Source organism: Klebsiella pasteurii (assembly GCF_018139045.1).
Taxonomy (GTDB): domain Bacteria; phylum Pseudomonadota; class Gammaproteobacteria; order Enterobacterales; family Enterobacteriaceae; genus Klebsiella; species Klebsiella grimontii.
This window is the reverse complement of sequence record NZ_CP073236.1, coordinates 5,570,445-5,628,115: the sequence shown is the minus strand read 5'-3', so window position 1 is coordinate 5,628,115 and position 57,671 is coordinate 5,570,445. Positions and strand designations below refer to the sequence as shown.

49 protein-coding genes and 1 pseudogene (2 of these 50 cut by a window edge) are annotated in these 57,671 nt (G+C 59.9%); 27 read left to right on the top strand and 23 right to left on the bottom strand.

Going from position 1 to position 57,671, the window contains the following annotated elements; all coding sequences use genetic code 11:
• Both ahpF and ahpC read right to left on the bottom strand, forming a co-directional pair.
• On the bottom strand, positions 1–1,018 hold the 5' portion of the coding sequence (ahpF, locus tag KCG39_RS26210; RefSeq protein WP_142467806.1) for an alkyl hydroperoxide reductase subunit F. It extends 548 nt beyond the left edge of the window; the window shows 1,018 of its 1,566 coding nt (coding positions 1–1,018); it begins with the start codon at positions 1,016–1,018; the stop codon falls past the left edge of the window.
• 241 nt (positions 1,019–1,259) lie between these two features.
• On the bottom strand, positions 1,260–1,823 hold the full coding sequence (gene ahpC, locus KCG39_RS26205) for an alkyl hydroperoxide reductase subunit C (protein WP_004130404.1): 564 nt from the start codon (positions 1,821–1,823) through the stop codon (positions 1,260–1,262).
• Between the two features lie 823 nt (positions 1,824–2,646).
• Here ahpC and citR point away from each other — a divergent pair.
• The 3 genes from citR (at position 2,647) to KCG39_RS26190 (ending at position 5,500) form a co-directional block, all read left to right on the top strand.
• Complete coding sequence (gene citR, locus KCG39_RS26200; protein WP_049112035.1) at positions 2,647–3,558, top strand: DNA-binding transcriptional repressor CitR; 912 nt, start codon at positions 2,647–2,649, stop codon at positions 3,556–3,558.
• 104 nt (positions 3,559–3,662) lie between these two features.
• Positions 3,663–4,886 carry a phosphoadenosine phosphosulfate reductase gene (locus tag KCG39_RS26195; RefSeq protein ID WP_004130400.1) on the top strand — a complete coding sequence of 408 codons (1,224 nt, stop codon included), beginning with the start codon at positions 3,663–3,665 and terminating at the stop codon, positions 4,884–4,886.
• Positions 4,871–5,500, top strand: coding sequence for an IbrB-like domain-containing protein (locus KCG39_RS26190; RefSeq protein ID WP_004130398.1), 630 nt, complete (start codon positions 4,871–4,873; stop codon positions 5,498–5,500). Before KCG39_RS26195 ends, KCG39_RS26190 begins: the two co-directional genes overlap by 16 nt.
• Here KCG39_RS26190 and KCG39_RS26185 read toward each other — a convergent pair whose 3' ends face one another.
• The gene (locus tag KCG39_RS26185; protein WP_176690163.1) at positions 5,501–6,646 is read right to left on the bottom strand and encodes a pyridoxal phosphate-dependent aminotransferase; all 1,146 of its coding nucleotides are present in this window, start codon (positions 6,644–6,646) and stop codon (positions 5,501–5,503) included.
• Between the two features lie 188 nt (positions 6,647–6,834).
• Here KCG39_RS26185 and mtnC point away from each other — a divergent pair, with 188 nt between their 5' ends.
• Together mtnC and KCG39_RS26175 are read left to right on the top strand one after the other, a co-directional pair.
• A complete protein-coding gene (gene mtnC / locus KCG39_RS26180; protein WP_004130394.1) occupies positions 6,835–7,524 on the top strand; it encodes an acireductone synthase in 690 nt (229 codons plus the stop codon).
• The gene (locus KCG39_RS26175) at positions 7,521–8,063 is read left to right on the top strand and encodes a 1,2-dihydroxy-3-keto-5-methylthiopentene dioxygenase (RefSeq protein ID WP_004130392.1); all 543 of its coding nucleotides are present in this window, start codon (positions 7,521–7,523) and stop codon (positions 8,061–8,063) included. The genes mtnC and KCG39_RS26175 overlap by 4 nt, the downstream gene beginning before the upstream one ends.
• 156 nt (positions 8,064–8,219) lie before the next feature.
• Here the strand turns inward: KCG39_RS26175 and KCG39_RS26170 are convergent, their stop codons facing one another.
• Positions 8,220–10,529 (bottom strand): molybdopterin-dependent oxidoreductase, encoded by a 2,310-nt coding sequence (locus KCG39_RS26170; protein WP_123828343.1) that lies wholly within the window; start codon positions 10,527–10,529, stop codon positions 8,220–8,222.
• A 408-nt stretch (positions 10,530–10,937) separates the two neighbouring features.
• Here KCG39_RS26170 and KCG39_RS26165 point away from each other — a divergent pair, with 408 nt between their 5' ends.
• From KCG39_RS26165 to KCG39_RS26145, 5 genes are read left to right on the top strand one after another with little or no spacing between them, the layout of a single operon-like run.
• The gene (locus KCG39_RS26165; RefSeq protein WP_087828676.1) at positions 10,938–11,918 is read left to right on the top strand and encodes a sugar ABC transporter substrate-binding protein; all 981 of its coding nucleotides are present in this window, start codon (positions 10,938–10,940) and stop codon (positions 11,916–11,918) included.
• A 44-nt stretch (positions 11,919–11,962) separates the two neighbouring features.
• On the top strand, positions 11,963–13,468 hold the full coding sequence (locus KCG39_RS26160; protein WP_170100751.1) for a sugar ABC transporter ATP-binding protein: 1,506 nt from the start codon (positions 11,963–11,965) through the stop codon (positions 13,466–13,468).
• Entirely contained in the window at positions 13,465–14,451 is a 987-nt protein-coding gene (locus tag KCG39_RS26155; RefSeq protein ID WP_139529640.1) for an ABC transporter permease, read from the top strand. Before KCG39_RS26160 ends, KCG39_RS26155 begins: the two co-directional genes overlap by 4 nt.
• The gene (locus tag KCG39_RS26150) at positions 14,451–15,452 is read left to right on the top strand and encodes an ABC transporter permease (RefSeq protein WP_004130382.1); all 1,002 of its coding nucleotides are present in this window, start codon (positions 14,451–14,453) and stop codon (positions 15,450–15,452) included. The genes KCG39_RS26155 and KCG39_RS26150 overlap by 1 nt, the downstream gene beginning before the upstream one ends.
• A gap of 11 nt (positions 15,453–15,463) precedes the next feature.
• On the top strand, positions 15,464–16,408 hold the full coding sequence (locus KCG39_RS26145) for a carbohydrate kinase family protein (RefSeq protein ID WP_142467807.1): 945 nt from the start codon (positions 15,464–15,466) through the stop codon (positions 16,406–16,408).
• Positions 16,409–16,446: 38 nt separating this feature from the next.
• Here the strand turns inward: KCG39_RS26145 and KCG39_RS26140 are convergent, their stop codons facing one another.
• From KCG39_RS26140 to KCG39_RS26130, 3 genes are read right to left on the bottom strand one after another with little or no spacing between them, the layout of a single operon-like run.
• Complete coding sequence (locus KCG39_RS26140) at positions 16,447–17,475, bottom strand: 2-hydroxyacid dehydrogenase (protein ID WP_004130378.1); 1,029 nt, start codon at positions 17,473–17,475, stop codon at positions 16,447–16,449.
• A gap of 5 nt (positions 17,476–17,480) precedes the next feature.
• On the bottom strand, positions 17,481–18,968 hold the full coding sequence (locus KCG39_RS26135) for an FGGY-family carbohydrate kinase (RefSeq protein WP_142467808.1): 1,488 nt from the start codon (positions 18,966–18,968) through the stop codon (positions 17,481–17,483).
• Between the two features lie 24 nt (positions 18,969–18,992).
• Positions 18,993–19,604: a methylthioribulose 1-phosphate dehydratase gene (locus KCG39_RS26130; RefSeq protein WP_004130374.1), complete on the bottom strand. Its 612-nt coding sequence runs from the start codon at positions 19,602–19,604 to the stop codon at positions 18,993–18,995.
• 132 nt (positions 19,605–19,736) lie between these two features.
• On the opposite strand from KCG39_RS26130, the gene KCG39_RS26125 reads away from it, so the two are divergent.
• From KCG39_RS26125 to KCG39_RS26090, 8 genes are all read left to right on the top strand, one after another.
• Positions 19,737–19,892 carry a hypothetical protein gene (locus KCG39_RS26125; protein ID WP_158414298.1) on the top strand — a complete coding sequence of 52 codons (156 nt, stop codon included), beginning with the start codon at positions 19,737–19,739 and terminating at the stop codon, positions 19,890–19,892.
• A 220-nt stretch (positions 19,893–20,112) separates the two neighbouring features.
• A complete protein-coding gene (gene codB / locus KCG39_RS26120; RefSeq protein WP_004130372.1) occupies positions 20,113–21,375 on the top strand; it encodes a cytosine permease in 1,263 nt (420 codons plus the stop codon).
• A gap of 2 nt (positions 21,376–21,377) precedes the next feature.
• Positions 21,378–22,613: a PucR family transcriptional regulator gene (locus KCG39_RS26115; RefSeq protein WP_142467809.1), complete on the top strand. Its 1,236-nt coding sequence runs from the start codon at positions 21,378–21,380 to the stop codon at positions 22,611–22,613.
• Positions 22,610–23,848, top strand: coding sequence for a cytosine deaminase (gene codA / locus KCG39_RS26110; RefSeq protein WP_049112308.1), 1,239 nt, complete (start codon positions 22,610–22,612; stop codon positions 23,846–23,848). Before KCG39_RS26115 ends, codA begins: the two co-directional genes overlap by 4 nt.
• Before the next feature lie 145 nt (positions 23,849–23,993).
• Positions 23,994–24,983 carry a LacI family DNA-binding transcriptional regulator gene (locus tag KCG39_RS26105; protein WP_142467810.1) on the top strand — a complete coding sequence of 330 codons (990 nt, stop codon included), beginning with the start codon at positions 23,994–23,996 and terminating at the stop codon, positions 24,981–24,983.
• A 121-nt stretch (positions 24,984–25,104) separates the two neighbouring features.
• Positions 25,105–25,914, top strand: coding sequence for an inositol monophosphatase family protein (locus KCG39_RS26100; protein WP_004130365.1), 810 nt, complete (start codon positions 25,105–25,107; stop codon positions 25,912–25,914).
• 302 nt (positions 25,915–26,216) lie between these two features.
• Positions 26,217–27,578 carry an MFS transporter gene (locus KCG39_RS26095; RefSeq protein WP_004130364.1) on the top strand — a complete coding sequence of 454 codons (1,362 nt, stop codon included), beginning with the start codon at positions 26,217–26,219 and terminating at the stop codon, positions 27,576–27,578.
• 25 nt (positions 27,579–27,603) lie between these two features.
• Complete coding sequence (locus KCG39_RS26090) at positions 27,604–28,872, top strand: histidine-type phosphatase (RefSeq protein ID WP_087828679.1); 1,269 nt, start codon at positions 27,604–27,606, stop codon at positions 28,870–28,872.
• A gap of 46 nt (positions 28,873–28,918) precedes the next feature.
• Here KCG39_RS26090 and mtnA read toward each other — a convergent pair whose 3' ends face one another.
• The gene (gene mtnA / locus KCG39_RS26085; RefSeq protein WP_142467811.1) at positions 28,919–29,947 is read right to left on the bottom strand and encodes an S-methyl-5-thioribose-1-phosphate isomerase; all 1,029 of its coding nucleotides are present in this window, start codon (positions 29,945–29,947) and stop codon (positions 28,919–28,921) included.
• 102 nt (positions 29,948–30,049) lie between these two features.
• Between mtnA and mtnK the strand changes: the two genes are divergently transcribed.
• Complete coding sequence (mtnK, locus tag KCG39_RS26080) at positions 30,050–31,249, top strand: S-methyl-5-thioribose kinase (protein ID WP_004130358.1); 1,200 nt, start codon at positions 30,050–30,052, stop codon at positions 31,247–31,249.
• A gap of 127 nt (positions 31,250–31,376) precedes the next feature.
• Here mtnK and KCG39_RS26075 read toward each other — a convergent pair whose 3' ends face one another.
• The 4 genes from KCG39_RS26075 to KCG39_RS26060 all read right to left on the bottom strand — a co-directional run bounded on the left by KCG39_RS26075 (position 31,377) and on the right by KCG39_RS26060 (position 36,369).
• Positions 31,377–32,618, bottom strand: a complete 1,242-nt coding sequence (locus KCG39_RS26075) for an LVIVD repeat-containing protein (RefSeq protein WP_004130356.1) — start codon at positions 32,616–32,618, stop codon at positions 31,377–31,379.
• A 44-nt stretch (positions 32,619–32,662) separates the two neighbouring features.
• The gene (locus KCG39_RS26070; protein ID WP_142467812.1) at positions 32,663–33,727 is read right to left on the bottom strand and encodes a sugar ABC transporter substrate-binding protein; all 1,065 of its coding nucleotides are present in this window, start codon (positions 33,725–33,727) and stop codon (positions 32,663–32,665) included.
• A gap of 144 nt (positions 33,728–33,871) precedes the next feature.
• Positions 33,872–34,870 (bottom strand): ABC transporter permease, encoded by a 999-nt coding sequence (locus tag KCG39_RS26065; RefSeq protein WP_004130353.1) that lies wholly within the window; start codon positions 34,868–34,870, stop codon positions 33,872–33,874.
• Positions 34,867–36,369: a sugar ABC transporter ATP-binding protein gene (locus KCG39_RS26060; RefSeq protein ID WP_142467813.1), complete on the bottom strand. Its 1,503-nt coding sequence runs from the start codon at positions 36,367–36,369 to the stop codon at positions 34,867–34,869. The genes KCG39_RS26065 and KCG39_RS26060 overlap by 4 nt, the downstream gene beginning before the upstream one ends.
• Before the next feature lie 160 nt (positions 36,370–36,529).
• On the opposite strand from KCG39_RS26060, the gene KCG39_RS26055 reads away from it, so the two are divergent.
• The 3 genes and pseudogenes from KCG39_RS26055 (at position 36,530) to KCG39_RS26045 (ending at position 38,484) form a co-directional block, all read left to right on the top strand.
• On the top strand, positions 36,530–37,618 hold the full coding sequence (locus tag KCG39_RS26055; RefSeq protein ID WP_142467814.1) for an oxidoreductase: 1,089 nt from the start codon (positions 36,530–36,532) through the stop codon (positions 37,616–37,618).
• 179 nt (positions 37,619–37,797) lie between these two features.
• Positions 37,798–38,099, top strand: a pseudogene (locus tag KCG39_RS26050) (type II toxin-antitoxin system RelE family toxin).
• A complete protein-coding gene (locus KCG39_RS26045; protein WP_142467815.1) occupies positions 38,080–38,484 on the top strand; it encodes a helix-turn-helix domain-containing protein in 405 nt (134 codons plus the stop codon). Before KCG39_RS26050 ends, KCG39_RS26045 begins: the two are co-directional and overlap by 20 nt.
• Here KCG39_RS26045 and KCG39_RS26040 read toward each other — a convergent pair.
• The 7 genes from KCG39_RS26040 to entC all read right to left on the bottom strand — a co-directional run bounded on the left by KCG39_RS26040 (position 38,481) and on the right by entC (position 46,172).
• A complete protein-coding gene (locus KCG39_RS26040) occupies positions 38,481–38,678 on the bottom strand; it encodes a YbdD/YjiX family protein (RefSeq protein WP_004130340.1) in 198 nt (65 codons plus the stop codon). The two genes, KCG39_RS26045 and KCG39_RS26040, sit on opposite strands and share 4 nt — an antisense overlap.
• 56 nt (positions 38,679–38,734) lie before the next feature.
• A complete protein-coding gene (gene cstA / locus KCG39_RS26035) occupies positions 38,735–40,840 on the bottom strand; it encodes a pyruvate/proton symporter CstA (RefSeq protein WP_142467870.1) in 2,106 nt (701 codons plus the stop codon).
• Between the two features lie 505 nt (positions 40,841–41,345).
• Positions 41,346–41,759 carry a proofreading thioesterase EntH gene (gene entH, locus KCG39_RS26030; protein ID WP_049114832.1) on the bottom strand — a complete coding sequence of 138 codons (414 nt, stop codon included), beginning with the start codon at positions 41,757–41,759 and terminating at the stop codon, positions 41,346–41,348.
• Complete coding sequence (gene entA, locus KCG39_RS26025) at positions 41,760–42,515, bottom strand: 2,3-dihydro-2,3-dihydroxybenzoate dehydrogenase EntA (protein WP_142467816.1); 756 nt, start codon at positions 42,513–42,515, stop codon at positions 41,760–41,762.
• Positions 42,515–43,366, bottom strand: a complete 852-nt coding sequence (entB, locus tag KCG39_RS26020) for an enterobactin biosynthesis bifunctional isochorismatase/aryl carrier protein EntB (RefSeq protein WP_004130335.1) — start codon at positions 43,364–43,366, stop codon at positions 42,515–42,517. Before entB ends, entA begins: the two co-directional genes overlap by 1 nt.
• Positions 43,367–43,379: 13 nt before the next feature.
• On the bottom strand, positions 43,380–44,987 hold the full coding sequence (entE, locus tag KCG39_RS26015) for a (2,3-dihydroxybenzoyl)adenylate synthase EntE (RefSeq protein ID WP_004130333.1): 1,608 nt from the start codon (positions 44,985–44,987) through the stop codon (positions 43,380–43,382).
• Between the two features lie 9 nt (positions 44,988–44,996).
• Positions 44,997–46,172, bottom strand: coding sequence for an isochorismate synthase EntC (gene entC, locus KCG39_RS26010; RefSeq protein ID WP_142467818.1), 1,176 nt, complete (start codon positions 46,170–46,172; stop codon positions 44,997–44,999).
• A gap of 311 nt (positions 46,173–46,483) precedes the next feature.
• On the opposite strand from entC, the gene fepB reads away from it, so the two are divergent.
• Positions 46,484–47,443 carry a Fe2+-enterobactin ABC transporter substrate-binding protein gene (gene fepB / locus KCG39_RS26005; protein ID WP_049113738.1) on the top strand — a complete coding sequence of 320 codons (960 nt, stop codon included), beginning with the start codon at positions 46,484–46,486 and terminating at the stop codon, positions 47,441–47,443.
• A gap of 113 nt (positions 47,444–47,556) precedes the next feature.
• On the opposite strand, the gene entS is transcribed toward fepB, so the two are convergent.
• On the bottom strand, positions 47,557–48,798 hold the full coding sequence (gene entS / locus KCG39_RS26000; RefSeq protein ID WP_004130327.1) for an enterobactin transporter EntS: 1,242 nt from the start codon (positions 48,796–48,798) through the stop codon (positions 47,557–47,559).
• 112 nt (positions 48,799–48,910) lie between these two features.
• Between entS and fepD the strand changes: the two genes are divergently transcribed.
• The 3 genes from fepD to fepC are packed head-to-tail and all read left to right on the top strand — an operon-like array spanning position 48,911 to position 51,698.
• Positions 48,911–49,918, top strand: a complete 1,008-nt coding sequence (gene fepD, locus KCG39_RS25995) for a Fe(3+)-siderophore ABC transporter permease (RefSeq protein ID WP_142467819.1) — start codon at positions 48,911–48,913, stop codon at positions 49,916–49,918.
• Entirely contained in the window at positions 49,915–50,907 is a 993-nt protein-coding gene (fepG, locus tag KCG39_RS25990; protein WP_004130323.1) for an iron-enterobactin ABC transporter permease, read from the top strand. The genes fepD and fepG overlap by 4 nt, the downstream gene beginning before the upstream one ends.
• Positions 50,904–51,698, top strand: a complete 795-nt coding sequence (fepC, locus tag KCG39_RS25985; RefSeq protein WP_087828686.1) for an iron-enterobactin ABC transporter ATP-binding protein — start codon at positions 50,904–50,906, stop codon at positions 51,696–51,698. Before fepG ends, fepC begins: the two co-directional genes overlap by 4 nt.
• Positions 51,699–51,897: 199 nt before the next feature.
• On the opposite strand, the gene entF is transcribed toward fepC, so the two are convergent.
• From entF to fes, 3 genes are read right to left on the bottom strand one after another with little or no spacing between them, the layout of a single operon-like run.
• Positions 51,898–55,779, bottom strand: a complete 3,882-nt coding sequence (gene entF / locus KCG39_RS25980; protein WP_142467820.1) for an enterobactin non-ribosomal peptide synthetase EntF — start codon at positions 55,777–55,779, stop codon at positions 51,898–51,900.
• 10 nt (positions 55,780–55,789) lie between these two features.
• The gene (locus tag KCG39_RS25975; protein ID WP_049113610.1) at positions 55,790–55,993 is read right to left on the bottom strand and encodes an MbtH family protein; all 204 of its coding nucleotides are present in this window, start codon (positions 55,991–55,993) and stop codon (positions 55,790–55,792) included.
• A 27-nt stretch (positions 55,994–56,020) separates the two neighbouring features.
• On the bottom strand, positions 56,021–57,220 hold the full coding sequence (gene fes / locus KCG39_RS25970; protein WP_004130317.1) for an enterochelin esterase: 1,200 nt from the start codon (positions 57,218–57,220) through the stop codon (positions 56,021–56,023).
• 270 nt (positions 57,221–57,490) lie between these two features.
• Between fes and KCG39_RS25965 the strand changes: the two genes are divergently transcribed.
• A protein-coding gene (locus KCG39_RS25965) for a TonB-dependent siderophore receptor (protein ID WP_112165462.1) crosses the window boundary here: on the top strand, positions 57,491–57,671 show its 5' end (the start). 2,069 nt of this gene lie beyond the right edge of the window; 181 of the gene's 2,250 nt are visible here — the first part of the coding sequence; its start codon is at positions 57,491–57,493; its stop codon lies off the right edge, out of view.

Genomic DNA, 57,671 nt, shown 5'->3' with positions numbered 1-57,671 from the left:
TGGTACGATACTGATCTTCACCTGGCACGTTCATGTTACGCCATTTCGCGCCGGTAGCAATGATCACGCTACGCGCTTTCAGCACCGCACCGGAGGCGGTTTCAATCTGATTTAGACCGCCTTCAACCGCAGCAGGGATCAGTTTTGAGGCACTCTGGGAATCGATAACATCAACATCGTATTCGCTAACGTGCGCTTTTAATGCGCCAGCCAGTTTCTGGCCTTCCGTTTTAGGTACCGAGATATAGTTTTCGATATCCACGGTATCCAGCACCTGGCCGCCAAAACGCTCACCCATCAGGCCGGTACGAATGCCTTTGCGCGCGGAGTAAACGGCTGCAGCTGCGCCGGAAGGGCCGGAGCCGACGATTAAGACATCGTAGGCTTCACGTTTATTCAGCTCTTCCGCCGCACGTTTTTCCGCGCCGGTATCCACTTTAGCCACGATTTCAGTCAGCGTCATGCGGCCCTGACCAAATTCCTTACCGTTCATAAATACTGCCGGTACGCCCATCACGTTGCGTTCGGTGATTTCATTTTGATACGTTCCGCCGTCAATCGCCGTGTGCTTGATACGCGGGTTCAGTACCGCCATCAGGTTCAGCGCCTGAACCACATCCGGGCAGTTATGACATGAAAGCGAATAGTAGGTTTCGAATTCAAAATCGCCGTCGATATTGCGGATTTGCTCAAGCAGGGACTGGGCTTCTTTTGACGGATGGCCGCCGGTCCACAGCAGAGCAAGAACTAAAGAGGTGAATTCATGTCCCAGCGGAGAACCGGCAAAGCGCGGCCCCTGGCTGGAGCCGGGGTTGGTAATCAGGAATGACGGCTTGCGCACCGCCAGGCCGTTATCTTCTTTAAAGGTGACTTTATCTGACAGTTCAGCAATTTCAGCCAGCAGTTCCCTGATTTCTGCCGATTTAGCGCCGTCATCCAGCGTGGCAATCAGCTCAACAGGTTTAGTCAGCTTCTCAAGATAGGCCTTGAGCTGGGTTTTCATGTTGGTGTCGAGCATTTTTATCTCCTGGGCTTAAAACATCATCATGCAAGCGGCCTCGTCCAGGCAGCCTGAATACGCTTGCATCATGGTGTTGGAATGAAATGGGCGCCGGTGCGCCCATGACTGAAGTCATTTCCAAAGTATTTCGCGTCAGAGCAAGGCGGCTAGCCTGAGAATCCCCGAGAGCTTACTGAAGTAAGCGACCGGGGTGAGCAGGCGACGCCAACGCAGCTATGGCGTGAAAGACGACGGAAATTTAGATTTTGCCGACCAGGTCCAGGGATGGAGCCAGAGTCGCTTCGCCTTCTTTCCACTTAGCCGGGCAAACTTCGCCTGGGTGAGAAGCTACGTACTGAGCTGCTTTGATTTTGCGCAGCAGGTCAGACGCGTCACGGCCGATACCTTCAGCGGTAACTTCGATAGCCTGGATAACACCCTGCGGGTCAACAACGAAGGTTGCACGATCTGCCAGACCTTCATCTTCACGCATGTTGTCGAAGTTACGGGTCAGGGCGCCAGTCGGGTCGCCGATCATCGCGTATTTGATTTTGGCGATGGTTTCAGAGCTGCTGTGCCACGCTTTGTGGGTGAAGTGGGTATCGGTAGAGACGGAGTACACATCTACGCCCAGCTTCTGCAATTCTTCGTAATGGTCTGCGACGTCGCCCAGTTCAGTCGGGCAAACGAAAGTGAAGTCAGCCGGGTAGAAGAAGAAGACGCTCCAGCGGCCTTCAGTATCTTTCTCGGTTACTTCGATGAATTCACCGTTTTTGAACGCCTGGTTTTTGAAAGGTTTGATTTTGGTATTAATTAAGGACATCTATACTTCCTCCGTGTTTTCGTTGAGGTCTAAGTTAACGAATTTTTCCTGACTCGACCAATGCGTTTGCATTATCGAATCAATAAGCGTTATCTAACAACCGAAACAAGACAACTTTGTGAACCTGTCAACGCGATGGCAAACCGCTACCGCGTTTCGCATTATATGCGCTGAAAAGTAAAAAGGCCGCCCTCGCAGGCGGCCCCGTTACCTGAAACACCCGCAGGTAGGTTCAGCGCCAGTAGCTGGCAATGTGTTGCGCTCTACACCTTAATGTAACAGCTCAGCGATTACATCACCCGCTGAACGAAAGGGCAATCCACGCGGCGTCAGGTCTTACCTATGGCTGTAATAGGTTTTACCACAGCCATGACTTTTACCTTTGATTTTGCTGGGCTTCACTCTATCCCCCCCTGTTCATGCGGATCTGAATCCCCGGCTTCTACGATCGGGCCTTTTCCACCCAGCACAAACGAAGCGTCTTAATGCCCCTCACCGGTTGATAAGCTATCCCGGTGCCAACGTCATATCAGCAATTGACCTTATGAATAACGAAAGAAGGATTCAACACGCAATGAGGCTGCGGATAAAGAAAAACTACAGATTATGAAGGAGGCAAAGCCAGACTTCATAAACGTCCTTCCGTCTCTGGCGTTGCAGTAAACAAAAGGATCTGGCGGAATGCGCGACGGTGGTATATATTTAGATAAACTTAACGACGACACGAGCATTAAATAATTAAGAACGAACATTCACCAAACAAATATAATGAAAACATATTATAATCTATTTTTCTTACTGCCAGCTTAACAGGACGTTGAAAATGGCTAACCTTTACGATCTCAAGAAATTCGATCTGAATCTACTCGTTATTTTTGAATGCATTTACCAGCATTTAAGTATCAGCAAAGCGGCGGAAACGCTATTTATTACGCCCTCTGCCGTCAGTCAGTCACTTCAGCGTCTCCGTACCCAGCTAAATGACCCACTATTCGTTCGTTCAGGTAAAGGGATAACGCCGACTACGGTAGGTGTTAATCTGCATCATCATCTCGAAAAAAACCTGAATCAATTAGAACAAACTATCTATCTGACCAACCGTTCTGAATTAAAGAAACGTCTTGTGGTTTATGCCCCGCAGCTTTTTATTACCCCTAAAACAACTAATTTGATTCATATGCTATTAAATGATTCAAACCTGCACGTTGAGCATCACGATCTGCTGGCATCAGGAGAGTCGGTAGAAAGCTTGCTATCCTACCGTAAAGCCGACCTGATATTCAGCACTCTGCCACTAATATCGCGAGCTACCGTCTGTAAGCGCATCCAGGAGATGGACATTTCGCTGGTGTGTAATGAAAACCATCCCAGGCTGGCATCGCTGACCACGACAAAAGCCATACTGCAGGAACGCTTTACCTATTATCTGTCTAACGATCAGGGAACTAAATCCTTTCAAAACCAGGCTGCAGGCATTCTTGCTGATAGAAAAATCGCTTTCAGTAGCGATTCATACACCGCCATCCTTAATATTATTCAACAGACTGATTTAATCGGTTTTGTACCGACGTGCATTCTGGAATATATAAGTTTCCAGAATAAATTTAAAGTTATCAACGTGCCATTTAAGATCCCCTCCGTCAGTATTTACATGATCTATAATCGGGTAAACCTTGATGACCCCAAGTTTGCAAGATTCATCGACAATTTCGAAAACAATAATATCGGTGAATAATTAAAATAATTTTCATTAAATTAATGAATAATAACTAATCTCTTGATTACGAAAAGAATATGATATAAGTACACAGTATCTTTCGCATTAAAGGAATAATGGCTGTGTCTTTTATAAAACTTCCATTACCAGAGTCCGTTCTGCAGGCCAGTCAGCAGAGAATAGAATGGGTAATGGATAACTTCTCTCGCATTTGCGTCTCTTTTTCTGGCGGTAAAGATTCAACGACCATGCTGCACCTCACTGCGCAGCATGCCCGCCATACAGGCAAAAAGATTTGCGTCCTGTTTGTTGATTGGGAAGCGCAGTTTTCCTGCACCATTGCGCATTGCGAAAGGATGCGCGAAGAGTATCGTGACGTTATTGAGCAATTTTTCTGGGTGGCGCTGCCCCTCACCACGCAAAACTCGCTGACCCAATACAACCCCGAATGGCAGTGCTGGGAACCCGGCGCGCGCTGGGTGCGTCAACCACCGAAGGACGCGATTACCGATCCGGGTTATTTCCCATTTTATCAATCGGGTATGAGCTTTGAAACGTTCGTCCGCGAATTTGCCGATTGGTTTTCGCAAAACCGTCCCGCGGCGGTTATGGTCGGCATCCGTGCCGATGAATCGCTTAATCGGTTTATCGCCATCTCCTCGCAGCGTAAGCTTCGCTTTGCCGACGATAAGCCCTGGACCACCTCAGCGCCGGGCGGTCACGCATGGTACATCTATCCTATCTACGACTGGAAAACCGCCGATATCTGGACCTGGTTTGGTAAAAGCGGCCTGTCCTATAACCCACTCTATAACCTGATGTATCAGGCGGGCGTTCCGCTGCGTTATATGCGCATTTGCGAACCCTTTGGCCCGGAACAGCGCCAGGGACTGTGGCTCTACCATGTGCTGGAACCTGAACGCTGGGCCGCCATGTGCCAGCGCGTCAGCGGCGTCCACTGCGGCGGGGTCTACGCCGGTCACGATAATCAGTTCTACGGTCATCGAAAGCTGGATAAGCCGGAACAGCACACGTGGAAAAGCTATGCCCTGTTCTTGCTCGATAGCATGCCGGAGAAAACGGCGGAACACTATCGCAATAAAATCGCCGTTTATCTGCACTGGTATCAGAAGCAGGGAATGGCGGATATACCGGATACACAACCGGCGGACATTGGTTCCAAAGATATCCCCTCATGGCGGCGCATCTGCAAAGTTCTCCTGAATAATGATTACTGGTGCCGCCAGCTTTCTTTTAGTCCGACCAAATCTCATCAATATAAACGCTATCGCGAGCGTATGAATAAAAAGCGCCAGCAATGGGGAATACTATGCAACGACAATTAATCCAGGCTATTGAACGCTATCTGCAATCGCTGGAAGATGAAGAGGAAAAGATTACTGCGCTTAACGCCTTTCGCCAGACTCTGCATGAATATAGTCCTTTCAAATCACAACCGGTTGATTGCGTGCTGTGGGTCAAACAGGAAAACGTTTTGCCTAATGATTACAACCCAAATAACCTTGCGCCGCCTGAAAAGCGCCTGTTATTCACCTCGCTGGAAACGGATGGCTTCACGCAACCCGTTGTGGTGCTGAAACAGGAGCAGGAGCGCTACGCCATTATCGATGGTTTTCATCGTCATGAACTGGCCAGCGGCAAAGCGACATTGAAAAAACGGCTGAAAGGCTACCTGCCCATCGCCTGCCTGGAAAGCAACGGCGCTAAGCGTGATTCTCTAATGGCCGCGACCATTCGCCACAACCGGGCGCGCGGGCGGCATCAGATTCATGCGATGTCGGAAATTGTCCAGGAATTGGCGCATCTCGGCTGGTCCGATACTAAAATCGGCAAAGAGTTAGGTATGGATTCAGACGAAGTATTGCGCCTGAAGCAAATCAACGGTCTGGTAGAGATGTTCGGCGACCGTCAATTTTCTCAGGCGTGGACCGTTAAATAATTACAGACGACACAGTCGTTCCGCCGCAGCCAGCAGCGTTGCTGGCTGTTTGGCGAAGCACAAGCGTATCAGCTTATGCGGGAACGGATCGGCGCAGAACACCGACAGAGGGATCGCCGCGACGCCGATTTCGGTGGTTAACCAGCGGCAGAAGCTGACATCATCCAGATCCGAGACGGCGCTATAGTCCGCCAGCAGGAAATAAGTCCCTTCGCAGGGCAAAATTTCCAGGCGACTGGAACGCAACGCATCAATAAACAGATCCCGCCGCTCGCGGTAAAACGCCGGAAGCTGCCGGTAATGCTCCGGTTCGCGACGCAGCATATCGGCAATCGCCAGCTGGGCGGGCGTATTGACGGCAAAAGTCAGATACTGATGCACTTTACGCAGCTCCGCGCTAATGGCGGCAGGCGCTACACAGTAGCCGACCTTCCAGCCGGTCATATGAAAGGTTTTGCCAAATGAAGAAACCGCTACCGCCCGTTCGCGCAGCTGCGGATGCGCCAGCACGCTGGCATGCCCTTCAGCAGCAAAGCAGATATGTTCATAAACTTCATCGCTAAGCACGTAGATTTCACGATCGGCGATCGCCTGCCATAGCGCGGCAAAATCTTCCCGCAGCCACACCGTTGCTGACGGGTTGTGCGGCGTATTGAGTATAACCAGTCGAGTTTTGTCGCTGAGGCTCGCGGCGAACTGCCGCCAGTCAACGCGAAAATGCGGCGGCTGGAGGGCAATTCGCTTCAGCACGCCGCCCGACAGCTCAATCGCCGGGGCATAGCTATCGTAGCTTGGGTCAAAGCAGATAACCTCGTCGCCGGCGCGCACCAGGGCGGTAATCGCCGCATACAGCGCTTCCGTCGCTCCGGCGGTCACGGTCACGTCGCTGTTGGCATCGGGACGGTAGCCGTACAGCTCTTCGGTTTTATCGACGATGGCTTCGCGCAGCGCGGCTACGCCGGTCATCGGCGCATACTGATTGGCTCCCTGCGCAACATGATACGCCAGTCGCTCCTGCAAATAGCGTGGGCCGTCGAAATCCGGAAACCCCTGCGACAGGTTTATCGCCTGATGCTGCTGGGCCAGGGCGCTCATTTGGCTAAAAATGGTCGTGCCCAGTGAGGGGAGTTTACTCTCAGGAATCAGTGGCTTATTGCTCATTCTTTTTGTACCGTTTGTGATGCTGTTGTTGAAGCCACTATAACACGATGTTAATATTTGGCAATCAAGACGCTTAGACGTCTAAATGATAACGTTATTTCGCTTATGATTGAAAAACAGCTATCAGCACAACGCCACCGTCAGCACGACCTACCGCTCACTCTGGAGAACTCATGATCCGCGCTATCGTGACCGATATTGAAGGCACCACCAGCGACATTCGCTTCGTCCACAACGTTCTGTTCCCGTACGCCCGCGAACGCCTGGCCGGTTTCGTTACCGCTCAGCAGTTTGTCGAGCCGGTGAAGACCATTCTCGATAACCTGCGCGAAGAGATCGCCCAGCCGGCGGCTGGCGCCGAAGAACTGATTGCGACCCTCTTCGCCTTTATGGATGAAGACCGCAAATCGACTGCCCTCAAGGCGCTGCAGGGCATTATCTGGCGCGATGGCTACGTTCATGGCGACTTTACCGGCCACCTGTATCCGGATGTTCTGCCGGCGTTGGAAAAATGGAGGTCACAGGGTATTGATTTATATGTATATTCCTCAGGCTCCGTTGCAGCGCAGAAATTGTTATTTGGCTACAGCGATGAAGGTGATATTACTCATCTGTTCAACGGCTATTTCGATACCCTGGTAGGCGCCAAGCGTGAAGCGCAGTCCTACCGCAACATTGCTGAGCAGCTGGGACAGCCTCCTGCCGCCATCCTGTTCCTTTCCGATATTCATCAGGAGCTGGATGCCGCGGAAGAGGCCGGTTTCCGCACCCTACAGCTGGTGCGCGGCGACCGCGACCCGGCCAGCCACCATCCGCAGGTTCAGCGTTTTGACGATATTCATCCGGAGCAGATCCCAGCATGAGCGCATTAACCATTTTTTCCGTGAAAGACCCGCAAAACTCGCTCTGGCACAGCACTGACGCCGAAGAGATCCAGCAGCAGCTCAATGCCAAAGGCGTCCGTTTCGAGCGCTGGCAGGCCGACCGTGATTTAGGCGCGGCGCCAACCGCAGAAACGGTCATTGCCGCCTATCAGCATGCGATTGATAAGCTAGTGGCAGAGAAAGGCTATCAGAGCTGGGACGTGATCAGCCTGCGCGCGGATAATCCGCAAAAAGAGGCGCTGCGGGAAAAGTTTCTCAATGAGCATACCCACGGGGAAGACGAAGTGCGCTTCTTCGTCGAGGGCGCCGGGCTGTTTTGCCTGCATATTGGCGATGAGGTGTTCCAGGTTCTGTGTGAGAAGAATGACCTGATTTCGGTTCCCGCTCACACGCCGCACTGGTTTGATATGGGCTCTGAGCCCAACTTCACCGCCATCCGCATCTTCGACAACCCGGAAGGCTGGATAGCCCAGTTTACCGGCGACGATATCGCCAGCGCCTACCCACGGCTGGCGTAATGCCGCGATTCAAGGGGTGAGCAGGCTTATCATCGCTCTCAAGGCGCTTTCCCGGAGGCGGCGCGTAACGCGCCTGTCCAGGCTACTCGACCCGCAGACGGCGATGATCCTGTAGGCCGGGCAAGGCGCCTGCCGCCGCCCGGCGATTCCCTGCGCCTAAGCGCTAATAAACCTCGGCGGATCGAAAGCGGTCACCGGCGGCAGCGCCTCGCGCCATGGCTCAATTTCCACCCAGCAGCTCTGAGCGCTACAGCCCTGCCCCAGTCGCGAACTGCCGCGATCCTCGGTGAGCACGTTGGGATTACCGTGCTTATCCAGCGACCCCTTTTCATTCGGATCCAACGGATCGTACCAGGCGCCGGTCGACATCTGCACCACCCCCGGCAAAATCTGCTCACTCAGGTGCACGCCGGCGAGAATCGCGCCACGGGCGTTATAAACCTTGACCACGCTGCCTTCGCGAATATCCCGCGCCTGCGCATCCTGAGGGTGCATCCACAGCGGCTCTCGCCCCTCAATTTTCGTCGCCCGGCTCACGCTGCCGTGATCGTACTGGCTATGCAGACGGGTGCGCGGCTGGCTGGAGAGCAGGTGCAGCGGCCAGCGCGCCGCCTCCTGCCGCTGCCGCTCCGCCTCCTGCTCATCCCACCACGGGTGGCCTGGGCACTCGCGATAACCAAAACCGGCGATGGTTTCTGAAAAAAGCTCAATCTTGCCGGACGGCGTGGCGAGAGGATAGCGTTGCGGGTCGGCGCGAAAATCCGCCAAAAAGACCTGCGGTTTCTCCGGCGCGCTATACTCCAGCACTCCCTGCTGCCAGAACGCGTCAAACGACGGCAACGCGATCCCTTCTTCCTGCGCGCGCGGCCGCGACGCTTCGTAGATTTGCCGCAGCCACTGCCCGGCATCGCGCCCCTCGCTAAAACGCTCAGCGAACCCCAGCCGTTCGGCGAGATCGCAGAAGATGGCGTAATCATCGCGCGCTTCGCCCACCGGCGGGATCTGCGCGCTCATGGCGATCATAAAGCCGTCGTGGCCTCCGCTGCCGATATCTTCCCGCTCCAGCGAAGTGGTGGCCGGCAAAACGATATCGGAAAATTTGGCCTGCGCGGTCCAGAACTGCTCGTGTACGACTACCGTTTCCGGCCTCCGCCAGGCTTCGCACAGGCGGTTAAGATCCTGATGATGATGAAACGCGTTGCCGCCCGCCCAGTAGACAAGGCGAATATCGGGATAGCGCAGATGCTGGCCGTCAAACTCGTACGCTTCACCCGGATGCAGCAGCATATCGGAGAGACGCGCCACTGGAATCACGCTGTTCACGGCGTTATCCCCGGCAGGAAGACGCGGTCCGGAAAAGGCTTTCCGCGCCGCTCCTGCCAGATTGGTACAGGCGTAGCCAAATCCTAACCCGCCGCCCGGCGTACCGATTTGCCCCAGCAGCGCGGTAAGCGCCACCGTCGCCCAGTAGGCCTGTTCGCCCTGGCGCGCCCGCTGAATCGACCACGAGATATTGACCATCGTGCGCAGGCTCGCCATCTCGCGCGCCAGCGCGACAATCCGCTGCGCCTCAAGACCGGTTATCGCCGCCGCCCACTCCGGCGTTTTCGCGATGCCATCGCGCTCCCCCATCAGGTAGGCGCGATAAGGCGCAAAGCCCACGGTATGGCTGGCGACAAAAGCGCTGTCGTAAAGGGATTCATTAATCAGCACGTAGCACAGCGCCAGCAGCAGCGCGGTGTCGGTCCCCGGACGAACCGCAAACCACTCTGCGCTCTCCACGGCGCTCAGATCGTTGCGTACCGGGCTGATATTGATAAAGCGCGTCCCCTGCGCCTGCATCTTTTCCAGCCAGTATTTCAGCATATGGTCGTTGGCGCCGCCGCCGTTGACCTGCGCATTACGCAGCGGCAGGCCGCCGAAGGCGACGAACAGCTGACACTCGCGCGCCAGCTCAGAAAAGTGGGTATGCTGGCGGTGCAGCGGGCTCAGCGGACCGAGAATATGCGGCAGGATGCGCTCACCCGCCGCGCTGCTGTAGGTATTGGTGCTGGCGGTATAGCCGCCGAAGCACTTAAGGAAGCGATGCAGCTGGCTTTGCGCGTGATGGAAACGCCCGGCGCTGGCCCAGCCGTAGGAACCGCCGAAAATCGCTTCATTGCCGCAACGCGCTTTGACCGAATTCAGTTCGCGCGCCAGCAGATCGAGCGCCACCTCCCAGCTCACCTCCACGAACGGCTCTTTACCTCGCCCCTCGCGGGAAGCCGGACCATTTTGCAGATAGCCGGCGCGCACCGCCGGACGGCGAATGCGCGTCTTGCTGGTGACCGCATCCGGGAGCGACTGTCCGATAGGTGAGGGATTTTTATCCCACGGCACCGGCGTCACCGCCTCAATGTTGCCGTCACGTGCCTGTACCTGCCAGGTTCCCCAGTGCATTACGGTCAGATTATGTTGTTTTCTCATGTGGTTTTTTCTCACCTGCTAACGGCCGCTATAATAAATCGCAGGAATAATAAATTTAAAAGCCCTGTCGCCATACAATCTACTGCCTTAAAAGCGTTTACCAATTAAAATGGCTTAAGATTATTGCGTAATACGATATATTTAAGATATGCATTAATACTAATTAAGCAGCAATATTGTTTTGATTAAATAAGAGTTGCAAGCAAATTAAGCCCACAAAATAAAAAGGGATTAAACTGCATCATGAAATATTTTCAGGTTGCAGATGACAAATTCACGTTTTCCTCAGGCAAATCTGCGATATAACATTGTTGATATAACTTAGACATATTTTGTATTTGAGGTTGTGTAGTTGTTATTGTCATGCTACGGCTCCGCAGCCACCTCCATTACAGGACCATAATAAGAATGTCGCAGAAAATGAAATTATTGCCCATCGCGCTGGGCATGCTCTCGCTTGCCTCCGTTAACGCTCTGGCGGCGGAGACGCTATCGCTTCAGGGAAAAACCATCGGCGTCGCCGTGGTCGGCACACAGCACTTCTGGGATCGTGAAGCCTATAAGGGTGCGACCGAAGAGGTAGAGAAACTGGGTGGTAAGGTGATCGGCGTCGACGGCGGCCGCGATAATCAGGTTCATGCGAATAACCACGATATTTTACTGTCGCGTAAGGTTGATGCGGTAATTAGCATTCTGGGCGACAGCGCCGTTGAGCCTAAATTCAAAGCGCTGCGCGATGCCGGCATTCCGGTATTTACCGTAGACCACGTTTCGAAATATTCGGTCAATAACACCACCTCCGATAACTACACGCTGGGATCGACCATTGGTCGTTATATGGCCGATGAGCTGGGTGGCAAAGGCAACGTCGCGGTATTTAACGCGTTCTCCAGCTCCCTGCGTATTTGCGGCATTCGTTACGACCAGTGGAAATATGTCCTTAAAGATTACCCGGATATTCATATTATTCAGCCGGAGCTGGCCGAACAGTTTGCCAACTCCCCGGAAGACGCGCGGAAGAAAACCCTCGAACTGCTGAGCCAGTACCCGAAAGGTAAGCTCGACGCAATTCACGTGGCCTGCTGGGATCAGCCGGCAATCGGTATTGTCCAGGCGCTGGAAGAGACCGGACGCGATAAAGACGTGAAAGTCACCGCCATCGACGCCGGCCCGGAAACGCTGGAGATCATGGCCGAACCGGGCAGCCCGTTCGTCGCCAACGTCGCCCAGCAGCCGCACCTGATTGGCCAGACCTCTGCCGATAACGTCGCGCGCTACTTCGACAAACAGAAGCTGCCCCTGCAAACCTTTATTCCGGTGGTCCCGGTGAAAGGTCCGCAAGAGGCGAAAGCGGTCTACAAACAGCTAGGATATGGCGAACTGCAGTGATCACTCAATCCTCCGGCGGGGCGACCCCCGCCGCTGGCCTGGCGATGAACCAGATCAGCAAAAGCTTTGCCAACGTGACTGCATTAAATGCGGTCACGCTGCTTCTGAACCCCGGTGAAATTCACGGCCTGATCGGCGAGAACGGCGCAGGAAAATCGACGCTGATAAAAATCCTCGCTGGCGTCTATCGGGCCGATAGCGGCAACGCCACGCTCGACGGCGAGCCGCTGCCGCTCGGCAATCCCGCGGCGATTGAAGCGCTGGGCATCCGCGTTATTCACCAGGAGCTCAACCTGATCCCGCACTTTACCGTGGCGGAATCGGTATTCCTCGGCCAGGAGTATCGCACCCGCTGGGGGGCGCTGGACCGGCGGCGGATGAACGCCGCGACCGAGGCGTTTTTCCGCGACAGCTGGCAGCTGGACATCAATCCCCGCCGCCTGATCCGCGACCTCAGCCTCGCCGAGCGCAAACTGGTGCAAATCGCCAGGGCGCTGATCGACGGCGCGGCAAAGCTGGTGGTCTTCGATGAGCCCACCGCGCCGCTGGAGGCGCAAGAGGCCAGCCTGGTCTCCTCAGCGATTCTGCGCCTTCGCGAGCAGGGGATCGCGATCCTCTATATTTCCCACTATCTCAACGAAATCGCCGCCCTTTGCGATCGCGGCACGGTGCTGCGTAACGGCGAGGTCGTCGGCTATCCAGACCGGGAGCTCCTGCAGAATACCGACGCGCTGATTAAAATGATGGTCGGTCGCGACATTGAACAGCTCTATACCCCTCGCCAGAGCAGCGCTCATCAGGTCGATGCCGCCGCGCCGGTGCTGTCGGTTCGCCATCTCAGCGACGGTCAGCAGTTGCACGATATTAGCTTTGATATTCAGCCGGGAGAGATCGTCGGCATCGCCGGGCTGCTGGGCGCCGGGCGCGACGTGCTGGTCGATCTGCTTTACGGGCTGCGCCGCCCCCGCAGCGGCACGATTAGCATCGACGGCCAGGCGAAGCGGCTGCGGACGCCGTATCAGGCTACCCGCGCCGGGCTAGCCCTTGTGCCGCGCGACCGTCGCCATCAGGGGCTGATTCTCCCCTTCTCCACCGCCGACAATATCAATCTGGCCTCGCTACCGGAGACCGCCACTTTCGGCTGGGAACATCGCGGCAAAGCGCTGGATAAAGCGCGCGGCTGGATCGAACAGCTCGCCATCCGCCCCGGCCGTCCGGAACTGCCGGTGCGTTTTATGAGCGGCGGCAACCAGCAAAAGGCGATTCTCGCCCGCTGGCTGGGCACCGATGCGCGGCTTTTCATCCTCGATGAACCCACCCTCGGGGTGGATATCGGCGCGCGCAGCGATATCTATCAGCGTACCCGCGAGCTGGCGGATCGCGGTCGCGGCGTACTGGTCTCATCCAGCGACGCGCCGGAGCTGCTGGGCCTTTGCGACCGCATCCTGGTGATGTGGCGCGGCGAGCTAGTGGCTAATCTCCCGACCCGCGGGCTGACGCTGGACGCGCTGCTGGTGACGATTAACGGTGGACAGGAACAACAGGTATGAATGCAGGTATCCAGCGCCGCCCCCTTCCGGGCATCACGACGCTTATCGAAAAATTTCCCCTGATTCTCTTTTTTGCGCTGCTGGTCTGGCTCAGCCTGCAGTCGCCTTTCTTTTTAAGCTGGCAAAATATCAGCATGATGCTGGTGCAGAGCGTGCCTCTGGCGATCCTCTGCTTCGGCCTGGTCTGCGTGATTGCCGTCGGCGGCGATGATGTGGTCTCCGGCGGCATCGACCTGTCGCTGCCCGCCATCGCGGTGCTCGGCGTCGCGCTGCTCAGCCTCGGCATGGCCGAGTGGAACACCCCGTACCTGGCGCTGTTTATACTGCTGATTGCCGTGAGCCTGGCCTGCGGCGCGGTCAACGCTACGCTGGTGCTGGCGGCGGGTCTGCCGCCGCTGCTGGCGACCCTGTCAACCTCGGTGGCCTTCACCGGACTGACCGACCTGCTGACCGGCCAGCGGCGCATCGCGGTAAACGACCCGCTGATGGTGGCTTTTCGCGATAACGATCTGTTCGGCATTCCCTTGCCGCTTATCTATCTGCTGGCGGTCTTCGCGCTGTTTCAGTTTTTGCTCCACCACTCCCGCTTCGGCCAGCATTTACAGGCGGTGGGCGGTAACCGCGATATGGCGCAGATGAGCGGGCTCAACGTTCGTCGTTTGACCATTATCGTCTGGCTGCTGGCAGGCATTGCCGCTGGCCTGGCGATTTTGCCGCTGCTTAGCCAGGGCTCCGGCAGCAGCAGCGGCACGGCGACGCCGCTGCTGCTGGAAACCGTCCTCGCTACTTTTATCGGCGCGGCGTTTTCGCGGCGTCGGGTGGTCACCATCTGGGGGGCGCTGCTCGGCGCGGTACTGGTCAACGCGCTCTCAAACGGGCTCGGCCTGCTGGGGGTGAATATTTTCTGGATGGGCGCGATCAAAGGCGGCCTGATCCTCGTGGTGCTGGCGGCGTCGGCGGTCAGACATAAAGGAGGCAACTGATGAGCCAGATGACGCTCAAGACCCCATCAACGAGTCAAACCGGCAGCACCCCGCTGGCGTGGCTTTCTCGGGCGGGATTCGGCGGCATTACCCTGCTGGCGATTGCCCTGTTCGGCTGGGCGAACCCGGTATTTCTGACCTTCGATAACTGGGCCAATCTGCTGCAGGGCAGCGCGATTTTGCTGATCGTGGCGATGGCGATGACCCTTATCGTTAGCGCCGGGGCGATTGACCTCTCCGTCGGCGTCGCGCTTGATTTCGGCGCTGCCTTTGCGCTGGTGGCGCTCAAAACCTGGCACCTGCCGTGGCAGGCAGCGGTGGGCTGCGCGCTGCTCGGCGGGGTGATTATCGGCCTGCTGAACGCCTTCCTGATCCTTGTCTGCCAGATTCGTCCGTTCCTCGCCACCCTCGGCACCTGGTTTATCGCCAGCAGCGCCGAACGCATCTATACCGACGGCGGCGGCTCTATCTCCTACCGCCGGATGGCGCCGGAGTATCACGATCTGGCGGTCGGCAATATCGCCGGTATTCCAACGCCGGTGGTGATTGTGCTGGCGCTGTGGCTGGCGGCCTGGCTGATTACCGAACGTACGCTGTTCGGCAAATACGTGCGCGCTATTGGTCAGAACAGCGAAGCGGCGCGGATCGCCGGGATCCGCGACCGCCGGACCATGCTGTGGGTGCTGGTGTCGGCCTCCGCGCTGTGCGCCGTCGGCGGCGTCATTCTCTCCGCCAACCTGCGTCAGTTTACGCCGCTGGCCGGTCAGGCCTACCTGATGGACGCCATCGCCGCGGTCTTTATCGGCACCGCCTTCAACCGGCTGGGTCGGGTCAGCATCGCCGGCACCCTCGGCGGCGTGCTGTTCCTCGCGATTATAGATAACGGCCTGAACCTGATGGGGCTGAACTACCTGGTGAAAGACGCGCTGGTTGGCGTGATTCTGGTGGTCGCGCTGGCCCTCTCCTTCTGGCAGGCGCGTCTGCGCCAGACCCATCGTTAAGCGGAGCTCTCATGGCAACCTTTGACGCCGTCTTTGTCGGCCTGACTATTCTTGATATTGCCGGTCGCCCGGTCATCGACATCCCGCCGCGCGGCGGGGTAGCCTTTATCGAACAGATCCGACTTAACCCCGCCGGAACCGCCGCCGGGGCCAATATTAACGCCGCGAAACTGGGCATTCGCACCGCTGCGGTGGCCTGCCTCGGCGAAGATGAAAAAGCCGATTTTATCCTCGCCAGCTACGCGCGTCTGGGGATCGACTGCTCGCGGATCCAGCGCACCGCGCAGCAGGAAACATCGGCGACGATCCTGCCCATCCGCCCCAACGGCGAGCGCCCGGCGCTGCACTGTCGGGGGGCCTCCGATGCCCTTTTCGTCGGCGAAGAGGAGTTTGACGCGATCCTTGATTGCCGCTTTCTGCACCACGGCGGCAGCGGCCTGCTGGCGGCGATGGACAGTGGGCAAAGCGCGCTGCTGTTACAGGCGGCGAAAGCCCGCGGCGTCACCACCAGCTTTGATTTAATCGCCCCCGACGCGCGCACCCTGAATCTGCTGCGCCCGCTGCTGCCGTCGGTGGACTACTTTATGCCTTCCCTTGAAGAAGCGGCGTATCTCTCCGGGGAGACCCAGCCGGAAGCGATCGCCCGCTTCTTCTTTGCGCTTGGCGTCGGAACCTGCATTCTGAAGGACGGCGAGAACGGCTCCTGGCTGCTGACCCGCGACGGCGCCGTCGAGCATATCGCGCCGTACCGGGTCGATGCCGTAGATACTACCGGCTGCGGCGACAGCTACTGCGGCGGCTTTATCGCCGCGCTGGCCCGTGGGCTAAGCGTCAAAGAGGCGTGCGAGGTGGCTTCCGCCGTCGCCGCCCTGGTGGCGACCGGCATGGGATCGGATGCCGGCGTGGTTGACTGGCAGCATACGCAGGAGTTTATGGCGACCCACCGTCGTAGATAACAAGCTTCGCCGCCGCATTGCGCGGCGGCAAGCGCGGCTTAACGCCACTGATAGAGCAGCGGCTCTCCGGCGACGTAGCGCTGGAGATCGGCGGCAATCATCGCCGTATGCTTAGCAATGCTCTCCCGCGTCGCCCCGGCGATATGCGGAGTAATAATCACGTTATCAAACTCGGTAACGAAAGGATGATCGCGCCACAGCGGCTCGCGATGGTAGACATCCAGCGCCGCACCGCCCAGCGGGCCGTGGCGCAGCGCGTGAATCAGCGCCTCCTCATCCACCACCGCCGCGCGCGAGGTATTAATCAACAGCGCGCCCGGCTTCATGCTATTCAACAACTGCGCGTTCACCAGCCCATCGCTGTGCGGGCCGCTGCTCAGATGCAGGCTCACGATATCCGCCTCGCGGAACAGCCCTTCAAGCGTCGTCTTCTGCAACCCCGGTTCGTTGATATCCTCAGCGGCGACAAACGGGTCCACCACCAGTACCGCCATGCCAAAGGCGCGGGCGATACGCGCCACCCGGCGGCCAATATTACCGTAACCGATCAGCCCCAGGGTTTTGTTGCGCAGCTCGCTGCCTTTAAACACCTCATACGGGCTTTGCGGACTGACGTCCCACACCACATCGCGGCGCAGCCCGCTCTGGGTAGCCTGGGCCGCGTTCTCGGCGTGAGTGAATTCACCGCGCTTCAGTGCCGCGTGGGATTGCGGAATATGCCGCGCCAGGCTCAGCATCAGCCCCAGCGTCAGCTCGGCGGCAGCGTCGGCGTTGCGCCCCGGCGTATAGAGCACGCGGATACCGCGCGCCTGGGCGGCTTTGGTATCGATGTTCACCGGATTGGCGCGCGTGCAGGCGATCACCTGTAAACGCGGGCAGGCGGCGATCACCGCTTCCGTCACCTCATCGTAGCTGGTCACCAGCACCTCGGCGTCGTGGGCCAGTTCGATCAGCTGGCCTGCGCTCAGCTTCGGCTTGCCCAGCGCCCAGCCTTCCACCCGCAGTTCGCCCAGTTGCTGAAAAGCGCTGAGGTCGCCGGCGTGCTCGGCGGTAAAAACAATTTTCATATGCGTTATTCCTGAGAAATATGTTGAAGCGCCTCGCGGCGGGCCTGCCACACCGGGAGCATCTGCTCGCGCATCAGGCGGTAAACCGGATAGAGCGCGACATAGCGGCTGTGCGCCTGCGGATTGGGCCGATAGCGAGTCTGTTCCAGCGCCGGATGACGGGTCAGCGCATCGACGCTGCGCGCCGCCAGAATCGCCGCGCCGCGCGCGCTAAGTTCGTTGAAAGGACTGGAAACCACCGTTCTGCCGGTACAGTCGGCAATAATTTGCAGCCAGGTCGCCGAAGCCGCGCCGCCGCCGGTCAGGTACAGTTCGCCGCCCTGCGGGTAGCCCTGAAGCGAGTCGACGATGGCGAAGGCCAGCCCTTCGAACACCGCCCGCTGCAGCTCCGCGCGGGTGGTGTGCTGGCTAATGCCGAAATAACCGGCCCGCGCCTCAGGGCTAAAGAACGGCGCGCGTTCGCCGTTGAGGTAGGGCTGCCAGAAGACGCCGCCGCTGCCCGGTTCAACGCTGGCGATGTTCTGTTCCAGCTGCCGTAAATCCGGCTCAAGCGAGATTTGCTGCTGGAGCCAGTCGATGTTCGGCGTCCCGGCCTGCATCGGAAAAAGGTTAATAAAGCTGCCGGCTTCGGTATGGGTGACGTAGCGCGTCCCCTCGTTGACCGTCTGGCGACCGTGGCAGACGATGCCGGTGCAGCAGGTGGTGCCGAGAATGGTATAGATATCGCCGTCGTTGACCGCGCCGCAGCCCAGCGCCGCGCTGCAAACATCCAGCGCACCAGCCGCCACCGGCGTGTCCGCAGGCAGCCCGGTGAGCGCCGCGACCTCTTCACGCAGCGCGCCCGCCTGTGCGTCCGGCGCCAGTAGCGGCGGGAACAGATGTTGTAAATCTGCCAGACCCATCTCATTGAGCACCACCGTGGATAGCTTCCCGCTCTGCTGATTCAGCAAAGAGGTGCTGGCATCGGTGAGATCCAGCGCCGCGACGCCGGTGAGGCGAAAGCGGATCCAGTCCTTGGCGAAAAACAGATAGCGGGCCGCCGCCAGCCGCTCTGGCTGGTGATGCTTGAGCCAGCATAGCTGCATGCTGGTGTTACAAGGCTGCAGGTGGGTGCCGGTATCGTCAAAGAAACGGCGGTCAAAGCCGGGGCGGCTGAGCAGTTCGCTCATCAGATCGCGGCTGCGGGTGTCGCTCCACAGAATGCCCGGCCCGACCGGTTCGCCTTCGGCGTCGCTGAGCCACACCCCTTCGCCTTGCCCGGCGAGGCCGATGGCGCGTAAACGCCCGTTTTGCAGCGCCGGATGCCGGGCGATATCGCGTAAAATCGCTACCACCGACTGCCACAGCTGGGCCATATCCTGCTCGGCGTCACCGTTGGCCGACAGCAGAGGACCGGTGTTGTGCGCCGCGCTGGCGCACGCCTGAAAGCGTTCATCAAACAGCACCGCTTTCACACGCGAGGTGCCGATATCGATTCCGAGATAAAAATCCATGCCTGACCCGTTAGTGAAGAGAAATTAGTCACGTTCGTAGCGGCGGCGCATCAGCTCGCATTCGAAGAGAAACTCCAGTCCTTCGAGCTGGCGACGGGCCTCGTGAATGTCTTTACCCCAACAGGTCAGGCCGTGGCCGCGCAGCAGGAAGCCGTAGCGCAGCGGGTGGGTCTGGGCATAATCTTCAATGCGCGCCGCCAGGGCATCGATATCCTGGTCGTTATCAAAAATAGCGACCGGCACGGTATCGAGATGGCTGTGCTGGCCGGTCAGGGTTTTCTGCATCTCATAACCCTGCAGCGCCAGGGTGGCGCTTTTTTCAATCCGCGACAGCACGGTGGCGTTGACGGTATGCACGTGCAGAACCACGTTCGCCTCCGGGAACAGGCGATACACCAGGGTATGCAGGCCGGTTTCAGCGGAGGGTTTACGCCCGGAAGGCGCTGTGTTGCTGGCGATCTCCACCTGGAGGAAATCCTCCGTCGTCAGGCTGCCTTTATCGCGCCCCGACTCGCTGAGCCAGCACCAGGTCTCATCCTGACGCACCGACATATTGCCGCCGGTGGCCGGCGCCCAGCCCTTCGCGCCGATCCAGTGACAGGTGGTGACCAGTTGCGCGAGTCTTTCTTGCCACATAGCAGTTCCTTAGTTTAGCGATGTTGTATTTAGCCGTCTAAATGGCTATTTACCCGATACTAACACCGCCGACGTAAGCGAACAATATTTCAGGAAAGACTTACATTGATAATGGTTATATCAGAAAAGCATATGAAATTACTGTTTTTAACAACAATACAACTGAGCATTTTCATGACGCCAAAATTACCGGCTACAGGTGGTCAAAAAGATGGGGGATCGTGCCGCCGGGAAATGGCGCAAAATTGGCATCATTTGTCGATTCCGCCCTCCCCGCAGGTCGGGTAAGGTGCCAGCCGACAGGAATGCGTGCAATAGCGCACTCCCCTGCTCCACGGCGGTGCAAAACATGTCATTGTGCACACATTTATGGCAAACATCGGCTAAAAAACGCCATTTTATGTGCACACTGCCCACTTCATTGTGTTACCCCTGCCTCGCTTTTTCTGGCACACCTCTTGCTACTCCTCTGCCATCGCTTTTCGGATAGCCACTCAGAGGTTCCACCATGTCAAACAGCAATGATTTTCCGCTCGTCGAAGCGCCCGCATCCGGGCGTAAAGGCGTATTTTCCATCTCGATGGTTCTGTTCAGCTTTACTTTTTTTACCGGCACCATGTTCGCGGGCGGCAAGCTTGGCGTCTCTTTCTCCATCGTTAACCTGCTGTGGATTGCGGTCATCGGTAACTTTTTGCTGGCCCTGTACGCCGCGTCGCTCGGTTGGATAGCCGCGCGCAGCGGGCTGAATACCGTGCTGATGGGCCGTTTTTGCTTCGGTGAAATCGGCAGCAAGCTCGCCGATTTTATTCTCGGTTTCGCCGAGCTGGGATGGTACGCCTGGGGGACCGCGACGGTCGCCATCTCGCTGGTCAAAATCCTCGCCCTTCCTGAGGCGACAACCATTCCGCTGATGATCCTGTTCGGCATCCTGTTCTGCGTCACCGCGCTGGTGGGCTATAAGGGGCTGGATGCGCTGTCGCGCGTGTCGGTACCGCTGATGTTTATTCTGCTGGTGGTGTCGATGTATCTCGCCGCCCATCATGCCGGCGGCTGGCAGGCGATGACCAAAATCGAACCGGGCGAAACCATGACCTGGTCGGCGGCCATCACCATGGTATTCGGCACCTTTGCCAGCGGCGCGACCCAGGCGACGAACTGGACGCGGCTGGCTAACTCCAGCCGCACCGCCATCGTCGCCAGCATGAGCAGCTTCCTGATCGGCAACGGGCTGATGATTATCGCCGGCGCCTGGTGCGCCATCGTCTACCAGCAGGCCGATATCGTGGAAGTGCTGATTTTGCAGGGGTTGTCGGTCGCCGCGGTGGTGATGCTGTGCCTCAACCTGCTGACGATTCAGGGACCGACGATCTACAACGTTTCGGCGGCGGCCTGCCATCTGCTGCGCAGCGAGCGTCGCCGCACCCTGACCGTGGTTGCCGCCGGGGTCGGCATTCTGCTGGCCATTGGCGGTATGTATGAAATGCTGATCCCTTTCCTCGTGCTGCTGGGCAGCATCATTCCGCCCATCGGCGGCGTGATCCTCGCCGACTACTGGTTTTATCGCGGCGGCCGCTATCCGCTACTGCACACCGCCCGTTTGCCGCGTTTTAACTGGCTGGGGCTGAGCGCCTACGCCGTGGGCGCGGTGGTGGCTTACCTGTCGCCGTGGATCGCCCCGCTGGTTGGCATTAGCGTGTCCGCGCTGGCCTATATCGCGCTGACTCGCCTGAGCAAACGCCAGCCCGCCGCTGATTCGGTCGCGGAGCAGTAGCCGTGAGCCTGACGGTCGGCGAAATCCTCGCCCTGGAGGGGCTCTCCGCCATGCGCCTGCGCGCCGGTAAGCAGGGGCTGCAGCTGGCGGTTCGCTGGTACTACGTGGCGGAAAATGAAAATATCGCCGAATGGATCATGGGCGGGGAGCTGGTATTTATCACCGGGATCAACCATCCCCGCGATGAAGACAACCTGATTCATTTGCTGATGGAAGGCAAACAGCGCGGGATCGCCGGCATGGTGATCCTCACCGGCGACGTCTATATTCAGGCGATCCCGCCGCGCCTGATCGCGCTGGCCGACGCGCTGGGCATTCCGCTAATCGAACAGCCCTATCTGCTGAAAATGGTGATCGTGACCGAACGCATCGGTACCGCACTGGTACGCAGCGAAAACGCCCTGCAATCGCAGCGCGATATTCTGCTGCAGCTGTTAACCGGCGACTACCCCGACCTGCAAATACTGCATCAGCGCGCGCTCCACCAGCAGCTGGATTTTACACGTCCGCTGCGGGTGGCGGCGCTGCGCCTTGAGGGGATACCGCGTCTGTTTCGCCAGTTTCCGCCGGAGCAGGCCGAAGCCTGGCTTCAGCAGGCCCGCCGCACCGTGCGCCAGCGCCTGCAGCAGCAGCTCAATCAGCAGGGCAACCCCTTCCCTCTGGTCGAGCGCAGCAATATGTTTCTCTTCCTCCTGCCGGATGAAGACGGCGAGTTTTATCAGCAGAAAACGTGGCTCCAGGCGTGGCTGATTGCGCTGGCGGAGGGCGACGACGGGCTTTCGCTGCTGTGCGGCCTTTCGGCGCCGGTGCAGCAGCTGCAGGGATATCAGCGCGCGCTATCGCAAGCGCGTCAGGCGCTGGATCTTAGCGATAATCTGCGTCCGGCCCAGCGCATCAGCGACTACCAGCAGCTGGGGTTTATCAAGCTGCTCTCCGCCGTTAGCGACCCCGCCCTGCTGAGCGACTTTATGCACGACACCCTCGGCTGTCTGATTGAGCCGGATCGCAAAAGCCCGTGGCTGCTGATGGAGACCCTGGAAACGCTGCTTCAGGAGAGCGGCAACGTGGTCAGGGCCGCCGAGCGGCTGGGCATTCACCGTAACACGCTGCATCAACGTATTCAGCGTATTGAAAAGTTGACCGGCTATCCGGTCAGCCATCCGCAATTTCGTCTCAACGCCTCGGTCGCCTTAGCGATCTGGCGTATGTCGCAAAACCATTTACGGGAACAACCATGAAAATTATCAACGCGCGCCTGCGCCAGCAAGAAGCGCTCTATACCCTCGACTTACAGGACGGCGTGATTAAAAGCATTACCGCACAGGCGGCGGCGCAGGTGGCTGGCGCCAGCGACATCGATGCCCAACAAAAGCTGGTTATCCCGCCATTCGTCGAGCCGCATATCCATCTTGACGCCACCCTGACGGCGGGCGAGCCGGAGTGGAATATGAGCGGCACCCTGTTTGAGGGCATCGCCCGCTGGAGCCAGCGCAAAGCGAGCGTCACCGTCGAAGATACGCGCCAGCGGGCGCTGAAAACCATCGGCATGCTGCGCGACAACGGCGTACAGCACGTGCGTACCCACATTGATGTCACCGATCCCTCCCTGACCGCCCTTGAGGCGATGCTGAGGGTGAAAAAGGAGGCGGCCCATCTTATCGATCTGCAGATCGTCGCCTTTCCGCAGGAGGGCATTGAGTCCTTTCCCGGCGGACGCGAACTGATGACCCGCGCCATCGAAATGGGCGCCGACGTGGTGGGCGGCATTCCGCACTATGAAAATACCCGCGATAAGGGCGTCAGCTCGCTGGTTTTTCTGATGGACCTGGCCGAGCGCCACGGCTGCCTGGTGGACGTGCACTGCGATGAAACCGACGACCCGCAGTCGCGCTTTCTGGAAGTGCTGGCGGAAGAGGCCCGGGTGCGCGGCATGGGCGCGCAGGTCACCGCCAGCCATACCTGCGCCATGGGCTCTTACGATAACGCCTACTGCTCGAAGCTGTTCCGCCTGCTCAAAGCTTCGGGCATTAACTTTATCTCCTGCCCGACCGAAAGCATTCATCTGCAGGGTCGCTTCGACAGCTGGCCGAAACGCCGCGGCGTGACGCGGGTGGCGGAGCTGGACCGCGCCGGGATCAACGTCTGCTTCGCTCAGGACTCCATTCAGGACCCGTGGTACCCGCTGGGCAACGGTAACATCATGCGCATTCTCGACGCCGGGCTGCATATCTGCCATATGCTGGGATACGAAGATTTGCAGCGCTGCCTCGATCTGATTACCGAGAACAGCGCCCGCACCCTGTGCCTCGGCGACAACTACGGCATTGCCGAAGGACGCCCGGCGAACCTGCTGATCCTCGATGCGGAAGACGACTATGACGCGCTGCGCCGCCAGGCCAAAGTGCTGACCTCCATTCGACATGGCAAGGTCATTTTGCAGCGTCAGGCGGAGCAGATTCGCTATCCGGCATAAGCCTGAAGTTGACGCGGTCGCGATGCCGCGTCAACCCACTGCTCGCCCGGGGATTTATGTGGTACCTTTTAACGACTTTTTCCGTGCCGGCCATGGGCTCCAGCGTCGGCGCGGGCTCACTGAGGATAACCCGTACCCTGATACTATGAGCGAAAAAAAATGGATTAAGGCAGAGGACGTTGCCCGGCTCGCTGGCGTCTCCCGTTCCGCGGTTTCCCGTACCTTTACGCCCGGGGCATCGGTGGCGGAAAAAACCCGCCAGAAGGTTCTCGCCGCGGCGGAAACCCTGGGCTATCAGGTGAATATCATCGCCCGCACGATGAACACCGGCAGCAGCAACTTTATTGGCATCGTCACCGCTGGGTTTGATAACCCGTTCCGCAGCAAGCTGCTGTCGCCGCTGGTCCACCAGCTGGCGCTCAACGGTTTTATGCCGCTACTGATGAACGCCGACGATCCGCAGCAGCTCGCCCCGTCGCTCAGGCAGCTGCTGAGCTATCACGTCGCGGGGGTCATTATCACCTCCGGGGCGCCACCGCTGTCGCTGGCGGAGGAGTATCTGGAGCGAAAAATCCCGGTAACCCTTATCAACCGCCACGCCGAGCTGGCCGGCTGCGACCGCGTGTGCAGCGACAACGCGCAGGGGGCGAAGCTGGTGGCCGAGCTGTGTGCCCAGCGCCGGTGGCGCCAGGCCGGGTTTATCGGCGAAAGTCTGGATAACTTCAGCACCCGCCAGCGCTACGAAGCGTTTGTTGCCCATAGCCAGGGCATGGAGATCGCCGCGCACTTCTGCGACAGCAGCGGCTATCATGCGGGATTTGCCGCCGCCAGGCAGCTGCTCGCCGCGCATCCGCGTCTGCAGGCGCTATTCTGCGCCACCGATATGCTGGCGCTCGGCGCCCTGGACGGCCTGCGGGCGGACAACCCCACGGCTTCGCTGCCGGCAATTATCGGTTTCGACGATATCCCGCAGGCGGACTGGCAGCCCTATCAGCTGACTACCGTGCAGCAGAATACCGCCCTGCTCGCCCACCACGCGGTGGATCTGCTGGTGACGAGGATCGCCAAATTCAGCCTGCCGTCACGCCATCGTGAAGTACCGGTGAAACTGATCGTTCGTCAAAGCGCGAAATGAAAAATTCATTTTATGCCGGAGCGATCACAGAATAATTCTTTTAATCCATCCACACTCATTTTGCCCTTCGGGGCTGTTTTTTCAGGCGAATTGCACACGTGTGCAAAAATAGGGAGTTACGATGAAATCACTGGAATTACATGAACTGCAGGCCCGCTATCGTTTAGCCTGCGAGCTGGCGAAGGCCGGCGCTGAGCTGGCGTTCGAATACTATCAGCAGCGCGACCGGCTGGCGGTGGATCATAAAGGCGACGACCTGCAGGATGTGGTCAGCGTCGCCGATAAGCGGGTCGAAGCGTTTGTTAAGCAGCGCATTACCGACGCCTTCCCGCAGGACGGTTTTCTCGGCGAGGAGAGCGGGACGCAGATGCCGGACGCGCGCGTGCTGTGGGTTGTCGATCCTATCGACGGCACCAGCTGTTTTCTTAACGGCCTGCACACCTGGTGCCTGTCGCTGGCCATCCTTGCCGACGGCGAACCGGTTATCGGGGTGGTGTACGACCCCAACCACCGCGAGCTGTTCCACGCCCTGAAAGGCCAGGGCGCATGGCTTAACGATACGCCCATCGCGCCGCATCCGGCGGCGACGGTCAAAGAGGGGGTGATGGGCGTCGGCACGTCGCACCGCGTGACGCCTGCGGTCTTTCTGCCCTTCCTTGATGCGCTGCTGAGCGACGGCGGGATGTTTATCCGCAACGGCTCCGGAGCGCTGATGAGCGCCTGGGCGGCGGCGGGCAGGCTTATCGGCTACTACGAACCGCATATGAACCCATGGGACGGACTGCCGGGGCTGGTGCTGATGCGCGAAGCGGGCGGCCTTAGCAACGACTATCTGGCAAACGACGGGATTCGTCACGGCAACCCGCTGCTGCTGGCCAGCAAGACGCTCTACCCACAATTAAAAAACATGCTTTGTCACCCACTACCTTAACCCGTATCGGGTCAGGCTTTATCTGATTATGTACTCTACACAACGACAATCAACCCTAAATAATTCGAGTTGCAGAAAGGCGGCAAGTGAGTGACAAATTCGTCGGGAACGAATTTGACCAGCCGAAGGCTGGCCTCCGGTGAGAGGCAGGAGCCTCTCATTAATCCCCCAGGAGCTGACTCTGGTAAGTGACTGGGGTGAACGAACGCAGCCAACGCATATGCAACTTGAAGTATGACGGGTTAAACCTCATGGACGAACCACACTAATCAGTCAGGCCTCCGACCTTCGGAGATACCATTATGTCTGGAAGAATTATCGCATTTTTTCGCGCTTCGCCGCCCAAAGCGGGCGGAGAGTTCGATGAGCAGCGCTTTCGCAGCGTGCGCTGGCAAACCTTTATTACCATGACCCTGGCGTACGTCACCTTCTACGTTTGTCGGCTGTCGTTCACCGTCGCCAAAAGCGCGCTGGTGGAGCTCGGCATTACCCCGACGGAGCTGGGCATGATCGGCTCAACGCTGTTTTTCAGCTACGCCATCGGCAAGCTGGTCAATGGCTTTATCGCCGATCATGCCAATGTGGTGCGCTATATGAGCCTCGGGCTGCTGCTAAGCGCCGGGATGAACCTGATGATGGGGATGACCAGCAACGCCATGCTGCTGGCTATCTTCTGGGGGATCAACGGCTGGGCGCAGTCGATGGGCGTCGGCCCCTGCGTGGTATCGCTGGCGCGCTGGTACGGCTGTAAAGAACGAGGCACCTTTTACGCCATCTGGTCGACGGCGCATAATATCGGCGAAGCGATGACCTATATGGTGATCGCGGCGGTGATTGCCGGGTTCGGCTGGCAGATGGGCTACCTGTCGACCGCCGCGCTCGGCGCCGCCGGGGTGGTGCTGATGCTGCTGTTTATGCGCGACTCGCCGCAAAGCTGCGGCTTCCCGTCAATCAACGTGATTCGCGACGAACCGCTGGAGGAGACGGAAGCCCGCGGCTCGGTGTTTAAAAACCAGCTGCTGGCGCTGCGCAACCCGGCCCTGTGGACGCTGGCGCTGGCCTCGGCGTTTATGTATATCGACCGCTACGCGGTGAACTCATGGGGGATCTTCTTCCTCGAACAGGATAAAGCCTACTCTACTCTCGAAGCGTCCGGGATTATCGGGGTCAACGCCATCGCAGGTATCGCCGGAACCATTATCGCCGGGATGCTCTCCGACCGTTTCTTCCCGCGCAACCGCAGCGTGATGGCCGGCTTTATCAGCCTGCTCAATACCGCCGGCTTTGCGCTGATGCTCTGGTCGCCGCACGGCTACTACACCGATATTCTGGCGATGATTATCTTCGGCGCCACTATCGGGGCGTTGACCTGCTTCCTTGGCGGCCTGATCGCCGTCGATATTTCGTCGCGTAAAGCGGCGGGCGCCGCGCTCGGCACCATCGGTATCGCCAGCTACGCGGGGGCGGGACTCGGCGAGTTTCTCACCGGCATCATCATCGATAAAACCTCGATGATCGAAAACGGCAAAACGCTGTATGACTTCAGTACGCTGTCGCTGTTTTGGGTAGGCACCGGCCTGATGTCCGCGCTATTCTGTTTTACCACCGCCGCGATTGTCGCCAGGCGACACGCGATAGAACGTCAGACCTCATTCTCGTCATAACCTTTTAACTTATAAGGAAGATTTTATGATGCCTGTACGACATCAGGTTTTGCTACGTCTGCTGCTCGCCTGCACCCTGCCGCTGCTGGCTGCGCCGGGGCACGCCGCCGCGCAGTTTGCGCTGGAAAAGGTGGTTGAACTCAGCCGCCACGGCATTCGTCCGCCGACGGAGGGCAACCGGGAGGCCATCGAAGCCGCGACCCAGCGTCCGTGGACGCAGTGGACCACCCACGACGGCGAGCTCACCGGCCACGGCTATGCCGCCGTCGTCAATAAAGGGCGCGATGAAGGCGCGCGCTATCGCCAGCTCGGTCTGCTGACGGCGGGCTGTCCGGCGAACGGGGAAATTTACGTTCGCGCCAGCCCCCTGCAGCGCACGCGGGCCACCGCCCAGGCGCTGGTGGACGGCGCATTTCCCGGCTGCGGCGTGATGATTCATCACGTCAGCGGCGACGCCGACCCGCTGTTTCAGACCGATAAATTTGCCGCCACGCAACCCGATCCCGCCCGCCAGCTGGCGGAGGTGAAGAAGAAGGCCGGCGATCTGGCCCAGCGTCGGCAGGCGCTGGCCCCGGCTATTCAACTGCTGAAAAACGCGGTTTGCGTACCCGATAAGCCCTGCCCGGTGTTTGATCTACCGTGGCAGGTGGAGCAGAGCAAAAGCGGCAAAACGTCGATTAGCGGTCTGAGCGTAATGGCCAATATGGTCGAGACGCTGCGCCTGGGGTGGAGCGAAAACCTGCCCCTCAGCCAGCTGGCGTGGGACCATATTACCCGCGCCAGCCAGATCACCGCCCTGCTGCCGCTGCTGACGGAAAACTACGATCTGAGCAACGACGTGTTTTATACCGCGCAAAAACGCGGCTCGATTCTGCTCAACGCGATGCTGGAAGGGGTACAAGAAGGCGCCACGCCAAACGTACGCTGGCTGCTGCTGGTAGCGCACGATACCAATATCGCCATGGTGCGTACGCTGATGGATTTTAGCTGGCAGCTGCCGGGGTACAGCCGCGGCAACATCCCGCCGGGCAGCAGCCTGGTCCTCGAGCGCTGGCGCGATACCCACAGCGGGAAACGCTACCTGCGCGTCTACTTCCAGGCGCAAAGTCTGGACGATTTACGCCGCCTGCAAATGCCGGATAGCCAGCATCCAATGCTGCGCCAGGAGTGGCGTCAGTCGGGCTGTCAGACCACCGACGTCGGAACGCTGTGCCCTTACCAGGCGGCGTTGACGGCGCTCGGCAAGCATATCGACCGGCAGTCCGCTCCGGCGGTAGAAATGGCGCTGCCATAAGTTGAAGGCGAAGCGAGGGAGGTCGCTTCGCCTTTTTCGCTCAGGTTCAGGCCTTTTCTGGCTTGAACGCCCCGGCGGCGACCTGCTCCGGGGTCACCACGCCGCTGTCCAGCACCCAGCCGCTGACTAACGATGCGGGCGTGACGTCAAAGGCCGGGTTGTACACCGCGGCCTCTCTCGGCGCCCATTGTACCGCGCCAAAGCTGCCAGCGACGCCGGTCACTTCGGCGGCTGCCCGCTGCTCAATCGGAATCGCCGCGCCGTTCGGGCAATGGCGGTCCAGGGTGGTCTGCGGCGCGGCCACGTAAAAGGGAATCTGATGATACTTCGCCAGCACCGCCAGCGAATAGGTGCCGATTTTATTCGCCACGTCGCCGTTGGCGGCAATACGGTCAGCGCCCACCCAAACCGCGTCGACCTGGCCCTGCGCCATCAGGCTGGCGGCCATCGAATCGATAATTAGCCGGTACGGCACGCCCAGCTCACCCAGCTCCCAGGCGGTCAAACGTCCGCCCTGCAACAGCGGGCGCGTTTCATCCACCCAGACGTTGGCCACGTTTCCCTGCTGATGCGCCAGCGCAATCACCCCCAGCGCGGTGCCGACGCCCGCCGTCGCCAGGCCGCCGGTATTGCAGTGGGTCAACAGGCGGCTGCCCGGCGTCACCAGCGCGCTGCCCGCCTCGGCGATGCTGGCGCAAAGCTGTTTATCTTCTGCGATCAGACGCAGCGCTTCCGCTTCCAGCGCCTGCGGAAAGTGCTCCTCCGCCAGCGCCTGCTTCATGCGATCCAGATTATTCATCAGGTTTACCGCCGTCGGCCGCGCGGCGCGCAGCGTTTCCAGCGCCTGAGATAGCGCATTGCGGGTCAGACCGCGCTGCGCCAGCAGCGCCAGCAACAGGCTCGCCGACAGGCCAATCAGCGGCGCGCCGCGCACCCGCAGGGCGTGAATATGATCCACCAGCAGCGCCACGTTATCCGCCGCCAGCCAGCGTTTTTCCTGCGGTAAGGCCTGCTGGTCAAGAATAAAGAGCTGATTTTCGCTTACCCGCAGGCTGGTGGTCTGTAGTGTCTGCATTTAGTTAAATCCCTGTTGCGTTGTTGTATCACATTGTGTCAGGATGGAATCCAGAAGTATAGACGTCTGAACGGCTTAATCAGAATTTTGAGGATCGAGGCAATGTCGCAATACCATACTTTCACGGCCAGCGATGCGGTGGCTTACGCCCAACAATTTGGCGGTATCGAAAACCCGTCAGAACTGGTGTCCGCGCAGGAAGTGGGCGATGGTAACCTCAACCTGGTGTTTAAAATTTTCGATACCGAGGGCGTGAGCCGGATCATCGTTAAGCAGGCGCTGCCCTACGTGCGCTGCGTGGGAGAATCCTGGCCGCTGACCCTTGATCGCGCCCGCCTTGAGGCGCAAACCCTTGTGGCTCACTATCAGCACTGCCCGCAGCACACGGTACGGATTGTGCATTTCGACCCCGTGCTGGCGGTGATGGTGATGGAGGACCTCTCCGATCACCGCATCTGGCGCGGCGAGCTGATTAACAACGTTTACTACCCGCAGGCCGCCAGCCAGTTGGGGGAATACCTGGCCCAGGCGCTGTTCCACACCAGCGACTTTTATCTGCATCCTCACGAGAAAAAAGCCCAGGTGGCGCAGTTTATTAACCCCGAGATGTGCGAAATCACCGAGGATCTGTTTTTCAACGACCCGTATCAGGTTCACGAGCGCAACAGCTATCCAGCCGCGCTGGAAGCCGATGTCGCCGCCCTGCGCGACGATACGCAGCTGAAGCTGGCGGTGGCCGCGCTCAAGCACCGCTTCTTCTCCCATGCCGAAGCGCTGCTGCATGGCGATATCCACAGCGGCTCGATTTTCGTCGCCGAGGACAGCTTTAAGGCCATCGACGCCGAGTTCGGCTTTTTCGGCCCGATAGGCTTCGATATCGGTACCGCCATCGGCAACCTGCTGCTCAACTACTGCGGTCTGCCAGGCCATCTGGGCATTCGCGATGCCGCTGCGGCTCGCGAACAGCGCCTCAGCGATATTCAGCAGTTCTGGACAACCTTCGCCGAGCGTTTTCAGACGCTGGCGGCGGAGAAATCCCGTGATGCCGCGCTGGCCTGGCCCGGCTATGCTTCCACGTTTCTGAAGAAAGTCTGGGCAGACGCGGTGGGCTTCTGCGGCACCGAACTGATTCGCCGCAGCGTCGGGCTGTCGCACGTGGCGGATATCGATACTATCCAGGACGAAGCCATGCGCCATGAATGCCTGCGCCACGCCATCACGCTGGGTAAAGCGCTTATTCTCATTGCTGACCGTCTCGACAATGTCGAAGAACTGATTGCGCGAATTCGTCAGTACGGTTGAATCTCCGTCCAGCCTTTCCAGGCTCGCGCTGCGCTTAGCCGGGCTACGGGTTCGCCACCGTCTGTGGTCCGGTAGCCCGGGTAAGGCGTTTACGCCGCAACCCGGGAAGGCAACAACCCACAATCCCCTACCCCAGATACTCAATCACCGATAGCCCGCCGTTATAGTCGGTGCTGTAGATTATGCCCTGCGCATCAACGAAGACGTCGCAGGACTGGATCACCCGCGGGCGGCCTGGGCGGGTATCCATCATTTTTACCGGTGCGGCAGGCACCAGCGCCCCGGTTTCCACCGGTCGATAAGGGTTAGATATATCGTAAGCCCGCACGCCCGCATTCTGGTAAGTGGCAAAAATCAGCGTTGAGCTGACAAAGCTGCCGGGACGGTTTTCATGCAGGTTATGCGGGCCGAAATGCGCCCCTTTCGCCACATAGTCGGTCTCATCCGGCTGCGGGAAAGTCGAAATACTCACCGGGTTTGTTGGGTCGCGAATATCAAACAGCCAGATCAGCTTCTCGCCGTCCTGCTGGTTATCCAGCACCGCCTCATCAAGCACCACCAGCAGATCCCGATCCGGGAGCGGCAGCGCGGTGTGGGTGCCGCCGCCAAACGGCGGGCTCCAGTTACGGTGGCTGATCAGCTTCGGATGCGCGCGGTCCTGCACATCAAGCAGGGTCAGACCGCCGTCGCGCCAGCTGCCGTAGGCGGTGTCGCCGGCGATAATCGCGTGATGCAGGGCATAGCGCTTGCCCTCCGGCCACTGCGCGGTCTCCCCCGCCGCCAGATTCATTCCCGGTAGCCACCAGCGCCCGGCGACTTCCGGCTTACGCGGATCGGCCAGGTCGATAGTGAGGAAAATGTAGTCGCTAAAACCGTCGATCAGCGCGGAGACGTAGGCCCAGCGTCCGCCGACGTACCAGATGCGGTGAATGCCGATGCCGTTAAGCGACAGGAAGCTGATTTCACGCGGTTTATCCGCAACCGAAATATCAAAGATCCGCAGTCCGGCGCTCCAGCCCTTATCCCGTACGTCGCTGACCGTCTCGCCCACCGAACGGGTGTAGTAAACCTTCTCGTCGGCGAAGCGGGCATCGGCGAACAGATCCCGGGCGTTGATCACCAGCAGCAGATCGTCGTGCGCCTGTAAATGGACGTTCCAGGTACCCGGCGGCGCAGCGATGTAATTGACCGTTTGCGGATTTTTCGGGTCGCGCACATCCACCACGGAAAAACCCTGCGAGACCATATGGCCGATATAGGCAAAACCACGATGGACCATCAGTTGGACGCCGTCCGGGCGTCCCCCCTGATCGCTATGCCCGATCAGCCGCATATTGCGGCTGTATTCTGGTGTGGGTAACGCAGTCACGCAACCTCCTGTTGCCCGGTAAGCGCAGCGCTACCGGGTAGTTGTTATTTGTTCTTTGCTTCGAGAGTGGCGAACCACGGGGCGATAAAGTCTTCGGTCTGGCCCCAGCCCGGGATTATTTTACCCAGCGAGGCGACGTTCACCGCCCCCGGCTGCGCCGCCAGCAGCGCCTGCGGGATCGCCGCCGCTTTAAAGTCGTAGGTCGCAGGCGTCGGTTCCCCGGCAATCATATTGGCGATCAGGCGCACGTTGGTGGCGCCGATAAGCTTCGGATCCACCGCCACGCTCACCTTCCACGGACTACCGGATTCGCGCATCAGCTGCAGATCCTGGTTGGAAATATCGATGCTGTAGAGTTTGATCTCGGTGCGGCCGTTTTCTTTCAACGCTTTATACGCGCCCTGGCTGAAGGCGTCCCAGGTTCCCCAGATAGCATCAATTTTGCCTTTCGGATATTTCGCCAGGATCGCGCCGACCTTGTTGGCGGTATCGCCCTGCACGTCGGAAGAGACCGCGCCGATGGACTCCAGCTCTTTGATGCCGGGGTTTTGTTTAAGCAGCGTCTGGTAGGCCGCCTGGCGGCGCTCCATCGGCGGGAAACCCGCGACCCACAGTTTGACGATGTTGGCTTTGCCGTTGAAATCTTTCACCAGTTGGCCAAAGGAGAGTTCGGTCAGCGAAGCGTCATCCTGCTGGGTAACGGTAACGCCCGGGATCTCGCCGTTTACCGCGGTATCGAAGACCGAGACTTTGATCCCGGCGTCCACCGCTTTTTTCACCAGCGCGGTGGCGTAGGGGTCGCGTCCCTGAGATAGAATAATGCCGTCGTATTTCTGGCTAATCGCCTGGTTAACGAAGTCCTGGAATTTGGCATCATCACCGTTACTGAGGAAGGTGCTGATTTTAAACCCGAGCTTTTTCCCCTCCTGGATCGCCCCGGAGACAAACTGGGTGGTGTTATCGTCGGAGCCCAGATTGCGGATCACCGCGATGCGAATCGGCCCGCTATGTTCGGCAATCGCCGCCGGAAGCGGCGTCGGAGTTTCAGCAAAAGCTGCCGTCGCGTTGAACAACCCCAGTGCGATGAGTGAATATGTTATCTTTTTCATAGTGTTTCCTTTTTGTTACCCTAGATAATTCGAATTGCAGGACGGCGGCAAGTAAACGAATCCCGATGAGCTTACATAAGTAAGTGATTCGGGTGAGTGAACGCAGCCAACACACCTGCAATTTGAAGAATGACGGGTAAAATTTTAGGTACGGCGCTGAAAATAAGTCAGTGCGAGTGCGCCAGCCAGCACCAGCCCTTTAATAATGTCCATTGCGTAGTACGGCACCGAGAGCATCACCAGGCCGTTGGAGAGCACGCCCAGAATCACCGCCCCCACCAGCGTACCGAGCGCGTTCGGTTTACCTGAACCAGCCAGCGAGAAGCCAATCCACGCCGCCGCCACCGCATCCATCAGGTAGCCGCCGCCGGCGTTCACCTGCGACGAGCCGATACGCGAAGCCAGCAGAATGCCGCCGAGCCCCGCCAGCAGAGAGGCGATCACATATGCCGCCACCTTATAACGGGTGATCCGCAGGCCGGAGAGGCGCGCCGCTTCCGGGTTGCCGCCGATGGCGTACATCCGCCGCCCGTGGGTGGTAAAAGAGAGCGCCAGCTGAGCGATAACGGTCACCACCAGCATAATGATCACTATCGTCGGCACCTGCCCCAGCGAACCGAACGCCGCCGGGATCGCGCCTTCCGCCATATCGCCGCTCGGCAGCACCATATTTTCGGTGATCGACCCGCCGTAGCTGTAGGTCATCGCCACGCCCTGAATCACGAACAGGCTGGCAAGCGTCGCCAGCATGTCGGGAATACGCAGGATCACGATAAGAAACGCGTTAAACAGCCCCACTAAGGTACAGAGCGCCAGGGTGACAACAATCGCCTCGGTGGTGCCGAAGCCGTGCCAGACAAACAGCGAAATCACCAGCGCATTGGCCAGCGAGGCGGTGGAGCCTACGGACAAATCGAAGCCGCCGATGGTCAGCGATATCGACACGCCGATGGCGATCACCGTCACGATGGCGATGGAGCGCAGGATGTTGATGATGTTAAACGGGTCGAGGAAGTTGTCCGACGCGAGGCCAAAAACGGCGATCAACAGGACGACGGTCAGCAACATGCCCCATTTGTAGAGAAAATCGAAAAATCGCTGACGGCCCGATACCGTCGCGTTCACTGCCAGGGCTTTACTCACGCTGCTGCTCCTCCGGTGGAGTAATAAAGAATGTTCTCTTCCCGGGCCTCTGCGCCCGGAATTTCCGCCACGATGCGCCCGTCCCACAGCACGCAGATGCGATCGCACAGCCCGACCAGCTCGGAGAATTCGCCCGAGGCGTAAATCACCCCTTTGCCTTCCCGCGCCAGGCCGTCAATCACGTTGAAAAGATCCGTTTTGGCTTTGACGTCGACCCCTTTGGTCGGCTCATCGAAAATCAGGACGTTGGCGTTGCCGCGCAGCCATTTGCCAATCGCCACCTTTTGCTGATTGCCGCCGGAGAGACGGCGCAAGGTTTGCGCCGGACCCGACGTCCGTATCCCCACCCTGGCGATCACTTCTTCCGCCCAGCGCCAGGCCTGACGATGGCCAAACAGACTCCAGCGAGAGAAGCTGCTGTCGGCGCTAACCGCCAGATTCATCGCCACCGGCTCTTCGATAAAAATGCCCTCTTTGCGCCGCTCTTCCGGCACCAGCGCCAGACCGCGCGCCACCGAATCCGCCGGGTCGCGCGGTCGCCACGGCTGGCTATTCAGCTCGCCGCGCGTCAACCGGCTTTTGCTGGCGCCAAACAGCGCCTTGCACAGCTCGGTTTTCCCGGCGCCCGCCAGCCCGGCGATCCCCAGAATCTCCCCCTTGCGCAGGCGCAGCGAGATATCCTGCAGCAGCCCTTCGTCGTGCAGCCCTTCAACCTGTAACAGCACCTCATCGCTATGCGGCGGCCGCTTCGGCGGGAAGATATCGCTCAGCTCATGGCCGAGCATCTTTTCGACGATCTGCTCGCCGCTCAGATCGGCCATCGGCCCGCTCTCAATCAGCCGGCCGTCGCGCAGCACCGTCAGGGTGTCGCAAACCGCGTTTAATTCATGAATGCGGTGCGAGATAAACACGATACCGATGCCCTGGTGCTGCAGGCGGCGAACCACCGCAAACAGGCGCTCGCTTTCGTTTTGGTCCAGCGGCGCGGTCGGTTCATCGAGGATAAGAAAGCGGCAGTGGTGCGACAGCGCGCGGGCCAGCAGAATTTGCTGCTTTTCCGCCAGCGTGCAGCTGTCGATGGAGCGGCGTACATCGAGGCTGACGTCAAGCTGGGCCAGCGCCTCGCGCGCCAGCTGGCGCAGCCGCCCCCAGCGAAAAGCCAGCCCCGGTTCAGCCAGCCTGTCGAGCATGATGTTTTCCGCGATGCTCAGGCCCGGGACCAGCGCGACGTCAACCTCCTGCTGCACCAGGTGAATCCCCAGCTGTTTGGCGTCGCGAGGCGAGCGAATGCTTACCGGCTGATTGTTAATCACCACTTCGCCTTCGTAATGGGCGTGCGTGCCGCACAGCACCGCCATGAGCGTTGACTTACCTGCGCCGTTGGCGCCGGTGAGTGCGTGCACCGACCCCCCCTTCAGGGTAAAAGACACGTTGCTCAGCGCCCGAAAGCCGGAAAAGGCCAGGCTAATATTTTGCATCTCAAGGCGATTGCCGGTCATCCCCTGCACCCTGTCGATTAATGTTCTGATTTAACGAATTTTTCATAGCCGCCCTTGACTGACAAATGCATAAAAGGCATAAGTTAAAGCGAAATAATATTAGCCATCCGGATGTCCAGACATAACATCGGGTTAGCGAAACAGCACAAGGACAGCATTGATGAGTCACAGCGATATCCGCGTGGTCCCCGGCCCCGCCAACTACTATTCCCATCCCGGCAGCCTTGCCCGGCTGCAGGATTTTTACAGCGAAGAACAGCTTTCACGCGCGGTGTGGGTTTACGGCGAGCGGGCTATCGCGGGCGCGCAGGCTTTTCTGCCGGCAGCGTTTAACGCGCCTGGCGCCAAAAAAATATTATTTAAAGGCCACTGCAGCGAAAGCGACGTCAGCGAGCTGGCCCGCGCATCCGGCGACGATCGGTCGGTGGTGATTGGCGTTGGCGGCGGCGCGCTGCTCGATACCGCGAAGGCGCTGGCCCGTCGCCTCGGCCTGCCGGTGGTGGTCATCCCCACCATCGCCGCTACCTGCGCGGCGTGGACGCCACTGTCGGTGTGGTATAACGATGCCGGTCAGGCGCTGCAGTTCGAGATTTTCGACGACGCCAACTTCCTGGTGCTGGTGGAGCCGCACATTATTCTTAACGCGCCGGCGGAATACCTGCTGGCGGGCATCGGCGATACGCTGGCGAAATGGTATGAAGCGGTGGTGCTGGCTCCGCAGCCGGAGACGCTGCCGCTCACCGTGCGCCTGGGTATCAACGGCGCGCTGGCGATCCGCAATGTGCTGCTGGAAAGCAGCGAAACGGCGCTGGCCGACCAGCAGCGCGGCGAGCTGACCCAGGCTTTTCGCGACGTGGTGGATGCGATCATCGCCGGCGGCGGTATGGTCGGCGGGCTGGGCGAGCGCTATACCCGCGTCGCCGCCGCCCATGCCGTGCATAACGGGCTGACGGTGCTGCCGCAGACCGAGAAGTATCTTCACGGGACCAAAGTCGCCTACGGCATTCTGGTCCAGAGCGCCCTGCTCGGCCAGGACGAGGTGCTGGCGCAGCTGGTGCAGGCGTATCAGCGCTTTAACCTGCCGACCACGCTGGCGGCGCTGGAGGTGGATATCAAGAATCGCGAACAGCTGGATCAGGTAATTGCCCATACCCTGCGCCCGGTGGAGTCCATCCATTTTCTGCCGGTTGAACTGAACGCCGAAACCCTGCGCGCGGCGTTTGAAAAGGTCGAACGTTTCGTCGGTTAATCTCCGTTTTATTCGCCTCTGCCGCCCGGCGGAGGCGCTTTCGAGCCGCCTCGCAAAGCTGATTTTTCCGTCTTTATCCTGCCTTAAATCTACGCTATGGTCCTCTATAAGAAAATTAAAATTTACTTATAATCTTATTATTTACTTATAAAGAGCTTTGACTTAAAGTGGAGGTCAGGATGATCGTTTTTTGGTCAAAAAGTGCAGAAAAGCAGCTCGCCGCAATTGATTCCCGCTATCAGGAGAGAATCAAAGAAAAGCTACGAGCCATGGATGATAAAAATGCACCGGCTCCGGACATTAAGAAACTCAAGCAGCCGGCGTCCAAGATCATTATCGATTGCGTGTAGGTGATTATCGAATCATCTTCACTCAGTTTGAGGGGATATCTGAAAGCTGCTATGTCGTAGCAATAAAACGCAGAACCTCAACAACCTATCTTCACGAGGAGGCAACGCATTATGGCAGTGCAACTCATTAAGGATGACGAGGGCAATCCACAGTATGTGGTGATCCCCTATAACGAATACTTCCAGATGCGCCTGAAAATGGCGGAATACGATGATGAGCAAGAGGATGTGTGGGAAGACATCCCCTACGAATCCGATGAATATGACAGCGTTCCATTACCAGATAGCGTTTGCGACATCATGCATCGTGAGAAAGTCAGCCTGCAGGCGGCGTGGCGCATTTTGCGCGGCCTGTCGCAGCAGGAGGTGGCCAATAAGCTCGGGATTAGCCAGTCGGCGGTTTCCCAGCTAGAAGCTATCGACTCCCGCCCGCAAAAGCGCACCCGCGAAAAGCTGGCGGCCATTTACGGCTGCACGCAGGAGCAGATCAGCCTGTATCTGCCGAAAGAGGGTTAACAGCACTTCGCGCCGCCTTTACCGCCGTAGCGCGCGTCCTGACGCTCGCGGAAAAACTCTTCATAGGTCATCGGCGTTTGCTCGGGGTGGGTCGCGCGGATGTGCTCCACGTAGTTGTCGTAATCCGGGACGCCGATCATCATTTTCGCCGCCTGGCCTAAATATTTTCCTGCTTTCGAAAGGGTATCAAACATTTTCAACTCTCATAATCGCCCCCCCTTCTTTCAAAGAGGGGCGATAACGTGATGGCTTAGTGAGCGCGTTTCGCCTGGGTCACCAGGCTATCGGCATCGGCAGGCATCGCCTGGTACGGGGTCTCTTTCGCCGTCGGTTTGTCCTCTTTCAGCGCCGCCAGCGCGGTCTTAATCGAGAACAGCGCCAGCACCACAACCACCACCATAAAGAAGATGGTCAGCCCGGCATCCAGACGGTTGTTAAACACCAGCTGCGCCAGCTGCGACTCGGTGTACTGCGGCGGAATATTTCCGCTGTCGATCATCGCCTGGAACTTGTTGGCAATCGCCAGGAAGCCGACTTTGGTGTCGGTGCTGAACGACTTTTGCCAGCCCGCGGTCAGGGTACAAATCAGCAGCCATGAGGTCGGCAGCAGCGCGACCCATGCATAGCGCTGGCGCTTCATCTTAAACAGTACCACCGCGCACAGCATCAGCGCCATCCCCGCCAGCATCTGGTTAGCAATACCAAACAGCGGCCACAGCGTGTTGATGCCGCCGAGCGGGTCAACCACGCCCTGATGCAGGAAGTAGCCCCAGGCCAGCACGCACAGCGCCGTGGCGAGAAGGTTCGCCGGCAGCGAGCTGGTTTGCTTCAGGCCGGGGCTTATCACCCCCAGCAGATCCTGCAGCATAAAGCGCGCCGCGCGCGTACCGGCATCCACCGCGGTCAGGATAAACAGCGCCTCGAACAGAATGGCGAAGTGATACCAGAAGGAGACATCCATCAGGCCGCCCAGCGAACCGTGCAGAATGTAGGCCATGCCTACCGCCAGCGTCGGCGCGCCGCCCGCGCGGGAGATAATCGACAGCTCTCCCACTTCGTGAGCGATCTGGTTAAGGGTATCCGGCGTCACGGTAAAGCCCCAGCTGCTCACCACCTGCGCCGCCGACGCCACCACATCGGTCACGCCCGCCGGAGCCAGCACCGCCATCGGGCTATTCATCGCGAAATAGACGCCCGGGTCGATAATACAGGCCGCCACCAGCGCCATAATCGCCACGAAGGACTCCATCAGCATGCCGCCGTAGCCGATAAAGCAGGCCTGGCCTTCATTGGCCAGCATTTTCGGCGTGGTGCCGGAGGCGATCAGGGCATGGAAGCCGGAAACCGCGCCGCAGGCGATGGTAATAAACAGGAACGGGAACAGGCTGCCGCTCCACACCGGGCCGGTGCCATCGATAAATTTGGTCAGCGCCGGCATCGTCAGCGTTGGACGCATGATCAGGATACCGATCGCCAGGCCGACGATGGTGCCGATTTTCAGGAAGGTAGAGAGGTAGTCGCGCGGCGCCAGCAGCAGCCAGACCGGCAGCACGGCGGCGATAAAGCCGTAGCCCACCAGAATCCAGGTGAGCTGCACGCCGGTATAATCAAACCACGGCGCCCAGGTCGGGCTTTCCGCCACCCAGCCGCCGGAAATGATGGCGAACACCAGCATCACCAGGCCAATCACCGACACTTCGCCAATGCGCCCAGGGCGCAGATAGCGAATATAGATCCCCATGAAAATCGCCAGCGGGATGGTAAAGGCTACGGTGTAAGTCCCCCACGGGCTGTGGGTCAGCGCTTTCACCACGATCATCGCCAGTACCGCGAGGATAATCACCATGATCATAAAGCAGGCCACCAGCGCCAGTACGCCGGCGGTCGGGCCCATTTCCTCTTTCACCAGTTCGCCGAGCGAACGTCCGTCGCGGCGAGTGGAGACGAACAGCACCATAAAGTCCTGTACCGCCCCGGCCAGCACCACGCCCGCGAGAATCCAGATCATTCCCGGCAGGTAGCCCATTTGCGCCGCCAGCACCGGGCCGACCAGCGGCCCCGCGCCGGCAATGGCCGCAAAATGGTGGCCGAACAGCACTTTTTTGTCGGTCGGAACGTAGTCGAGGCCGTCGTTGTGACGCACCGCCGGGGTCATGCGCGTCGGGTCGACCGCCAGTACATTTTTAGCGATATACAGGCCGTAGAAGCGATAGGCGATCAGATAGACGCAGACTGCCGCGACGACAATCCACAGCGCGTTGATCTGTTCACCCCGGTTTAGCGCGATATAGCCCAGGGCAAAGGCTCCGATAACGGAGAGCAGTGTCCAGATGAGGTATTTCCCTGAATTATTCATCATTGTGTTCCACTGTAGGGTAATCAGGATGTTACAAGTTGTTTCTAGAACATAATGTGAATTTTAACAACTTTGAAACGTTGCGGATGTCGCCTGACGGCAAGGATTTATCTCACATTGCAAGCGAGATCACTTCTGGCAGGAAAAGAGATGAAAACGGAGAGGATAATCTGTAACTGCATCGCGGTCTGTTTCCCGGAGGCGGCGCTTGACGCGCCTGTCCGGGCTACTGGTCCGCAGACGATGATGAACCCGTAGCCCGGGTAAGCGCAGCGCGACCCGGGAAGAAAACGCACCGATACATTCATCCCGGCGTATCCCCGGGTTGCGGCGTAAACGCCTTACCCGGGCTACCGGTCCGCAGATGACGGTGAGCCCGTAGCCTGGGTCAGCGCAGCGCCACCGGGGAAGCACACCGCAGACGACGGTGAGTTGTCCGGAACCACAGACGGCGCGTTACCCGTAGCCCGGGTAAGCGCTGCGCGACCCGGGAACAGGCTATTCCTCAGCCGAGGATCGCCGTACTCAGCCGGCAGGTGCAGCAGCGGCGCCCCCGCTCGTCGAACACCGCAATTTCCCAGCTCTGGCCCTGACGCCCCAGGTGCAGCGGTCGACATTCACCGCGCACTTTACCGCTGGAAACCGCCCGGTGGTGGGTGGCGTTGAGCTCGGTGCCTACTACGCACTGCCCCTCTTCGGTCATCAACCATCCGGCCATTGAACCGAGGGTTTCTGCCAGCGCGGCGGAGGCGCCGCCGTGCAGCAGCCCGAACGGCTGATGGGTTCGCGCATCGACCGGCATTTCCGCCTCCAGTACCCCCTCTTCCAGCCGGGTATAAACGATGCCCAGATGCGCCACCATCGTATTCGCGCTGGTCGCATTAAGCGCATCCAGCGTCAGCTGACGTTTCCAGGCCATTTATGCTCCCAGCGTCGAGCCGCCGTCCACCACGATATCCTGCAGCGTGATGTGGCTGGCGTGAGGGGAGGCGAGGAACAGAATGGTATTGGCAATCTCCCGTGGACGGGCGATTTTGCCCAGCGGAATGCCCAGCTTAAACTGCTCGCCGAAGCCGCGAATACGCTGCTGTTCAGCGTCGTCGCTGACCCACAGCGTCCGCTGCATGTCGGTGTCGGTCGAGCCAGGAGAAACCAGATTACAGCGTACCCCGCTGCCCGCCAGCTCCAGGCCGACGGTCAGCGCCAGGCTCTTCAGCGCTGCTTTCGAAGCGCCGTAAGCGCTCATGCCGATACGCGGGGTATGTGCGGCGTCGGAAGCCACGGTGATAATCGCCCCGCCCTTCTGGCGGCGAAACTGCGCCATCGTCTGCTGGAACAGGTTAAACGCCCCGCCGACGTTGACGGCGAAGGTCTGTTGCCAGTCCTCCAGGCTCAGCGCATCCGTCGGCCCCATCCGTAAAATGCCGGCGGCATTGACCAGCACATCCAGCCGTTCAATGCCAGCCAGCAGGCGACCGCAGACCTGCGCCACCTGCCGCGCGTCGGCGACATCCAGCGTCTCGGTGGCGAACGGATAGCTTTCACCGTCGAACGCCAGATCGAAGCCGGTTACCTGCGCGCCGACCTCAACGAACGCCAGGGCGGTGGCGTAGCCGATCCCCTTGCCCGCCCCGGTGATCCACACGGTCTGGCCGTGAAAATCGAGTCCATTCATTATTTCACCTCGCGGGAAAGCAGCGCCCACCAGGCATCAATGGTCGGGTTTTTCGCCAGCACCACGAAGTCAATATCGCCGTGAACTTTACGCCAGCGCGCGGCGAGCGCCATCATGCGTACCGAATCCAGGCCGTAGTCGATCAGGTTTTCGTCATCCATCGGTTCATCGGATTCATCGAGCAGCGGCAGCACCAGCGCGCGCAGCGCCGCTTTCGATGCCGGCAGCGGCAGCAGCTCTTCGGTCATCACCACGCGACCGGAGCGGCCCGCCACGTAGTTGAGCGCCATCAGATGCTCTTCACGGCTGAAATCGGCCAGCGCATCAGCGACAAAGAATGGTTTAATATCGCGCATAAACGCGTCAGTCGCAGTGGTCATACAGCCGATATGGGCGTAAACGCCGGTGATGATCAGCTGATCGCGCCCCGCCTCTTTCAGCATCTCCTCCAGCGGCGAGCGATGAAACGCGCTGTAGCGCCATTTCACCAGCACCGTGTCGCTGTCGTCCGGCGCGAGCGCGGCAATCACCTGCTGCTGTTCCGGCGAACGGGTCAGGCCCGGTCCCCACATGTCGTTCAGCAGCGCGCGGTCTTCATCGCTCTGCTCTTTCGGCTGAGCGGTGTAAAAGACCGGAATATGGTTCTGTTTGCAGAACTCGCGCAGGGCGGCGATGTTGGCCACTACTCTCTCCATCATCGGGCTGTTTTCGCCCCAGAAGTTGAGGAAATACTCCTGCATATCGTGGATCAACAGCGCGGCACGGGACGGCTCAAATGCCCAGTTCACTTTGTTCGCCGGGATATCGCTGGCTTCCGGCAGCGCGTAAGCCTGTAATTTTGGGATTGCCATTCTGTCTTCTCCTTCAGCCCAGCTTGCGTTCAGCCAGCCACTGACGTAATTGTTTTTTATCGACTTTGCCCACCGGCGTCAGCGGCAGCGCATCAACGCACTCCACGCGGTCCGGAAGTTTAAATTCTGCGACCCCTTGTTCACGCAGGAAGCGGCGCACCGCCACCGCACGCAGAGGCTCTTTCACTACCAGATACGCACAGCTTTTTTCACCGAGCAGGCTATCTTCCATGCTGACCAGCGCCGCGTGGATCACCGAAGGGTGGCGCAGCAGCAGGTTTTCGATCTCTTCCGCCGCGATCTTCTCGCCGCCGCGGTTGATCTGATCTTTTTCCCGCCCCTGCACGGTGATGTAGCCCGCTTCATCGATCGAAATCAGATCGCCCGAACAGTAGAAGCCCTCGGCATCAAAGGCTTCGGCATTATGCTGCGGGCTCTTGTAGTACCCGCGGAAGGTGTAAGGCCCGCGGGTCATCAGGCGTCCGACTTCGCCGCGCGGCAGCGGATTACCGTCGGCATCGGCCACCCACACTTCGTCATCCGGGCACATCGGACAGCCCTGGGTGTTGATGATGCGCTCGGGGCTGTCGTTGAGGCGGGTATAGTTCACCAGCCCCTCCGCCATGCCGAAGACCTGCTGCAGCTGGCAGCCGATTTCCGCCGGAATGCGCGCGGCGAGGGTCGCTGACAGGCGCGCTCCGCCCACCTGCAACAGTCGCAGCGATTGCAGTTGAGCATTGCTGCCGGCGTCATGGATCTCCTGTAGCCACAGGCTGACCGCGGGGGGAACCAGCGAGGTCAGGTTGATCTGGTGCTTTTCTATCAGCGGGAAGCAGAGGGTCGCGCTCGGATCGTGCGCTAACACCACCACGCCGCCCGCGAGGAACACGCCTAATGAACCCGGCGAGCTCATCGCGTAGTTGTGGGCGGCGGGAAGCGCGTTCAGGTAGCGCGTTTCGGCGCTCACGCCGCACAGCTCGTTGCTGCGGCGAATGCTATAGTCGTAGTCGTTATGCGTACGTGGAATGAGCTTCGGCGTCCCGGTACTGCCGCCGGAAAGCTGGAAAAAAGCCACTTCGTCGGCAGGCGTCGGATGCGCAACGAAACTATCGTCAGCGCGCTCAATGGCCGCCGTCAGGCTCTGCTCGCCGTCGTCGTTCAGCAGCAGCACCACGCGTACCGACGGATGTTGCGTAACAAAAGCGTTAAGAAAATCATCATCGGCAAACAGCGCATGTGCGCGGTCGGCAATCAGTAAGGCGGGTTCAATTTGCGCGGCGTAGGCGTTCAGCTCGCTACGCTGATGGCTGAACAGCGCGTTGACCGGCGCCACGCCAATGCGCAGCAGCGCGAAAAAGGTAATATAGAATTCCGCGACGTTGCCCAGCTGCACCAGCGCCGTTTCGCCGCGCTTCAGGCCAAGACGCTGCAGCGAGGAAGCGAGGTTATCCACCAGGTGGTTGAATTCACGATAGCTGTAGCTTCTTTCGCCGTCGATAATCGCCGGGGCGTCGTTTTCCGCATGACGGGTAATCAGATGGGTTAACGGCAGATCCTGCCAGTAACCTTTTTGCCGATAGCGGGCCGCGAACGCTTCCGGCCAGCGGGTAAATTCGATCATCATCGTCCCTTATTGCAAGCCGAATACGTTCAGCATGGTGGTCAATTTGACGCCGGTTTCGCGCCACTCGCCCAACGGCGAAGAGGCCGGAACGATACCTGCGCCGGCAAATAGCCGCAGGGTGCGCTGCTGCAGGCGCGCGCAGCGGATGGTCACTACCCACTCGCCGTTGCCTTCATCATCACACCAGCCGACAATGCCGCCGAATAGCTGGCGGTCGAACGGCTCCAGTTCGCCGATCAGGCGTTTCGCCGCCTGATGCGGGAAACCGCTCAGCGCCGGAGTCGGATGCAGCAGGCAGGCCAGCGACATGGCATTCTCGTTTGCCAGCGCGGTACCCTGAATCTGCGTCGCCAGATGCCACAGGGTCGGCGTGGTGATCAGTTGCGGAGAGTCCGGCAGAGAGAGTTCGCTGCTGCGCGCCGCTAATACGGCCTTCATCGCCTGAGTCACCAGCTCATGTTCATGGCGGTCTTTTTCCGACGCCAGCAGCCTGTGCCCTGCTTCACGATCCAGCACATCGTCCGGCTGGCGGCGGGCAGAACCGGCCAGCGGAAGAGAGCTGAAATGCGCGCCTTCTTTACGCAGCAACAGCTCTGGGCTTGCGCCCAGCAGCACGCCGCCGTCTGAGAGCGGCACGTGGAAGTTAAAGCTGGCCGGGTTCTGGGCGATCAGGCGCTCGAGCAGCGCCCCGCTATCGACTCGTTCGCGGGTGGTGATATCAATCAGGCGCGACAGGACTACCTTGTCCACTTCCGGCGTCGCGGTGAGGGCCGCCGCGCGCGCCACCATCGCCATAAAGGTATCCTGCTCGGGGATCTCCCGGCGCTGCACGACATCCATCGGATTTTGCCCCGACGCATAGCGCGCGGAGTGCTGCTTTTCAGTGCGGGAGAATGCTGTCCAGCTCGCGGGGATAAACAGCTCGGAGGGCTCGCTGGTATCGAACGGAATGGCGCCGACCATCACCGGCCTGGCGATCCCGGCAGTTCGCGCCGCTTTAAAAGCAGCGGCCATTTTTTGCTGAAACTCTCCGTTCGGATCATCGCCGTCGGCGGCGGGATGAGAGAATCGGCTAAAGCAGCCAGCGGTGGTGAAACTGCGGTACGGCGACATAAAGAAGAAGCTTTCCGGCGGCAGGGTCATTTTTTTCTCCCGAACTTCCTCAGCCAAAGACGTTTCCATATCATCCTCCAAAAACGATAAAGATATTACGAATAATTATCATTTATATTTTGGTTGGCTAACCTAAAAGGTATTGCGCTTTATGTCAACCGTACAGGTAGCATGTTGTGCGACTTATACTCGTCATACTTCAAGTTGCAGGTGTGTTGGCTGTGTTCGCTCACCCGAATCACTTACTACAGTAAGTTCATCGGGATTCGTTCACTTGCCGCCTTCCTGCAACTCGAATTATTAGGGTATAGACTTGCATCCACGCGGCGCAAAGCTGAAAATGAGAAGCATTTATCACCACTCAATCAGGATGCGAATACGTGAATTTCTCCACCTTTTGCCGCCGTACCCTCCTCGCCAGCGGCCTGGCGATTTTAGGTATTAGCTCAGCGCTGGCGGCAGACTGGCCACGACAGATTACCGACAGCCGCGGAACACATACGCTGGAAAGCCAGCCGTTGCGCATTGTTTCCACCAGCGTGACGCTGACCGGCTCGCTGCTGGCGATTGACGCGCCGGTGGTGGCCAGCGGGGCCACGACGCCCAATAACCGCGTCGCCGATGGCCAGGGTTTTTTGCGGCAATGGAGCGAGGTGGCGAAAGCGCGCAAGCTCTCACGCCTCTATATTGGCGAACCGAGCGCTGAGGCCGTCGCCGCGCAAATGCCGGATTTGATTCTGATTAGCGCCACCGGCGGCGATTCGGCGATGACGCTCTACGACCAGCTTTCCACCATCGCTCCAACGCTTATCATTAACTACGATGATAAAAGCTGGCAGGCCCTGCTGACCCAACTGGGGGAGATTACCGGCCACGAAAAACAGGCGGCGGAGAGAATCGCGGAGTTTGATAAAAAGCTGGCGGCGCTGAAAGAGAAAATGAAGCTGCCGCCGCAGCCGGTCACCGCGCTGGTCTATACCGCCGCGGCCCATAGCGCCAATATCTGGACCAAAGAATCCGCTCAGGGACAGCTGCTCGAGCAGTTAGGCTTTACCCTCGCCGACCTGCCCGGCGGGCTGCATGCCAGCCAGAGCCAGGGAAAACGTCATGATATCGTGCAGTTGGGCGGGGAGAATCTGGCCGCCGGGCTTAATGGCCAGAGCCTGTTCCTGTTCGCCGGCGACCAAAAGGACGCCGACGCGATTGACGCCAACCCGCTGCTGGCGCATCTGCCAGCGGTCGAAGGCAAACGCGTTTATCCGCTAGGGACGGAAACCTTCCGCCTGGATTACTACAGCGCCGTTCTGGTGCTGCAGCGTTTAGCAGCTCTCTTTGCCTAAGCCGATCTCCCGGGGGCGGCGCAAAGCGCCTGACCAGGCTACAGGACCGCAGACCGCTGGAGAAGCGTAGCCCGGACAGATGCGCAGCATCGCCGCCGGGAAACCCAGCGGAGTTAACTTTCGCTGACCACTTCCGGGCGCTGAAAGCGGCGCAGTTCGCGTAACAGCCCCACCAGCACCGCGCCTACAATCACCAGCGCCCAACCGCTGGCGCTCGCCGAGGCCACCGGCGTCAGGATCGCGCCCAGTCCGCCGAGCAGCGCCGCGCCTATCGCATCGCCGGTCACGTTCTGCGCGGTCCACAGACCGTTGATGCGCCCGAGCATATTTTCCGGGGTCTGGGTCTGAATCAGCGTATATTGCAGCAGCGAGCTTATCGCGCTCAGCCAGCCAAACAGCGCCAGACACAGCGCGCCCAGCTCCCACACCGGCATCAGGCTGAACAGCGCAATCGCCACAAACGAGCCGACGGTGGTCGCCAGCATCAGCACGCCCGGCCTCGCCGTCTGCGCCAGTTGCCCGCTGGTCAACGCTCCGAGCGCCGCGCCGAGAGGGATCGCGGCATACAAAAGGCCAATCTGCGACGCCGACATCTGCCAGCTTCCGGCCAGCGCCGGATAGAGCACGCGCACCGCGCTGGCCATCGTCAGCAGGCCGCCAAGCAGCGCGATGCCGCCGATAAGCGGGCTGTTAAACAGAAACTTCAGCCCCGCGTTCAGCGATTTCAGCGGGTGTTCGCGCGGCTGCGGCGGCGGCGCCAGCAGTGGTAAACGCAGGAGGGTCAACGTGGTGATAAAGGTTCCCGCCGCCGCCAGGCCATAGTTCCAGGCCACGCCGCCGGTTGCCAGCAGCAGACCGCCAATCATCGGCGAAATCACCGAGCCCAGCCGCACCGTCAACATGGTGATCGCCCCGGCCTGCATCAGATTTTCCCGGCCAACCAGCGCCGGCGTCGCCGCCAGCAGCGCGGTCACGCCAATAGAAGCGAACAGACCGTCCCAGATACCGAGCAGATAGATGGCGATTAACGACGGCTCCGGCAGCATGGCGTTCAGGCACAGCCCAACGAAGCCAATCCCGCAGGTGCCGCGCGCCAGCAGGATCAAACGCTTGCGCTCATAGCGGTCGGCAAGCACGCCGCCGATCATCAAACCGACAAACATTGAAGCGCCGGTCAAGGTCACCGACAGCCCCACTTGCCAGGTCGAATGGGTCATCATCTGGATTTGCACCGGGATCGCCACGCCCAGCAGGCCAAGCGACAGGATTGAAATAAAACGAGCGATAAAGACGGCGCGAAAGGCCGGGTGAGTTTTCAACAAGCTGAGATTCAGCAGCCAGGATTGTCGGTTCATGACAGCGCCTTGTTATTATTTTCCATACCATTTTTATGGGTGCACATGCTAACATAACTGAATAGAATCGATAACGATAATTACTATCATTATCATGCCAGGGATGTAAGCCATGTCGTGTTCCACGACCGCGGCGCGCGCCTTTGCCGTGCCGGGTCTTTTAATCGTTTTAATCATCGCCGTTGCACTCAGCCTGTTGATCGGCGCCAAACCCCTACCGTTTAGCGTCGTCCTCGATGCCTTCACCGGCACCTGCCAGAGCGCCGATTGCACCATCGTCCTTGATGCCCGGCTGCCGCGAACCCTCGCTGGGCTGCTGGCCGGCGGCGCGCTGGGTCTGGCCGGCGCGCTGATGCAAACGCTGACCCGCAACCCGCTGGCGGACCCGGGGATCCTTGGCGTCAACTCCGGCGCCAGCTTCGCTATCGTGCTCGGCGCGGCGCTGTTTGGCCTTTCCTCGCCGCAGGAGCAGCTGCTGATGGCCTTTTGCGGCGCGTTCGGCGCCTCGCTGCTGGTCGCCTTTACCGGCAGCCAGGGCGGCGGACAGCTTAGCCCCGTGCGTCTGACCCTCGCGGGGGTCGCCCTGGCGGCGGTGCTGGAAGGGCTTTCCAGCGGTATCGCGCTGCTTAATCCTGACGTCTATGACCAACTGCGCTTCTGGCAGGCGGGCTCGCTGGACGTGCGCACCCTGCAAACCCTGAAAATTGTGCTAATCCCGGTGCTGATGGCCGGTCTGGTGACCCTACTGCTGAGTCGGGCCTTAAACAGCCTGAGCCTCGGTAACGATACGGCCACCGCCCTCGGCAGCCGCGTCGCGCGGACTCAGCTTATCGGTCTGCTCGCGATTACGGTCCTGTGCGGTAGCGCCACGGCGGTGGTTGGGCCAATCGCCTTTATCGGCCTGATGATGCCGCATATGGCCCGCTGGCTGGTGGGCGCGGATCATCGCTGGTCGCTGCCGGTGACCCTGCTGGCGACCCCCGCTCTGCTGCTGTTTGCCGACGTACTGGGGCGCCTGCTGGTGCCCGGCGAACTGCGGGTTTCGGTGGTCAGCGCCTTTATCGGCTCGCCGGTGTTGATCTGGCTGGTGCGCCGCCAGCCGCGCGGAGGTGGCATGTGATTGCGCCTTCTCGTCGCCTGATATTGAGCTGTCTGCTGCTGCTGGTCGCCAGCGTGCTGGTCTCCCTGTGGGGGCTGGGTAGCGGCCTGGTGCCGTTAAGCGTTGAGCAGGTTATCTCCGCGCTGCTCGGCGATGCGCCGCGTAACGTCACCCTGGTGGTGACCGAGTGGCGACTGCCGCGCGTGCTGATGGCGCTGCTGATCGGCGCCGCCCTTGGCGTCAGCGGCGCGATTTTCCAGTCGCTGACCCGTAACCCGCTGGGTAGCCCGGACGTGATGGGATTCAACACCGGGGCCTGGAGCGGCGTGCTGGTGGCGATGGTGATGTTCGGCCAGAACCTGGCGGCTATCGCCATGGCGGCAATGGTTGGCGGTATTCTCACCGCGCTGGTGGTCTGGCTGCTGGCGTGGCGCAACGGCATTGAGACCTTTCGCCTGATTATAATCGGCATCGGCGTGCGGGCCATGCTGGTGGCGTTCAACACCTGGCTGCTGCTGCGCGCTTCGCTGGAAACCGCCCTCTCCGCCGGGCTGTGGTATGCCGGTTCGCTTAACGGTCTGACCTGGGGGAAAACCTGGCCCTCCGCGCCGCTGATTCTCTTGATGCTGGCGTGCGGGGCGCTGCTGGCGCGGCGTATGCGGCTGCTGGAGATGGGCGACGACACCGCCTGCGCGCTGGGCGTGCGGGTTGAACGCTCGCGGCTGCTGCTGATGCTGGTCGGGGTGGTGCTGACCGCCGCCGCTACCGCGCTCGCCGGGCCGATTTCGTTTATCGCCCTCGTGGCGCCGCATATCGCGCGGCGCCTTAGCGGTACCGCCCGCTGGGGGCTGGCGCAGGCGGCGCTATGCGGCGCCCTGCTGCTGGCGCTGTCTGACTACTGCGCGCAGCGTCTGTTTATGCCCTATCAGTTACCGGTGGGCGTGGTGACCGTCAGCATTGGCGGCATCTACCTTATCGGGTTATTAATTCAGGAGTCCCGCAAAAAATGACCGCTGTAACCTCCCGTTTGCGCGGCGACCAGTTGACCCTGGCGTACGGCAAAAAAACCATCGCCGAATCGCTGAACGTCACCATTCCCGACGGCCACTTTACCGCCATTATTGGCCCCAACGGCTGTGGTAAATCGACGCTGCTGCGCACTCTGAGCCGCCTGATGACGCCCGCCAGCGGTCATGTTTATCTCGACGGCGAGCAGATCCAGCGTTACGCCAGTAAAGAGGTTGCCAAACGCATCGGCCTGCTGGCGCAGAACGCCACCACCCCGGGGGATATTACGGTCCAGGAGCTGGTGGCCCGCGGGCGCTATCCGCACCAGCCGCTTTTTACCCGCTGGCGCAAAGAGGATGAAGAGGCGGTCAGCAGAGCGATGAAGGCCACGGGTATTACCGATCTGGCGCGACAAAGCGTCGATACGCTATCCGGCGGCCAGCGCCAGCGGGCGTGGATCGCCATGGTGCTGGCCCAGGAGACGGCGATTATGCTGCTCGATGAGCCCACCACCTGGCTGGATATCAGCCATCAGATCGATCTGCTTGAGCTGCTGAGCGAGCTGAATCAGCAGAAGGGTTATACGCTGGCGGCGGTGCTGCACGATCTGAACCAGGCCTGCCGCTACGCCACCCATTTGATTGCCCTGCGCGAGGGTAAAATCGTCGCCGAAGGCGCGCCGAAGGAGATCGTCAGCACGGAGCTCATTGAAAAGGTTTACGGTCTGCGCTGTACGATCATAGAGGATCCGGTGGCGCATACGCCGCTGGTGGTGCCGCTGGGTCGAAAGTAGAGACTCCCGGCTCGCGCTACGCTTAGCCGGGCTACGGGTTCACCGCCTTCTGCGGGCCGGTAGCCCGGACAGGCGCGTCAAGCGCCGCCTCCGGGAAATGTGCCAGGTCTGAAATGCTCTGCGGTTTGCTTCCCCGGTGGCGCTTCGCTGACCGGGCTACGGGTTCACCACCATCTGCAACCCGGGAGTTCATCGTTCCCTAACCCAGTATCTCCCTGAGCACCGGGCCGATCGCTTCAAAAGCCTGCTGAGAGATAATATCCACGTGGGCGCAATCCTGGCTAAATACCTCCAGCTCACCGACCCACGGCCTCCAGACCCTCTGCGGATCCATCCCGGGCTGACGGGTTTTCTCCGCCACAAACAGCGTCGCCTTACCGTCAAACTTCGCGCTGTGCGCGGTGGTCAGCAGGCGCACCGCGTCGGCGTAGTTACCCTCGATCACGCGGAACAGCTCGCCGGAAGCCTGCCCCTGCTGAGCGGCAAGAAACGCCTCGCGCTCGCGGGCGATCTCCGCCAGCACCTCAGGATCCAGACCGTTGGCCTCTTTCTCCGCCCAGTTCTGCGTTTCCGGCGGCCAGGTATCCAGCAGGCCGAGAAACGCCACCGCTTCGCCGCGCTGGCGTAAGCGGGCGGCAATTCCCTGCGCCAGGGTGCCGCCGAGCGAATAGCCCAGCAGATAATAGGGGCCGTGGGGCTGCTGCGAAAGCAGGGTTTGCAGATGATGCTCGCAGACCGCATCCAGATCCGCCGCCGTCGCCATCGGTCCGTGCGGTCGAGGCGACTGAATGCCGACGATCGACCAGCGCGGGTTTAAATAACGCGCCAGCACGCTGAACTGCCAGGCAAAACCGGAAGCCGGGTGGAAGCAAAATAGCGTCGGGCCGTCGCTCTCGCGCAGCGGCAGGATCGCGTCGAAACCCAGCCGTTGCGCCTGCTCATCGCTGAGATCCGATACCAGCAGCGCGCTCAGCTTGCCGACGGTAGAAGCGACCATCACCTGCCCCGGCGTCACCTGGCGTTGCAGTTCGCGGCCGAGCGTCGCCGCCAGACGCATCGCCAGCAGCGAATGGCCGCCGAGGGCGAAGAAATCGGCGTCGATATCGTTCACCTCGCAGCCCAGCAGCTGGCTGAACGCTGCGGCAACGGTGGTCTCAACGCCCGGCTCCGGCGGACGACCGCGGCTTACGCGGCTCAGCGTCGGCAGCGGCAGCGCTTTGCGATCCAGCTTACCGTTGGCGCTCAGCGGCAGCGCCGGCAGCTGAATCAGCACCACCGGCACCATATGCGGCGGCAACTGTTCGCCAAGCCGCGCTTTAAGCGCCTCGGTATCCAGCGGCAGGCCGGATTCAGAAACCAGATAGCCCACCAGCTGGCGGGCATCGCCCCCGGTCGCCGCCGCCTGGTTGAAGACGCAGGCGTGAGCCACCGCCTGCGCAACGTCCGGCAGCGCCGACATTGCGCGATCAATTTCCCCAAGTTCGATCCGCTGGCCGCGGATTTTTAGCTGATCGTCGCTGCGCCCGAGATACTCGACGGCGCCGTTATTCAGCCAGCGGGCAACGTCGCCGGTGCGGTACATGCGCTCGCCCGGCGCGTAAGGATCGGCGATAAAGCGGCTGGCGGTTAAATCGGGACGCCCGAGATAACCCTGCGCCAGCTGAATGCCGGTCAGGTAGAGATCCCCCGCCACGCCCGGCGGTACCGGGCGCATCGATGCATCCAGAATACGCAATCCGGTATTCCATACCGGCCAGCCAATCGGCACGCTGGCGCCGGTTACCGCCGCCAGAGCAGGCCCGCAGGCCGGATACCAGCTGACGTCCACCGCCGCTTCCGTCGGTCCATACAGGTTATGCAACGGCACGCCGGTCAGTGATTCCCACTCCCGGCACAGCGTTGTCGGCAACGCTTCACCACTACAAAATACTCGTTGCAGGGTTTGGCAGGAGGCGACATTTTCCGTATCCAGCGAAGCGACAAACGCCGCCAGCATCGACGGCACAAAGTGGGTGGTGGTCACGCCGTAGCGGGCAAAAAACTGCTGCATCGCCAGCGGATCGCGATGGGCTTCCGGCTCGGCCATCACCAGCTGCGCGCCGGCGATAAACGGCCACCAGAACTCCCATACCGATACATCAAAGCTGCACGGCGTTTTCTGCGCCACCACGTCATCGGCGGTGAGCGGATAGTGGTCCTGCATCCACAGCAGGCGGTTGACGATGGCGGTTTGCCCGACCATGACTCCTTTCGGTCGCCCCGTCGAGCCGGAAGTGAAGATGATATACGCGGTATGCTCCGGCTGCGAGAGCGCCAGCGGCGCGGCATCCGCCGTCGCCAGCGGCTGCTGGTAGCACAAGCTTTCGAGGCCGGGAATATCGCTAAAGCGCGCCCGCTGATCTTCAGAGGTAATCAGCAGCGACGGCCGGGCGTCTTCCAGCATCATCCGCAGACGATCGTCGGGATAGCCGGTATCCAGCGGCAGCCAGGCGGCGCCGGCTTCAACGATGCCGTGCAGCGCCAGGGTCAGGAATACCGAACGCGGCAGCGCCACCGCCACGCTATCGCCCGGGTTGACGCCCCGCGCGCGAAGCTGTTCAGCCAACGCCACCACCTGCTGGCGCATCTCGCGGTAGCTAAACTGCCAGCGGCCGTCCGCCAGCGCCGGGGCATCCGGGGTTTTCGCCGCCTGCTCCGCCACCAGGGCGCTCAGGGTGGTGAGCGGCAGATCGACGGCGGTGGCGTTCACCCGCCGTAGTTGCTCCGCTTCCGCCGCCGATAGCATATTCACGTCGCCGCAGCGCAGGGCCGGATTATCGGCAAACTGCGCCAGCAGCGCGGAAAGTCGGGCGATATGGTTGCCCAGCGTCTGTTTATCATAACGCTGCTTATTGGCCAGCACCTCCAGAGACAGGCCACCGGCTTCATCCGGGAACAGCGCCAGCTCCAGGTCGTTGACCGGACCGGTCGCCAGGGTATGGGTTATCGCCTGTACGCCATCGATATCTAGCTGATAATCAAAAACTTTAATATTAAGCACCGGGCCAAACAGTGGTTCATCGCCCGCCGCCTTGCCGCTGTCGCGGACAATCTGTTCGGCATCATAGCGCTGATGGCGGCGCATTTTCCTCAGCTGTCCGGCAAGACGCGCGGCCAGCTCCGGCAGCGTTTCCCCGGCGTCAATGGTGACCGCCAGCGGCAGAACGTTGAGCACCGGACCGGTGGCGGTGAGCGCCGCGGAGCCCATACGACGCATAAAAATAAAGCCTGCGGCATACTCCGTTCGGCTGCACAGCCGTCCCAGCCACAGGGCGGTCAGCGCCAGCGCCAGATCCGCGCGCTGGCACTGCGGCGCACTTGCCGCCAGCCGGCTAAAGACGCCGGCATCCGCTTCCAGCTTCATGCGCCAGATATCGCTGCTGGTCGCCCTTCCCGCTAGCGGCGCGTCCGACAGCGAGGCCGGGGACGGCAGCGCCTGACGCTGCGCCTGCCAGAACCGTTTGTCACGCTGCCAGGCGTCGCTGCCGTAATAGCGCTGGTACTCTTCCACCACCTCAGCAAAGGGCGTAAACGGCGAGGCGGGCGTATCTTCACCGCGCTGCCAGGCGCGATAAATTGCGGCTATCTGGCGGGTAATGGCCGGGAAGCTGAAGCCATCGACCAGCAAATGGTGGTAACGCTGATACCAGTACCAGCACTTATCCCCTACCCGCAGCAGCTGATGGCAGACCAGCGGATTACCGCCGTCCACCCGCAGATTCTGCCCGAGGTCGGCCTGCATCAGCGCCAGCGCCGCGGCGTGCGGATCGTTCAACGCGCGCAGATCCCGACAGTCCGGCTCGGCAAAAATGCGATGTTCATCGACCCACTGCCAGGCTTCGCCGTTATCTTCACAAAAGCGCATGCTGAGGGTGTCGGCCTGCGACAGCCCGGTGATAATCGCCCGCCCGAGCAGGACCGGGTCAATATCGCCGCGCAGCTCAACATAGTGGGCGACGCTCCAGGCACCGGGCAGCGTCGAGAGGCGCTCCGCCATCCAGATCCCAGGCTGCGCCGCAACCAGCGGTAAACGTGTGGTCATTATCGGCTCCTCAGGACGCATGGTGGGCGGGGCTCAAGGTAGACCAGTTCGCCGCCAGCCAGGCGTTGCACGCCTCTAACGACTGCGGCGGGCACTCTACCGACCAGCCTTGCGGCAGCGCGCAGTGGCGCGGCCACAGGCTGTACTGCTGCTGCTCATTGCGCAGGATGTAAAACTGCCCTTGTGGATTGTCGAAGGGATTACTGAATTGCATGTCAAATTCCTCGTAAAGCGCGGTTTGCTACTCGTCACGGCATAAAGGCTGCCACAGCTGGATGAGCCCCGCCGTCAGCCCGCCGCGCCAGCACAGCGCATCATGCCCGCCGTCAACCTGACGCCAGAAAATCGTCTGCTGTTCCAGATGCGTCAGCAGCGCCTGGTTAGCGCGAAAAATGATCGGCTCGCGAATACCGGCTTCCAGCCAGATACGTAGCCCTTGCGGATGTAATTCGCCGCGGCTCAGGCGGTCAACCAGCAGGCCCGTCTGCGCGCCGCCGCGATGCGGCCACCAGTAGGAGCCGGACTGGCTGAGCACGCAGCCAAAGCGCTGGGGCCAGTAGAGGGCGGCGAACATCGACGCCAGTCCGCCAAAGCTCTGCCCCGCCACCACCGTGCGATCGGCGCGATCGCTAAAAGGCGCTAGCCGGTGAACCATTGGCAGCAGCTCTTCCTGTACCGCCAGCCAGAACGCGTCATTGCAGGGCAGCTCTGCGGCCCGGTGTGAGTTATCAATCGCGTCAATCAGCAGATAAACTGCCGGCGGCAGCCGTTTTTCGCGGGTTAGGCCCGCCAGCGGCGACCATACCGGCATGCTTTCGGCCCAGAACTGGCCGTCGAGCAGGATCGCCAACGGGCGCTGCTGCGGCTGCGCGTCTCCGGTGGCGTAAACCCATATTCGTCTGCGGTTACCGAGCCGCTGGCTGCGCCACTCAATGCAGATCGGAGGCTGATAAGGCTCATCGCGCAGCGCCCAGCCCGGCTGCTCAGGGGCTTCCGGCAGCTCCAGCGCGGAGACCGCGTGACCGCGCCCGCCCTTCCAGCTTTGCGGATTAAGTGGGTCGGCAATCGCCCGCGGCAGCAGCTTGCGCCAGCCTTCGCGCAGCAGCGCGCGGTCCGGGCTGTCGCCGTTAAAAAGCTGAGGAGAAAAATCGTCGTCGCGCGCGGAAGGGATAAAGCAGTAGCTGCCGCGCCAGGTGGGAGAAAGCGTGGTTTGCCAGCACCAGGCATCGGTGCCGGGAATGCGCTGCAGCGTTTGCGGCACGGCGTTTTTATGATGGTCAGTCACGCCGGTAATATAAATCCACACCCGCCGGGTTGCCGAAGAGGCTTCGTCGCCCGCCGGATCGCGCCACCAGAAGGTCACCCGATACGCGTCGTCCACGGCCTCTATTTGCGGACCGGAGATAGTGCGCCACCAGTCGTCGCATCCTGTCTTATGCATTCCTTTTCAACCCTATGTTTATCGTGACATTTATCAACAAACGCATTAATAAACGCAATATTTATTGATAATATTATTGATAACTATTTTCATTTGCAATAGCGTATTAGCGCGCTGTGGGAAGCGCGTCTTTCAAAAATAAACATGTCAGAGAGGGCTCATTTAGCCAGCGACGGAATGCCTTTGCCCTCTACCGGCACTATTGATTCCGCCTCCCCTCCCGACGGGAAGGGCCTTTGGGGAAGGCGGCGACGAAAAGCAGGAATGACAATGAATAACAGGATCAAATCCCTGGCCTTGCTGGTCAATCTGGGAATCTACGGGGCTGCCTTTCCGCTGAGCGCGGCGGAAACGGCCTCCGATAGCAAAGCCGCAGCCGCTGATGAAACCATGGTCGTCACCGCCGCCGAGCAGAACCTGCAGGCCCCCGGCGTTTCAACCATTACCGCGG

What these genes read in the sequence shown, in the direction of transcription:
- mtnC (WP_004130394.1), top strand. Translation starts at nt 6,835, where the DNA reads ATGATCCGCGCTATCGTGACCGATATTGAAGGCACCACCAGCGACATT.
- KCG39_RS26175 (WP_004130392.1), top strand. Translation starts at nt 7,521, where the DNA reads ATGAGCGCATTAACCATTTTTTCCGTGAAAGACCCGCAAAACTCGCTC.
- codA (WP_049112308.1), top strand. Translation starts at nt 22,610, where the DNA reads ATGAAAATTATCAACGCGCGCCTGCGCCAGCAAGAAGCGCTCTATACC.
- KCG39_RS26055 (WP_142467814.1), top strand. Translation starts at nt 36,530, where the DNA reads ATGAGTCACAGCGATATCCGCGTGGTCCCCGGCCCCGCCAACTACTAT.
- fepD (WP_142467819.1), top strand. Translation starts at nt 48,911, where the DNA reads ATGTCGTGTTCCACGACCGCGGCGCGCGCCTTTGCCGTGCCGGGTCTT.
- fepC (WP_087828686.1), top strand. Translation starts at nt 50,904, where the DNA reads ATGACCGCTGTAACCTCCCGTTTGCGCGGCGACCAGTTGACCCTGGCG.
- codB (WP_004130372.1), top strand. Translation starts at nt 20,113, where the DNA reads ATGTCAAACAGCAATGATTTTCCGCTCGTCGAAGCGCCCGCATCCGGG.
- KCG39_RS26165 (WP_087828676.1), top strand. Translation starts at nt 10,938, where the DNA reads ATGTCGCAGAAAATGAAATTATTGCCCATCGCGCTGGGCATGCTCTCG.
- KCG39_RS25975 (WP_049113610.1), bottom strand. Translation starts at nt 55,993, where the DNA reads ATGCAATTCAGTAATCCCTTCGACAATCCACAAGGGCAGTTTTACATC.
- entS (WP_004130327.1), bottom strand. Translation starts at nt 48,798, where the DNA reads ATGAACCGACAATCCTGGCTGCTGAATCTCAGCTTGTTGAAAACTCAC.
- KCG39_RS26125 (WP_158414298.1), top strand. Translation starts at nt 19,737, where the DNA reads ATGAAATTACTGTTTTTAACAACAATACAACTGAGCATTTTCATGACG.
- entH (WP_049114832.1), bottom strand. Translation starts at nt 41,759, where the DNA reads ATGGCCTGGAAACGTCAGCTGACGCTGGATGCGCTTAATGCGACCAGC.
- KCG39_RS26190 (WP_004130398.1), top strand. Translation starts at nt 4,871, where the DNA reads ATGCAACGACAATTAATCCAGGCTATTGAACGCTATCTGCAATCGCTG.
- entA (WP_142467816.1), bottom strand. Translation starts at nt 42,515, where the DNA reads ATGAATGGACTCGATTTTCACGGCCAGACCGTGTGGATCACCGGGGCG.
- KCG39_RS26155 (WP_139529640.1), top strand. Translation starts at nt 13,465, where the DNA reads ATGAATGCAGGTATCCAGCGCCGCCCCCTTCCGGGCATCACGACGCTT.
- fes (WP_004130317.1), bottom strand. Translation starts at nt 57,220, where the DNA reads ATGCATAAGACAGGATGCGACGACTGGTGGCGCACTATCTCCGGTCCG.
- KCG39_RS26100 (WP_004130365.1), top strand. Translation starts at nt 25,105, where the DNA reads ATGAAATCACTGGAATTACATGAACTGCAGGCCCGCTATCGTTTAGCC.
- KCG39_RS26140 (WP_004130378.1), bottom strand. Translation starts at nt 17,475, where the DNA reads ATGAAAATTGTTTTTACCGCCGAGCACGCCGGCGACCTCAGCGCTTTT.
- ahpC (WP_004130404.1), bottom strand. Translation starts at nt 1,823, where the DNA reads ATGTCCTTAATTAATACCAAAATCAAACCTTTCAAAAACCAGGCGTTC.
- entE (WP_004130333.1), bottom strand. Translation starts at nt 44,987, where the DNA reads ATGATCGAATTTACCCGCTGGCCGGAAGCGTTCGCGGCCCGCTATCGG.
- KCG39_RS26135 (WP_142467808.1), bottom strand. Translation starts at nt 18,968, where the DNA reads ATGGATTTTTATCTCGGAATCGATATCGGCACCTCGCGTGTGAAAGCG.
- citR (WP_049112035.1), top strand. Translation starts at nt 2,647, where the DNA reads ATGGCTAACCTTTACGATCTCAAGAAATTCGATCTGAATCTACTCGTT.
- KCG39_RS26105 (WP_142467810.1), top strand. Translation starts at nt 23,994, where the DNA reads ATGAGCGAAAAAAAATGGATTAAGGCAGAGGACGTTGCCCGGCTCGCT.
- entF (WP_142467820.1), bottom strand. Translation starts at nt 55,779, where the DNA reads ATGACCACACGTTTACCGCTGGTTGCGGCGCAGCCTGGGATCTGGATG.
- KCG39_RS26130 (WP_004130374.1), bottom strand. Translation starts at nt 19,604, where the DNA reads ATGTGGCAAGAAAGACTCGCGCAACTGGTCACCACCTGTCACTGGATC.
- entB (WP_004130335.1), bottom strand. Translation starts at nt 43,366, where the DNA reads ATGGCAATCCCAAAATTACAGGCTTACGCGCTGCCGGAAGCCAGCGAT.
- entC (WP_142467818.1), bottom strand. Translation starts at nt 46,172, where the DNA reads ATGGAAACGTCTTTGGCTGAGGAAGTTCGGGAGAAAAAAATGACCCTG.
- KCG39_RS26145 (WP_142467807.1), top strand. Translation starts at nt 15,464, where the DNA reads ATGGCAACCTTTGACGCCGTCTTTGTCGGCCTGACTATTCTTGATATT.
- KCG39_RS26040 (WP_004130340.1), bottom strand. Translation starts at nt 38,678, where the DNA reads ATGTTTGATACCCTTTCGAAAGCAGGAAAATATTTAGGCCAGGCGGCG.
- KCG39_RS26095 (WP_004130364.1), top strand. Translation starts at nt 26,217, where the DNA reads ATGTCTGGAAGAATTATCGCATTTTTTCGCGCTTCGCCGCCCAAAGCG.
- KCG39_RS26090 (WP_087828679.1), top strand. Translation starts at nt 27,604, where the DNA reads ATGATGCCTGTACGACATCAGGTTTTGCTACGTCTGCTGCTCGCCTGC.
- cstA (WP_142467870.1), bottom strand. Translation starts at nt 40,840, where the DNA reads ATGAATAATTCAGGGAAATACCTCATCTGGACACTGCTCTCCGTTATC.
- KCG39_RS26045 (WP_142467815.1), top strand. Translation starts at nt 38,080, where the DNA reads ATGGCAGTGCAACTCATTAAGGATGACGAGGGCAATCCACAGTATGTG.
- KCG39_RS26150 (WP_004130382.1), top strand. Translation starts at nt 14,451, where the DNA reads ATGAGCCAGATGACGCTCAAGACCCCATCAACGAGTCAAACCGGCAGC.
- KCG39_RS26070 (WP_142467812.1), bottom strand. Translation starts at nt 33,727, where the DNA reads ATGAAAAAGATAACATATTCACTCATCGCACTGGGGTTGTTCAACGCG.
- KCG39_RS26060 (WP_142467813.1), bottom strand. Translation starts at nt 36,369, where the DNA reads ATGACCGGCAATCGCCTTGAGATGCAAAATATTAGCCTGGCCTTTTCC.
- KCG39_RS26160 (WP_170100751.1), top strand. Translation starts at nt 11,963, where the DNA reads ATGAACCAGATCAGCAAAAGCTTTGCCAACGTGACTGCATTAAATGCG.
- mtnK (WP_004130358.1), top strand. Translation starts at nt 30,050, where the DNA reads ATGTCGCAATACCATACTTTCACGGCCAGCGATGCGGTGGCTTACGCC.
- KCG39_RS26170 (WP_123828343.1), bottom strand. Translation starts at nt 10,529, where the DNA reads ATGAGAAAACAACATAATCTGACCGTAATGCACTGGGGAACCTGGCAG.
- mtnA (WP_142467811.1), bottom strand. Translation starts at nt 29,947, where the DNA reads ATGCAGACACTACAGACCACCAGCCTGCGGGTAAGCGAAAATCAGCTC.